This is a genomic window from Novosphingobium lentum NBRC 107847 (assembly GCF_001590965.1).
GTDB lineage: Bacteria > Pseudomonadota > Alphaproteobacteria > Sphingomonadales > Sphingomonadaceae > Novosphingobium > Novosphingobium lentum.
Genome location: NZ_BCTW01000006.1, coordinates 56,552 through 112,524 on the forward strand (window position 1 = coordinate 56,552; position 55,973 = coordinate 112,524).

Annotated in this window: 53 protein-coding genes and 1 pseudogene (2 of these 54 running past the window's edge); 20 read left to right on the forward strand and 34 right to left on the reverse strand. The window is 67.6% G+C overall.

From position 1 onward, the window contains the following. The 5 genes from NL2_RS06640 to NL2_RS06660 form a co-directional block, all read right to left on the reverse strand. On the reverse strand, positions 1-258 hold the beginning of the coding sequence (locus NL2_RS06640) for a class I mannose-6-phosphate isomerase (RefSeq protein ID WP_245647598.1). Its footprint begins 585 nt before the window's first position; 258 of the gene's 843 nt are visible here — the first part of the coding sequence; its start codon is at positions 256-258; its stop codon lies beyond the left edge, outside the window. Beyond that, positions 255-1,295 carry a mannose-1-phosphate guanylyltransferase gene (locus tag NL2_RS06645; protein ID WP_068073221.1) on the reverse strand — a complete coding sequence of 347 codons (1,041 nt, stop codon included), beginning with the start codon at positions 1,293-1,295 and terminating at the stop codon, positions 255-257. The genes NL2_RS06640 and NL2_RS06645 overlap by 4 nt, the downstream gene beginning before the upstream one ends. A 47-nt stretch (positions 1,296-1,342) precedes the next feature. Then, positions 1,343-2,653, reverse strand: coding sequence for a glycoside hydrolase family 130 protein (locus tag NL2_RS06650; RefSeq protein WP_245647599.1), 1,311 nt, complete (start codon positions 2,651-2,653; stop codon positions 1,343-1,345). Beyond that, positions 2,604-4,958, reverse strand: a complete 2,355-nt coding sequence (locus tag NL2_RS06655; RefSeq protein WP_174522595.1) for a glycosyltransferase family 4 protein — start codon at positions 4,956-4,958, stop codon at positions 2,604-2,606. The genes NL2_RS06650 and NL2_RS06655 overlap by 50 nt, the downstream gene beginning before the upstream one ends. 190 nt (positions 4,959-5,148) lie before the next feature. Further along, positions 5,149-5,898 (reverse strand): energy transducer TonB, encoded by a 750-nt coding sequence (locus NL2_RS06660; RefSeq protein WP_245647600.1) that lies wholly within the window; start codon positions 5,896-5,898, stop codon positions 5,149-5,151. A gap of 199 nt (positions 5,899-6,097) precedes the next feature. Between NL2_RS06660 and NL2_RS06665 the strand changes: the two genes are divergently transcribed. After that, a complete protein-coding gene (locus NL2_RS06665) occupies positions 6,098-6,448 on the forward strand; it encodes a response regulator (protein ID WP_068073225.1) in 351 nt (116 codons plus the stop codon). 19 nt (positions 6,449-6,467) lie between these two features. Here NL2_RS06665 and fdhD read toward each other — a convergent pair whose 3' ends face one another. From fdhD to NL2_RS06695, 6 genes are all read right to left on the reverse strand, one after another. Beyond that, entirely contained in the window at positions 6,468-7,259 is a 792-nt protein-coding gene (fdhD, locus tag NL2_RS06670) for a formate dehydrogenase accessory sulfurtransferase FdhD (protein WP_068073227.1), read from the reverse strand. Continuing rightward, on the reverse strand, positions 7,249-7,527 hold the full coding sequence (locus tag NL2_RS06675) for a formate dehydrogenase subunit delta (RefSeq protein WP_245647601.1): 279 nt from the start codon (positions 7,525-7,527) through the stop codon (positions 7,249-7,251). The genes fdhD and NL2_RS06675 overlap by 11 nt, the downstream gene beginning before the upstream one ends. After that, complete coding sequence (gene fdhF / locus NL2_RS06680; RefSeq protein ID WP_068073229.1) at positions 7,524-10,370, reverse strand: formate dehydrogenase subunit alpha; 2,847 nt, start codon at positions 10,368-10,370, stop codon at positions 7,524-7,526. The genes NL2_RS06675 and fdhF overlap by 4 nt, the downstream gene beginning before the upstream one ends. Further along, positions 10,360-10,893, reverse strand: a complete 534-nt coding sequence (mobA, locus tag NL2_RS06685; RefSeq protein ID WP_068073231.1) for a molybdenum cofactor guanylyltransferase — start codon at positions 10,891-10,893, stop codon at positions 10,360-10,362. The genes fdhF and mobA overlap by 11 nt, the downstream gene beginning before the upstream one ends. A 118-nt stretch (positions 10,894-11,011) precedes the next feature. Then, complete coding sequence (locus tag NL2_RS06690) at positions 11,012-12,541, reverse strand: NADH-ubiquinone oxidoreductase-F iron-sulfur binding region domain-containing protein (protein ID WP_439646884.1); 1,530 nt, start codon at positions 12,539-12,541, stop codon at positions 11,012-11,014. Next, positions 12,538-12,975, reverse strand: a complete 438-nt coding sequence (locus tag NL2_RS06695) for an NAD(P)H-dependent oxidoreductase subunit E (protein WP_068073234.1) — start codon at positions 12,973-12,975, stop codon at positions 12,538-12,540. Before NL2_RS06695 ends, NL2_RS06690 begins: the two co-directional genes overlap by 4 nt. A 251-nt stretch (positions 12,976-13,226) precedes the next feature. On the opposite strand from NL2_RS06695, the pseudogene NL2_RS21825 reads away from it, so the two are divergent. Together NL2_RS21825 and NL2_RS06700 are read left to right on the forward strand one after the other, a co-directional pair. Then, positions 13,227-13,385: pseudogene (locus tag NL2_RS21825) on the forward strand (globin-coupled sensor protein); the annotation flags it as partial. A gap of 138 nt (positions 13,386-13,523) precedes the next feature. Then, entirely contained in the window at positions 13,524-14,378 is an 855-nt protein-coding gene (locus NL2_RS06700) for a methyl-accepting chemotaxis protein (protein ID WP_500797113.1), read from the forward strand. 91 nt (positions 14,379-14,469) lie between these two features. Here NL2_RS06700 and NL2_RS06705 read toward each other — a convergent pair whose 3' ends face one another. Together NL2_RS06705 and phhA are read right to left on the reverse strand one after the other, a co-directional pair. Next, positions 14,470-17,346 carry a TonB-dependent receptor domain-containing protein gene (locus tag NL2_RS06705; RefSeq protein WP_068073238.1) on the reverse strand — a complete coding sequence of 959 codons (2,877 nt, stop codon included), beginning with the start codon at positions 17,344-17,346 and terminating at the stop codon, positions 14,470-14,472. A gap of 355 nt (positions 17,347-17,701) precedes the next feature. Further along, the gene (gene phhA / locus NL2_RS06710) at positions 17,702-18,592 is read right to left on the reverse strand and encodes a phenylalanine 4-monooxygenase (RefSeq protein ID WP_068073485.1); all 891 of its coding nucleotides are present in this window, start codon (positions 18,590-18,592) and stop codon (positions 17,702-17,704) included. A 185-nt stretch (positions 18,593-18,777) separates the two neighbouring features. On the opposite strand from phhA, the gene ppk2 reads away from it, so the two are divergent. From ppk2 to ribA, 5 genes are all read left to right on the forward strand, one after another. Next, the gene (gene ppk2 / locus NL2_RS06715; RefSeq protein ID WP_068073239.1) at positions 18,778-19,557 is read left to right on the forward strand and encodes a polyphosphate kinase 2; all 780 of its coding nucleotides are present in this window, start codon (positions 18,778-18,780) and stop codon (positions 19,555-19,557) included. Positions 19,558-19,702: 145 nt separating this feature from the next. Further along, positions 19,703-19,870 carry a 50S ribosomal protein L33 gene (rpmG, locus tag NL2_RS06720; RefSeq protein ID WP_011446825.1) on the forward strand — a complete coding sequence of 56 codons (168 nt, stop codon included), beginning with the start codon at positions 19,703-19,705 and terminating at the stop codon, positions 19,868-19,870. A 124-nt stretch (positions 19,871-19,994) separates the two neighbouring features. Continuing rightward, positions 19,995-20,669: a LolA family protein gene (locus tag NL2_RS06725; protein ID WP_068073241.1), complete on the forward strand. Its 675-nt coding sequence runs from the start codon at positions 19,995-19,997 to the stop codon at positions 20,667-20,669. A gap of 346 nt (positions 20,670-21,015) precedes the next feature. Next, positions 21,016-21,807, forward strand: a complete 792-nt coding sequence (locus NL2_RS06730; RefSeq protein WP_068073243.1) for an exodeoxyribonuclease III — start codon at positions 21,016-21,018, stop codon at positions 21,805-21,807. A gap of 64 nt (positions 21,808-21,871) precedes the next feature. Further along, the gene (gene ribA / locus NL2_RS06735; protein WP_068073245.1) at positions 21,872-22,936 is read left to right on the forward strand and encodes a GTP cyclohydrolase II; all 1,065 of its coding nucleotides are present in this window, start codon (positions 21,872-21,874) and stop codon (positions 22,934-22,936) included. Positions 22,937-22,990: 54 nt separating this feature from the next. Here ribA and NL2_RS06740 read toward each other — a convergent pair whose 3' ends face one another. The 10 genes from NL2_RS06740 to NL2_RS06785 form a co-directional block, all read right to left on the reverse strand. Further along, positions 22,991-23,296: a hypothetical protein gene (locus NL2_RS06740; RefSeq protein WP_068073247.1), complete on the reverse strand. Its 306-nt coding sequence runs from the start codon at positions 23,294-23,296 to the stop codon at positions 22,991-22,993. Positions 23,297-23,357: 61 nt separating this feature from the next. After that, the gene (locus tag NL2_RS06745) at positions 23,358-23,732 is read right to left on the reverse strand and encodes a hypothetical protein (protein ID WP_068073250.1); all 375 of its coding nucleotides are present in this window, start codon (positions 23,730-23,732) and stop codon (positions 23,358-23,360) included. A gap of 59 nt (positions 23,733-23,791) precedes the next feature. Beyond that, the gene (locus NL2_RS06750; protein WP_245647602.1) at positions 23,792-24,805 is read right to left on the reverse strand and encodes a right-handed parallel beta-helix repeat-containing protein; all 1,014 of its coding nucleotides are present in this window, start codon (positions 24,803-24,805) and stop codon (positions 23,792-23,794) included. A gap of 87 nt (positions 24,806-24,892) precedes the next feature. After that, positions 24,893-25,144 carry a hypothetical protein gene (locus NL2_RS06755; protein WP_068073252.1) on the reverse strand — a complete coding sequence of 84 codons (252 nt, stop codon included), beginning with the start codon at positions 25,142-25,144 and terminating at the stop codon, positions 24,893-24,895. Positions 25,145-25,176: 32 nt separating this feature from the next. Next, entirely contained in the window at positions 25,177-26,973 is a 1,797-nt protein-coding gene (recQ, locus tag NL2_RS06760; RefSeq protein ID WP_068073254.1) for a DNA helicase RecQ, read from the reverse strand. 302 nt (positions 26,974-27,275) lie between these two features. Beyond that, positions 27,276-27,743, reverse strand: coding sequence for a GreA/GreB family elongation factor (locus NL2_RS06765; protein ID WP_068073255.1), 468 nt, complete (start codon positions 27,741-27,743; stop codon positions 27,276-27,278). Between the two features lie 22 nt (positions 27,744-27,765). Next, entirely contained in the window at positions 27,766-30,414 is a 2,649-nt protein-coding gene (gene metH, locus NL2_RS06770) for a methionine synthase (RefSeq protein WP_068073257.1), read from the reverse strand. Positions 30,415-30,525: 111 nt separating this feature from the next. Beyond that, positions 30,526-31,572, reverse strand: a complete 1,047-nt coding sequence (locus NL2_RS06775; RefSeq protein ID WP_068073259.1) for a homocysteine S-methyltransferase family protein — start codon at positions 31,570-31,572, stop codon at positions 30,526-30,528. Beyond that, complete coding sequence (metF, locus tag NL2_RS06780) at positions 31,569-32,510, reverse strand: methylenetetrahydrofolate reductase [NAD(P)H] (RefSeq protein ID WP_068073261.1); 942 nt, start codon at positions 32,508-32,510, stop codon at positions 31,569-31,571. The genes NL2_RS06775 and metF overlap by 4 nt, the downstream gene beginning before the upstream one ends. Beyond that, positions 32,507-33,565 carry an ArsR/SmtB family transcription factor gene (locus NL2_RS06785; RefSeq protein ID WP_068073263.1) on the reverse strand — a complete coding sequence of 353 codons (1,059 nt, stop codon included), beginning with the start codon at positions 33,563-33,565 and terminating at the stop codon, positions 32,507-32,509. Before NL2_RS06785 ends, metF begins: the two co-directional genes overlap by 4 nt. Positions 33,566-33,813: 248 nt before the next feature. Here NL2_RS06785 and NL2_RS06790 point away from each other — a divergent pair, with 248 nt between their 5' ends. Next, positions 33,814-34,149: a hypothetical protein gene (locus NL2_RS06790; protein ID WP_068073265.1), complete on the forward strand. Its 336-nt coding sequence runs from the start codon at positions 33,814-33,816 to the stop codon at positions 34,147-34,149. Between the two features lie 182 nt (positions 34,150-34,331). Further along, a complete protein-coding gene (locus tag NL2_RS06795) occupies positions 34,332-34,643 on the forward strand; it encodes a hypothetical protein (RefSeq protein ID WP_068073267.1) in 312 nt (103 codons plus the stop codon). Between the two features lie 39 nt (positions 34,644-34,682). On the opposite strand, the gene NL2_RS06800 is transcribed toward NL2_RS06795, so the two are convergent. Next, positions 34,683-35,357 (reverse strand): c-type cytochrome, encoded by a 675-nt coding sequence (locus NL2_RS06800; RefSeq protein WP_068073269.1) that lies wholly within the window; start codon positions 35,355-35,357, stop codon positions 34,683-34,685. 162 nt (positions 35,358-35,519) lie between these two features. On the opposite strand from NL2_RS06800, the gene NL2_RS06805 reads away from it, so the two are divergent. From NL2_RS06805 to NL2_RS06835, 7 genes are all read left to right on the forward strand, one after another. Beyond that, positions 35,520-36,410, forward strand: a complete 891-nt coding sequence (locus NL2_RS06805) for a prephenate dehydratase (RefSeq protein WP_068073271.1) — start codon at positions 35,520-35,522, stop codon at positions 36,408-36,410. 148 nt (positions 36,411-36,558) lie between these two features. Further along, positions 36,559-37,161 carry a hypothetical protein gene (locus NL2_RS06810; protein WP_245647603.1) on the forward strand — a complete coding sequence of 201 codons (603 nt, stop codon included), beginning with the start codon at positions 36,559-36,561 and terminating at the stop codon, positions 37,159-37,161. Next, a complete protein-coding gene (locus tag NL2_RS06815) occupies positions 37,158-38,477 on the forward strand; it encodes a hypothetical protein (protein WP_068073275.1) in 1,320 nt (439 codons plus the stop codon). Before NL2_RS06810 ends, NL2_RS06815 begins: the two co-directional genes overlap by 4 nt. A gap of 47 nt (positions 38,478-38,524) precedes the next feature. Continuing rightward, positions 38,525-39,481, forward strand: coding sequence for an AAA family ATPase (locus tag NL2_RS06820; RefSeq protein ID WP_068073277.1), 957 nt, complete (start codon positions 38,525-38,527; stop codon positions 39,479-39,481). A gap of 16 nt (positions 39,482-39,497) precedes the next feature. Beyond that, entirely contained in the window at positions 39,498-40,820 is a 1,323-nt protein-coding gene (locus NL2_RS06825; protein ID WP_068073279.1) for a DUF58 domain-containing protein, read from the forward strand. Further along, on the forward strand, positions 40,817-41,914 hold the full coding sequence (locus tag NL2_RS06830; protein ID WP_068073281.1) for a stage II sporulation protein M: 1,098 nt from the start codon (positions 40,817-40,819) through the stop codon (positions 41,912-41,914). The genes NL2_RS06825 and NL2_RS06830 overlap by 4 nt, the downstream gene beginning before the upstream one ends. Beyond that, positions 41,914-42,885 carry an RDD family protein gene (locus NL2_RS06835; protein WP_068073283.1) on the forward strand — a complete coding sequence of 324 codons (972 nt, stop codon included), beginning with the start codon at positions 41,914-41,916 and terminating at the stop codon, positions 42,883-42,885. Before NL2_RS06830 ends, NL2_RS06835 begins: the two co-directional genes overlap by 1 nt. 43 nt (positions 42,886-42,928) lie before the next feature. On the opposite strand, the gene NL2_RS06840 is transcribed toward NL2_RS06835, so the two are convergent. Together NL2_RS06840 and NL2_RS06845 are read right to left on the reverse strand one after the other, a co-directional pair. Beyond that, positions 42,929-43,378, reverse strand: coding sequence for a hypothetical protein (locus tag NL2_RS06840; RefSeq protein WP_068073285.1), 450 nt, complete (start codon positions 43,376-43,378; stop codon positions 42,929-42,931). 126 nt (positions 43,379-43,504) lie between these two features. Next, a complete protein-coding gene (locus NL2_RS06845) occupies positions 43,505-44,434 on the reverse strand; it encodes an isoaspartyl peptidase/L-asparaginase family protein (RefSeq protein WP_068073287.1) in 930 nt (309 codons plus the stop codon). An 89-nt stretch (positions 44,435-44,523) separates the two neighbouring features. On the opposite strand from NL2_RS06845, the gene NL2_RS06850 reads away from it, so the two are divergent. Further along, positions 44,524-44,991 (forward strand): GNAT family N-acetyltransferase, encoded by a 468-nt coding sequence (locus NL2_RS06850; RefSeq protein WP_068073289.1) that lies wholly within the window; start codon positions 44,524-44,526, stop codon positions 44,989-44,991. A gap of 25 nt (positions 44,992-45,016) precedes the next feature. On the opposite strand, the gene NL2_RS06855 is transcribed toward NL2_RS06850, so the two are convergent. The 4 genes from NL2_RS06855 to sucC form a co-directional block, all read right to left on the reverse strand. Continuing rightward, positions 45,017-45,772 (reverse strand): alpha/beta hydrolase, encoded by a 756-nt coding sequence (locus NL2_RS06855; protein WP_245647604.1) that lies wholly within the window; start codon positions 45,770-45,772, stop codon positions 45,017-45,019. Between the two features lie 485 nt (positions 45,773-46,257). Next, a complete protein-coding gene (locus NL2_RS06860; RefSeq protein WP_068073291.1) occupies positions 46,258-47,187 on the reverse strand; it encodes an electron transfer flavoprotein subunit alpha/FixB family protein in 930 nt (309 codons plus the stop codon). Continuing rightward, entirely contained in the window at positions 47,184-47,933 is a 750-nt protein-coding gene (locus NL2_RS06865; RefSeq protein WP_068073293.1) for an electron transfer flavoprotein subunit beta/FixA family protein, read from the reverse strand. The genes NL2_RS06860 and NL2_RS06865 overlap by 4 nt, the downstream gene beginning before the upstream one ends. Before the next feature lie 82 nt (positions 47,934-48,015). Beyond that, complete coding sequence (gene sucC, locus NL2_RS06870) at positions 48,016-49,230, reverse strand: ADP-forming succinate--CoA ligase subunit beta (RefSeq protein ID WP_068073295.1); 1,215 nt, start codon at positions 49,228-49,230, stop codon at positions 48,016-48,018. A 201-nt stretch (positions 49,231-49,431) separates the two neighbouring features. Between sucC and NL2_RS06875 the strand changes: the two genes are divergently transcribed. Beyond that, entirely contained in the window at positions 49,432-50,208 is a 777-nt protein-coding gene (locus NL2_RS06875; RefSeq protein WP_068073490.1) for a 3'(2'),5'-bisphosphate nucleotidase CysQ, read from the forward strand. Positions 50,209-50,344: 136 nt separating this feature from the next. Here the strand turns inward: NL2_RS06875 and NL2_RS06880 are convergent, their stop codons facing one another. Both NL2_RS06880 and NL2_RS06885 read right to left on the reverse strand, forming a co-directional pair. Beyond that, positions 50,345-51,346, reverse strand: coding sequence for an aldo/keto reductase (locus NL2_RS06880; protein WP_068073297.1), 1,002 nt, complete (start codon positions 51,344-51,346; stop codon positions 50,345-50,347). A 121-nt stretch (positions 51,347-51,467) separates the two neighbouring features. Next, on the reverse strand, positions 51,468-52,160 hold the full coding sequence (locus tag NL2_RS06885; protein WP_068073299.1) for a YiaD family glycine zipper/OmpA-like lipoprotein: 693 nt from the start codon (positions 52,158-52,160) through the stop codon (positions 51,468-51,470). A 172-nt stretch (positions 52,161-52,332) separates the two neighbouring features. Here NL2_RS06885 and NL2_RS06890 point away from each other — a divergent pair, with 172 nt between their 5' ends. Beyond that, the gene (locus NL2_RS06890) at positions 52,333-53,661 is read left to right on the forward strand and encodes a hemolysin family protein (RefSeq protein ID WP_068073301.1); all 1,329 of its coding nucleotides are present in this window, start codon (positions 52,333-52,335) and stop codon (positions 53,659-53,661) included. Positions 53,662-53,676: 15 nt separating this feature from the next. Here the strand turns inward: NL2_RS06890 and NL2_RS06895 are convergent, their stop codons facing one another. Together NL2_RS06895 and NL2_RS06900 are read right to left on the reverse strand one after the other, a co-directional pair. Next, positions 53,677-55,098, reverse strand: a complete 1,422-nt coding sequence (locus tag NL2_RS06895) for a UdgX family uracil-DNA binding protein (RefSeq protein WP_068073303.1) — start codon at positions 55,096-55,098, stop codon at positions 53,677-53,679. Then, on the reverse strand, positions 55,095-55,973 hold the 3' portion of the coding sequence (locus NL2_RS06900) for a putative DNA modification/repair radical SAM protein (RefSeq protein ID WP_068073305.1). 363 nt of this gene lie beyond the right edge of the window; only the last 879 of its 1,242 coding nucleotides appear in the window; the start codon falls outside the window, past its right edge; its stop codon occupies positions 55,095-55,097. Before NL2_RS06900 ends, NL2_RS06895 begins: the two co-directional genes overlap by 4 nt.

Here is a 55,973-nt window from a genome sequence, read left to right on the forward strand (position 1 = left end):
CCCCTTGCCCTCGCTATCGGTTTCGCCCGCAGCGGCGGCTTGCGCATCGTCGGGATGCACCTGCACCGACAGCGCCTCGCTGGTGAAGATGTACTTGACCAGCAGGCTGGCCAGCGCCGGCGGCGGCTCGAACCACACTTCGCCGATCCGCTGTCCGGGCGGCGCGCTGAACGGCGCGGGCAGCACGTCCTTGCCCCACGGCTTTTCGACCGATCGCGTCGGCAGGCTGGCGCAAGACGTGTTCACTGGCCCGGTCACTGGTTCGCCGCGCCTGACAGCTTGCCGACCAGCTGCGCGCCTTCGGGCGTGCACACCAGCACTTCGTCGCCATCGACCACTACGATCAGGTTGGACACGCCGATCACCGAAACGCGTGGCCCGTCGCTGTGGACCAGCACGTTGCTGCAATCCTTGAGCTCGACGTTGCCGCGCACGGCGTTGCCGCCATCGTCGCGGTCGAGCGCCTCGTGCAGCGCCTGCCAGTTGCCGATGTCCGACCACGCCATCGCGGCGGGCACCATCGCCGCGCGCGCGGTGTTTTCCATCACCGCGTAATCGACCGATTCGCTGTCGATCGCGGCGAATGCCGCCGGATCGGGATGGAACCGCGTGCCGTCGGCATGGCCCTGCTCCACCGACCGGCGCACAGCGGCGGCCAGCGCCGGGCGGTACGCGGCCAGTTCATCCAGAAACGTGCCCGCGCGGAACGCGAAGATCCCGCCGTTCCAGGAATAGCCGCCGTCGGCCAGGAAGGCCTCCGCAGTCGGGCGATCGGGCTTTTCCACGAACCGCGCGACCTGATAGCCGCCCGCGCCGGCAATCGCCGCGCCCTGCTTGACGTAGCCGAAGCCGGTTTCGGGCGTGGACGCCTCGATTCCGAACGCGACCAGCCAGCCGTCGCGCGCCAGATTGGCGGCGGCAGCGGCGGCGCGCTGGAACGCATCGCAATCACCGATGTGGTGGTCGCTGGGGCAGACCAGCATGACCGCGTCGACGGGCAGGCGCAGCGCGGCGAGCGCGATCGCGGCGGCAGTGTTCTTGGCCTCGGGCTCAACAATCACGTGCGCGCGGCCGGGATGCGGCAGCTGCGCCTCGACGTGGTCGAGATGCGCGGTGCCGGTCACGATCACCGGATCGGCGAACTGCGCCTCGGCGGTGCAGCGCAGCACGGTCGCCTCGAACAGCGTGTCATCGCCCACCAGTGGCAGGAACGGCTTGGGCATGGTCTTGCGCGAGCGCGGCCACAGCCGCGTTCCGCTGCCGCCGCAGAGGATGACCGGGGTAATCTTGTCCATCAGTTGCCTTGCCGTCCTTGAGATACATTCACGACGCGAACGCCCGATCAGTCCATCAGTGCCAGAAGATCGGCCACGCTGGTGGTGGCGAAGCCCACCGCGGAGTCCGAGATCCCGTAGGGGATGAGCAGTTGCTCACCCACCTTGAGCGCGCCGCACGTGTAGACCACGTTGGGCACATAGCCGAACCGGTCGGCGTCCATCGCGGTCAGCACCGGGCGCGACGTGCGGCCGATGATCTTGGACGGATCGTCACGATCGAGCAGCGCGCAGCCCAGCGCGTACTTGCGCATCGCGCCCACCCCGTGGGTGAACAGCAGCCAGCCCGCGTCGGTCAGGATCGGGCTGCCGCAATTGCCGATCTGGATGAACTCCCACGGGAATTTCGGTTCCATCAGCAGCACGCCGTCATCGTCCCAGCAATCGAGCTTGTCCGAGCGGATCAGGAACAGGTTCTTCCCGTCCTGCCGCCCGACCATGCAGTACTGCCCCGCGACCTTTTGCGGGAACAGCGCCATCCCCTTGTTGCGCCCGGCCTTGCCGTCGATCGGTTCGAGTACGAAGCTGCGGAAATCGCGCGTGCGCAGCAATTCGGACCGGATCGAGCTGCCCGAATAGGCGGTATAGGTGCCGATCCATTCGTAATCCTGGTCGCCATGATCGAACCGGACGAGGCGCAAGTCCTCCAGCCCGTTGCGCTGCTGTTCGGTGATCGGGAAGATCACGCTGTTCGACAGGCTGCTTTCGGCGTGGCGGTGGACGGTCACCGCGCTGTCGTCATCCACCAGCGTCGCGTCGTCGATCTGCACGGCGGTCGCGAACGCGCTTTGCGGCCACAACGAGAAGTCGCCCGTGTCCTCGGCAATGCCCTCGCGGAACACGATCGAGCTGATGTGCCCTTCGCCCACCGCGCGCAGGCTCATCACGAACCGGCACGAGCCGTCTTCCATGCCCGACTGATCGGGGTGCGGCACGATGCTGGGGTTCATCAGCGCCGCAGCGGCATACGTATATTCATGGCAGAAGTAGGCGCCGATCAGCCGCTTGCGCGCATCGGACAAGTCGCTGCCGTCGAAGCCCAGCGATTGCTGCACTTCGGCATAGCGTTCATCGAACATCTGTTCGGTCTGCCAGTGCCGCTCCTTGAAATCGTGGAGGACGTGCGCGTACTCCTCGTCGGCCACGTCTTCGCTCAGCGCGATGACATCGGCGACGAGCCGCGAGGCGCGCGATCCCGTCGCGCTGGTCCCCTGCCAGCCCAGATGGAACGGGCGGAGGACTACGCGCGAGGGATCGGCGTGAAGTCGTTCATCCAGAATGCGCAAGCTGGGGTGCGGCGGGTCGCCGGGTTTCTGCAAACTTTTGTCTCACATTCGGGCGGCGACCGTGCTGGGCCAGCGCTTGCATCGCGTAGTGCGAAAGCTGGAATGCCAGAATGGATTCAGCTCCGCAATTCTCGTTCGCGCCGCGCGGCGTAATACCGTCGCGACAGCGACCGCTGGCGATGTCCGCCAGCACGATCCCGCGGTCGTTGGCGCCCAAGAACCAGCGATAGGCGGATTCGGCGCGGCCCAGCCAATCGAGCCCGGCGGTTGCGGCGTAAGCGGCCGCAGCGGCATCGATCGCGGCCCAGGCTTCCAGCGGCTGCTGGTCGAACGGCAGCGAATCAAAATGGCGGAAGAAGCTTTCCGAACCGATCGGGCGAAACAGCCCGTCGGCCGCCGTCTGCTGGTCGGCGATGAAGCGCAGCGATTCCAGCCCAGAATGCAGCCAGTCCTGCCGTCCGGTGATCATCGCCGCCTCGATCAGCGCCTGCGACAGGCGCGGATTGTCATAGCCGAGCACCGTCTCGAACCACGCCCAGTCGGGGCGTCGCGCCGAATCGAGCAGCCGGTGCAACAAGTCTGCGCCGCGTTCGACCAGCGCCATCGCTGCGCCGTGGCCGGGTTCGGCGCGCAGCACCGCGCAGGCGCCGAGCATGGTGAAGGCGACCGCGCGCGGCGAATCCATCTTGCCCAGCGGCTCCACCGCAATGTCGAACCAGCGCCGCGCCCATTCGCGCAACCCCGCGTCGGGCGCGTCCGCCACCGCGTGGCCCAGCGCCCACAATGTGCGTCCGTTGCTGTCATCCGAACCGACGTCCTCGCACCAGGTGCGGTCGAAGTTCATGAAGTTGCGGAAGCGTTGGGCTTCCGGATTCCACGCGTGCTGGATGAACGAGGCATAGACCATCGCCCAGCGCTGGCGCTCGACCCGCGGCACCGCGTCGGCAGCACACGCCAGCATCAGCGCGCGAACATTGTCGTCAAGGCAGTAGCCATGCCGGCGATCGGGCACGATACCGATCGAATGCTGGAACATGCCGGTGGCATCGCACATCGCCGCCACGCCCGAAAAGCCCGGCGCGGCCAGCAGCGGCGCGATGCGCGGCACGGTCTTGACCACGGCTTCGACCAGCCCGGCGCCGGCGGCGGCAAAGCGCGGCCAGATCGTTTCACGACCGCGCGCATAAGCCCGGCGCTGCATCGCATCGAGCGCGTCGCGATCGTCGAGCATACGGTTGACCGCGGCGGCGATCGCCTCGGCCGAGCGCGGTTCGATCAGTTCGCCCACCCCGCCTTCGAGCAGTTCGATCGCGTGGACATAGGGCGTGGACACCACCGCCTTGCCCAGCGCGACCGCATAACTCAGCGTGCCCGACGTCGACTGCTGCAGGTTGGGATACGGCGTGAGGTAGATGTCGCAGGCTTCGAGCTGGTCGAGCAGTTCGCCGACCTCGAGAAAGCGGTTGTCCCATTCGATCGCGTCCGAAACGCCCAGCGCCTCGGCCTGGGCCATGAGGCTTTCGCGATAGGCCTCGCCCTCTTGCGCCACGAGGTTGGGGTGGGTCGCGCCGACGATGCGGTAAAGCGTGCCGGGATGGCGTTCCACGATCGCGGGCAGCGCCTCGATCACGGTTTCCAGGCCCTTGCCGGGGCCGAGCAGCCCGAACGTCATCAGCACGTTGCGATGGGCAAGCCCGGCGGCCTGCTTGAAGGCCGCTGTCCGGCCGAACGGACGATCGGGCGCCCCGTGCGGAATCACCGCCACGCGCGCGGCATCGACCTGGTACTTGGCCGACAGCAGCTCGGCCGAATGGCGCGACATGACCATGATCCGCGACGCGCGCGCCATCAGTCGCTCGAGAATCGAACGCTGGCGCGGCGAGGGATCGCTCAGCACGGTGTGGAGCGTCACGATCAGCGGCGCGGCGATGCGATCGACCAGATCGAGCACCATCTCGCCGCTCTCGCCGCCGAAAATGCCGTATTCGTGCTGGAGCCACACCGCATCGACGCCGTCTTCGTTCATGCGGCGCGCCGCGATGCGGTAGTCTTCAGCGCGGTCGGCGCGGATCGTGCCGCGCGCCATGGGGTAGTCGTGGTTTTCGGTCGGGCTGTCGATCACATGGAGGTCGACATCGATTTCAGGGTGATACTGCGCCAGTTGCTCGTGAATGTCGGTGGTGAACGTGGCGATGCCGCACTTGCGCGGGGCATAGCCGCCGATCAGCGCCACCCGGCGCGGTGCCGCGCCCTTGAGCGGATCGCGCAGAAACATGTCCAGGACTTGCGCCTTGGCGCCGTGATCGATCGTGAACGTTCCGGGTTGTTCCACAGTCATAGATCGAAAGCCCTGATGAGAAATCTGTCCATTCGATGAACCAAACGCGGCGCGGCCGATTCGGTTTCACCGCAGTGCAACATAAATGCCGCAAGCACACAACGACTCATCGCAATTTACCCGACAATTCAGCAATTTGATTTTTCGGATTCTGCTGCGTTCGCTCAATTACATGTGAGCATGTGCAGCATCAGGGCGCAAACCAGCGCTGTTCCCAACCGAACGTCGATTCGATCGGGTTGCCGTTCTGATCAATCGCCGGGCGGAAGCGGAAACGCTCTATCACCAGGCGGCAGGTGATGGCATCGGCGACGGCATCGTTGCTCGCCTTGTGTATCGTGCAACCGTGGACCCGGCCGTCGGTTCCCACCATCAGCGCCACGATCACGCTATGGCCCAGCCGCGCCTCGCGGCCGTCGCGCGGATAGTCGCGGGCAGAGGTGATGTCGCCGGCGGTCTTGACCGCCTTCTGCGCGACATAGGCCCCGCCCGCACCGTTGCCGCTGCCGCCGCTGCCCGTGCCGCTGCCCTGCCCGCCGCCGCCGGTGTCCTGCCCGGCCTTGCTCGCCCCCGAACTCTGGCTCGATCCGGTGGAGGCGACGGGCGGCACGATGATCTTGGCCGGCAGCCGTGCGCGCGGCGCGGACACCTCGCGCGGACGCGCCGTGGGGGCCGCAGCCGCAGCCGCACCCTGCGCCTCGTGCGATGGCGTGGACTTGCTTGGCTCGGGTTCGGGCTTTGGCAGCGCGACGTCATAGGCGGTGGGCGTTATGCCGACGTCGGACAGCACCGCCGAAACGCCGCCCAGCGCATGGACGATCCCCCACGCCAGCAGGACATGGATCACCGCGATGGCCACGATGATCCAGGCCCGCGCGCGCCGGCTGAGCCGGGGCGAGTCGGCATAACGCTCAGGCAGGGCCGAATCGGGCGACGCCATCCGCTTCAACGCCGGCAAAATTCCGGCGTGCGGCGTGAATCCACCGCGCAACCGCGCCGATAGGCTACCAAATGTGCTGCGAATGCGACCAAGTCATTCTTCCTTCCCGTGCGGTTGGTGGTGTATAGTTGCCGACGCGGGAAGTTCAAAAAATGGAACGTCGCGAAGGACGCGCCATCGGCGGCGCGAGGGATCTGCAATGCGTATTCTGGTAGTCGAAGACGAACCGCTGCTGGCGATGTTGCTCGAAGAAAACATCCTCGAACTCGGCCATCAGCCGGTTGCGGTCGCGGCAACGGTGGAACAGGCGCTGGCGGCGCTCGACCGTGACGCGGTCGATTGCGCGCTGCTCGACTTCAGCCTGGGCCACAACGCCACCTCGGTGCCCGTGGCCGAACGGCTGCGGAGCGACGGGACGCCGTTCTGCTATCTGAGCGGCCATTCCTCGCTCGATCCGGACGGCGACATTCCGCCAGCCCCGCTGCTGACCAAGCCGGTGAGCATGGCCACGCTGAAAGATGCGCTGCTGGCGATGGCGGTCGCGGCCTGAGGCCGGTCAGACCGCCGCGTCAGGGGGTGTGGTCGAGATAGCTGTCGGGGCGCACGAGGCTGGCCAGCCGCAAGCCGTGCGCCGCCGCCTGGTCCGCCGCCAGCGTCGATGCCGCCGAAATCGTCGCCAGTAGCGGGCAACCCGCGATGATCGCCTTCTGCACCAGTTCGAAACTGCACCGCGCGGTCAGCAAGACGAAACCGCTTGCCGGATCGATCCCGTCCCGCGCCAGCGCCCCGATCAGCTTGTCGAACGCATTGTGCCGCCCGACATCCTCGCGCACCGTCACGATCTCCCCGTCGGGCCGGCAGAACGCGGCGGCATGGACCGCGCGGGTCCTGCGGCCCAGCGGCTGGCGAGCGGGCAGCGCGGCCGCGGCGGCAAAGATCGCGGCAGGCGCGACAGCGAGCCGTGCGGTCACCGGCGGCAGCGGGCGCAGCACCTGCTCCAGACTTTCGATCCCGCACAATCCGCAGCTGCCTTCGGACAGGCGCACACGCGCGCGTTCGATCAGCGGCGCGGCGCGTTCGGCCGACAGCTGGATGCGCAACATCCAGCCGCCCCCGTCGATTGCGCTGGCCTGCGCGCTGTCGAAATCCGCCGCCCGGTCAATCAGCTGTTCCGACAGGCAGAAGCCCAGCGCGTAGTCTTCCAGATCGGCCGGCGTCGCCATCATCACCGCATAGCCGATGCCGTTGATTTCCACCGCCACCGGCGCCTCGACCGGAATCGCGCGGTCCACCGCCTGCGGAGACCGGCCATCGGCAAAGACTTCGCGCAACCCGGTTAGGCGCGCGCCCTCACCCGGCATCGGTGCCGTGGGCCTGCGGATCGGTCGCGCGGGTCTGCGATGTCGGTTCGTGGCCGCGCGCCAGCACCGCGATGGCATCGCGCGCAATCGGCGACAGCCGCGAACGGTCGTCGGCGAAGATCATCGCCTTCATCCGGGGGTCCCAGAAATGCGCGATGTGGTCGGCGGTCGCGGCCACGGGATTGTCGTCGAGCGCCAGATTCAGGGCGATCTGGTTGGCCATGTAGACCAGCTTGTCGCCAGTGGTCTTTGGCGTATGGCTGCTCATTCCGCAGCCTCTGCCGGGGCGATGCGGCGCGACTGCGTGGCCTGCGCCGCGTAATCCTCCTGCCATTCGCTCGGCCCGTTCGAGGGGGTGATCTGCACCGCCGTGACTTTGTATTCGGGGCAGTTGGTGGCCCAGTCGGAGAAGTCGGTGGTGACGACATTGGCCTGCGTCGCGGGGTGGTGGAACGTGGTGTAGACCACGCCCGGCGCGACGCGGTCGGTGACGGTAGCGCGCAAGGTCGTCTCGCCCGACCGGCTGGCGAGCCGCACCCAGTCGCCCGATTTCAGCCCACGATTCTCGGCGTCGGTGGGGTGGATTTCGAGCAGGTCTTCGGGATGCCACGCGACATTGGCGGTGCGCCGCGTCTGCGCGCCGACGTTGTAGTGCGACAGGATGCGCCCCGTGGTCAGCAGCAGCGGGAACCGGGGCCCGGTGCGTTCGTCGGTCGGGACGTAGTCGGTCACCACGAACTTGCCTTTCCCGCGCACGAACCCGTCGATGTGCATGATCGGGCTGCCATCGGGCGCATCGGCCGTAACCGGCCACTGCAGCGATCCCTCGGCGTCGAGCCGCGCGAAACTGACGCCCGCGAATGTCGGGGTCAGCCGCGCGATCTCGTCCATGATCTCGCTCGGGTGGGTGTAGGTCCACTCCAGCCCCATCGCGCGCGCCAGCTCCTGCGTGACCTGCCAGTCCTCGTAGCCGTTCAAAGGCTCCATCACCTTGCGCACCGGCTGGATGCGGCGTTCGGCGTTCGTGAACGTGCCGTTCTTTTCGAGGAACGTCGAACCCGGCAGGAACACGTGCGCGTAGTTGGCAGTTTCATTGAGGAACAAGTCGTGGACGATCACGCATTCCATCGCCGCAAGCCCGGCGGCGACGTGGTGCGTGTCGGGATCGGACTGGAGAATGTCCTCCCCCTGGATGTAGAGCGCCTTGAACGTGCCATCGGTCGCGGCATCGAGCATGTTGGGGATGCGCAGGCCCGGCTCGGGATCGATCGCCACGCCCCACTCGCCCTCGAACAGCGCGCGCGCGGCGGCATCGGAGACGTGGCGGTAGCCCGACAGTTCGTGCGGGAACGACCCCATGTCGCACGCGCCCTGCACGTTGTTCTGCCCGCGCAACGGGTTCACGCCCACGCCGCGCCGGCCGATGTTGCCGGTCACCATCGAAAGGTTGGCGATGGCCATGACGGTGGACGAGCCCTGGCTGTGCTCGGTTACGCCCAGGCCATAATAAATCGCCCCGTTTCCTCCCGTGGCATAGAGCCGCGCCGCCGCGCGAACGTCCGCCGCAGGAACGCCGGTGACAGGTTCGAGGAATTCGGGGCTGTGGCGCTGGTCGGAGACGAAGTCAGCCCAGTGCGCATATTCGTCCCAGTCGCAGCGTTCGCGGATGAACGCCTCGTCGGCCAGTCTCTCGGTCACGATCACGTGCGCCATCGCGGTCAGCACGGCGACGTTGGTGCCGGGGCGCAAGGGCAGGTGATAGTCCGCCTCGACGTGTGGCGAACGCACCAGGTCGGTGCGGCGCGGGTCGATCACGATCAGCTTCGCGCCCTGCCTGAGCCGCCGCTTCATCCGGCTGGCGAACACCGGGTGCCCGTCGGTCGGGTTGGCGCCGATCACCAGGATCACGTCGCTGTCCTCGACCGAATCGAAGTCCTGCGTCCCCGCGCTCGTGCCGAAGGTGGTCTTCAGGCCATAGCCGGTGGGCGAATGGCACACGCGCGCGCACGTATCGACGTTGTTGTTGCCGAACCCGGCGCGCACCAGCTTCTGGACCAGGAACGTCTCCTCGTTGGTGCAGCGACTGGAGGTGATCCCGCCCAGCGCCAGCCGCCCGTATTGCGCGGCAATCCGCTTCAGTTCCGATGCGGTGTGGGCCAGCGCGACCTCCCAGCTCACTTCCTGCCATGGCTGGTCGATGCTTGTCCGGATCATCGGCGACAGGATGCGGTCCTGGTGCTGCGCGTACCCCCAGGCGAAGCGGCCCTTGACGCAACTGTGCCCGCGATTGGCCTTGCCGTCCTTCCACGGCACCATCCGCACCAGCTGCTCGCCCCGCATCTCGGCGCGGAAGGTGCAGCCGACCCCGCAATAGGCGCATGTCGTCACCACCGCACGCTCGGGCTTGCCGATCTCCTTGACCGCCTTTTCCTGCAGCGTCGCGGTCGGACAGGCCTGCACGCAGGCGCCGCAGCTGACGCATTCGGAACCGAGAAAATTGTCCGAGGCCAGCCCGGCGCTGACTTTGGAGGCAAAGCCGCGCCCGTCGATGGTCAGCGCGAACGTGCCCTGCACTTCATCGCACGCGCGCACGCAGCGCGAACAGGCGATGCACTTGCTGGGGTCGAAATCGAAATAGGGGTTCGAGGTGTCGACCGGCTGGTCGAGGTGGTTCTCGCCCTGATAGCCATAGCGCACGTCGCGCAGGCCCACGGCGGCGGCCTGGTCCTGCAATTCGCAATCGTTGTTGGCGGAACACGTCAGGCAATCGAGCGGGTGATCGGAGATGTACAGTTCCATCACCCCCTTGCGCAGCTTCTGCAACCGCGCGGTCTGGGTATGGACAGCCATCCCTTCCGCCACTGGGGTGGTGCACGACGCTGGCGTGCCGCGCATCCCGTCGATCTCGACCAGGCACAGACGGCACGATCCGAACTGCTGCAGGTTGTCGCTGGCGCACAGCTTGGGGATCGATCCGCCGCTGACCGCCGCCGCGCGCATCACCGTGGTGCCCGCCGGGACCGCCACGGCGCGTCCGTCGATGGTCAACGTCACGGTCTGGTCCGAGACGACTTCCGGCGTGCCGAAATCGGCCTGACGTTCATAGCCCATGGTTGCGCTCCTCGGCGGACTTCAGGTCTGCCGGTGTGTTGATATTAGCAGGTTGTTCCGCAAGGTGCACCGCCCGCGCGCCGATCGCTTCGGCAAAAGCCAGCACCGAATGACGGCCATCGCTTTCGAGCAAGGCGTCGAGCGTGGCTGATGCGGTGGCGGGCCACAGCCCGATCACCGGCTGGCTGGCGACAAAGGCGGGCGCGGGCGACAGATCGTGCAGCAGGCCATCCCCCAGCCCGATCGAATCGACCGCGACGCTCAGCACCGCCGCGTATCCCGCATCGGCGGCGTGGTGCAGCGCGGCGGCGAGCCCGGCGAGCGGCCCCATCCCCGCGCGCGGCCAGTCGGGCAGCGTCGGTGCAGGGGCGGTTTCGCGGCCGATCACCACCACCGCGTCGCACAGCCCCTCCAGCGCCTCGACCGCGCGGGCGATCAGCGTGCGACCGTCAAGCTCGGCCAGCGCCTTGTCGCTGCCGAAGCGCGAGGATTGCCCACCGGCGAGGACCGCGCCGAGGATCATGGCGTGCGGTGCCCAGGGCCGTGAGCATCCTTCGACCGGCTCAGGATGAGCGGAATTTCGGAATTGTACTTTTCCCGCTCATCCTGAGCCTGTCGAAGGATGCTCGCCGCGCCCGTCCTCATCCGCCGAAATCCCCGCCGAAATCCTCTGGCCAATGCTTCAGCGCGCTCAACACCGGATACGGCGTGAACCCGCCCAGCGCACACAGCGAGCCGAACTTCATCGTCTCGCACAAGTCCTCTAGCAGCGCGATCTCGTCGGCTCGGCTGCGCCCGGCGCGCGGAGCGTTGTGCATCTGCGGCAGCGCCTCCACCCCATCGACGGCCCGGCCCGCGCCGCTGCGGATGCGGTCGATCAGTTCGACCCCGCGCGTCGATCCGATCCGGCACGGGGTGCACTTGCCGCAGCTTTCGACCGCACAGAACTGCATCGCGAAGCGCGCCTGCGCGCCCATGTCGACGCCATCGTCGAACACCGTGACCCCGGCATGGCCGATCAGCGCGTCGGCACCGGCAAACGCCTCGTAATCGAACGGCAGGTGGAATTCGGACGGCGGGTGGTAGGCGCCTAACGGTCCGCCGACCTGCACGGCGCGCACCGGGCGACCACTGGCGGTGCCGCCGCCGACATCCTCGACCAGTTCGCCCACGGTGATCCCGAACGCGGTCTCGAACAGGCCGCCGTGCCGGACATTCCCCGCCAGCTGGATCGGCATCGTCCCGCGCGAGCGCCCGTGGCCGATCGCGGCATAGCGGTCCGCGCCGTGGGCCATGATCCACGGCACCGCCGCCAGCGTCAGCACGTTGTTGACCACGGTCGGCCTGCCGAACAGCCCCTCGATCGCGGGCAGCGGCGGCTTGGCGCGCACTTCACCACGCTTGCCCTCAAGGCTGTTGAGCAGCGAGGTTTCCTCGCCGCACACGTAAGCGCCCGCGCCGACGCGGATCTCGATTTCGAACGGGGCGATGCGCGGCGCGGCCAGCTTCACCGCCGCCTGCATCTTGGCGACCGCATGCGGATATTCACTGCGGATGTAGACATAACCCTTGCCCGCCCCGACCGCGAGCGCGGCAATCGCCATGCCTTCGATCAGCAGGAACGGATCGCCTTCCATGACCATGCGATCGGCGAACGTCGCGCTGTCGCCCTCGTCGGCGTTGCAGACAATGTATTTCACCGGGCCGGATGCATTGGCGACCGTCTGCCACTTGATCCCGGCGGGAAACCCCGCGCCACCGCGTCCGCGCAGGCCCGAGGCGGTGACCTGGGCGATTGTTGCCGTCGTACCGATGGTCCGCGCCGTGTCGAGCCCCGCCCAGCCGCCGGTTGCGGCGTAATCGTCAAGGCTCAGCGGCCGCGTCTTGCCCGCGCGCGCAAATGTCAGCCGCTGCTGGCGCGCGATGAACGGGTGGTCCTCGATCGGGCCGATGGCCTTCGCGCTGGTCCCGGCCATGACCGCCGCGACATCGCCCGGTTCGAGCGGGCCGAAGCCCTGACCGTCGATCTCGGCCAGCGGTTCGAGCCAGTGCATCCCCCAGGAGGATACGCGTTCGACCTCGCAACCCGCGGCCGCAAACGCGGCGGCCACGGCATTGGCGCCGCAAGCCAGCGCCAGTGCATCGTCGGACAGGCGCACGGTGATGGTCACGCCAGCGCCTCCACCAGTGCGGCGAGTTTGGGACCATCGAGTCGCGCATGGACCGCATCGCCCACCATCGCATTGGGGCCGACGCTGCACAGCCCCAGGCAGTAGACCGTCTCGATCTTCACACGCCCGCCGTCCTGGGCCTGCTGCGGCAATGCGGCCACCAGCGCCTCGACCCCGCGCGCCTGGCACGCTTCGGCGCGGCACAGCTTGAGCACCGGGCGCGGATCGGGCACCGCGCGAAAATCGTGGTAAAAGCTGACCACGCCGTGCACTTCGGCGCGGCTGAGGTTGAGCCCGTGCGCGATCGCGCGGATCGCATCCTCGCCGACGTGGCCGAACGCGGCCTGCACATCGTGCAGGATCGGCAGCAGCGTGCCGCCCGGCTCGTCGGCGCGGCCCGCGTGCGCGGCGATGATGTCCTCTACCCGTTCCATTGCGACCGAGGTCTACTCCGCACCGTAATTGTACGCAACACGTACGATTGTTGCCATATGGTAGCCGACCCTAATCCCGATCAGCCATCGGTGAAAGCGATGGTGTGCGATCCCGCAGGCGCATGCTGGAAAGCCCCGATCGCAGGACCCCGGCGGTCCCATCAGATAAAGTACCGATGCTCTGCTTGTCTGCCGCTTAGCCAGTTTCGTTCAGATACGATCCGAACTTTGCCACGGAGCAACCGACCTGGTATCTGGGCGGCTATGCCACCATGCTCGAGGAAATCGTGAGCAAGATGATCCGGCGCTCGCCCGGCGGCCTGCTCGACGGCGGACGGACGGCCGATGCGGCGGGCACGCTCATCAAGGTGGCGTTGCTTGACATGGACATCGCCATCTCCGCCTATTTCAAGGCCGAGGAAGCCTCGCGGCTGATCGTGATCGAACGGCTGGGCGAAGCGCTGGCGGCGCTGGCCGAAGGCGATTTCACGCACCGGCTCGACGACATGCCGGAATCGTTCCGGCGGATCGAGCAGGACTTCGACCAGATGCGCCAGAACATCCAGAAGGCGTTCCGGGCGGTGACCGAATCCGCCGGGACCATCAACACCGGAGCCGCCGAAATTCGCCAGGCGACCGACGATTTCTCGCAACGCACCGAACACCAGGCCGCCTCGCTGGAAGAAACCGCCGCCGCGATGGACCAGATCACCGGCGGCGTGAGCGAAGCCGCGCAAGGCGCCACCAGCGTCAATGCGGCGGTCGTCGAAGCCCACCACGGCAGCACGATCGTCAGGGAGGCGGTCGAAGCGATGGACGGCATCCAGAATTCGGCGCACGAAATCGCCAAGATCGTCACGGTGATCGACGGGATCGCGTTCCAGACCAACCTGCTGGCGCTCAATGCCGGGGTCGAGGCCGCCCGCGCGGGCGATTCGGGCAAAGGGTTCGCGGTCGTCGCCAACGAAGTGCGCGCGCTGGCCCAGCGCTCCGCCGAAGCGGCGAACGATATCAAGGCGCTGATCAACCGCAGCGTGGAGCAGGTCAATGGCGGCGTATCGCTGGTTGCGCGGTCGGGCGATGCCTTTGGCCATATCGCCAGCAAGGTGTCGGACATCGCAGCGATGGCGGGCAGCATCGCCGAACAGACGCAGGCGCAGGCACTCAGCCTGCAGCAAGTCAACGGTGCAGTGCGCGAAATGGACAAGATGACGCAGCAGAACGCCGCGATGGCCGAACAGTCCACCGCCGCCGCGCGCAGCCTGTCGGGCGAGGCCGCGCACCTGGTCACGCTGGCCAGCCATTTCCGGGTCGAGGCATCGCAGACCTCGCGCGCCGGTTCGTGGGATGAGGACGAGGCAGGTTACGATGACCTGCGCGGCCCGAGGCTGGCTGTCGGCTGACCGTTACCGATCAAGGCGGCGCCGGATCAAGCCGGCGCTCACCAGAACGTCAGGGCCGGTCCACGCCAATGCGCGGGCCGGCCCTTTTCCGTCACATGCTGTAGGACAACCGGATGTAACCGAACTGGCCGGGCACATCGTAGGTCGTGGGATCGTAGTTGTTCAGGCTGCAGCTGATGCAGGCCGGCGGCTGGACGTTGAAGGCATTGTTCACGCCGATCGTGAACGCCGCGCGACTGTCGAGCCATGACGGCCGCACGGTCAGCTGGAAGTCGCTGTAGAAGCGGCTGGGCAGCTTGTTGCCGTTCTGGATCTCGGTCACGCTGTCGATGTAACGCCCGGTGAAGCTGGCGCTGACCGGACCCAGTGTCCAGTCGATCACCCCGGTGGCCTTGAATTTGGGATAGGCCTGGTCGGGGCTGCCACGCTCGGTTCCGCGATAGCTGGTGACGGTCACGCCGTTGGTGGCCGGCACGCCTTCCTCATACTTGATCAGGTAGTTGGCGTAGATCGACAGGCCGAACGCCCCGGCGCCGGTTGCGCGGGTGCGGGTATTGAACGTCACGTCCAGCCCCTTGGTGCGCACCGTGCCGGTGTTGAGCAGCACGCCGTTGATCGCCGAGATGAACCCGTTCGGCGTGCGCTTGACCGCGCTGCAGCTCAACGGATCGCCGGTCAGCGCGCAGCGGCTGAGCAGCACATCCGCACCGATCGACGCGATCGCGCCTTCCAGCTTGATGTCGTAGTAGTTGACTTCAAGGTTCAGCACGCTGGCAAGGCCGCCGCGCGCCCATTCGGGGCTGTATACGCCGCCGAACAGGATCGTGCGCGCGGTTTCGGGCCGCAGCGCCTTGTTGCCGCCGGTGAGCACCGGAAGCTGCCCGCCCTGCGGTTCGACATAGCTGCCGTTGGCCGGAACGCCGTTGGCCACGCAGTTGGCCCGCACCGTGGCGTTGGACTGGAACAATCCGCCCGCCGCGCTGGTGCACGGATCGGACAGCGGCTGGTCGAAGCGCGAGTTCGCGCCATAGAGCTCGCCGATACTGGGCGCGCGCAGGCTTTCCGAATACGATCCGCGCAGCATCAGGTCCGATACCGGCTTCCAGTTGGCGCCCCCGGTGAACGTCGTGTTCCCGCCGAATGTCGAATAGTGCGAATAGCGCGCCGCGCCGTTCAGCTCCAGCGACTGGATGAACGGCAGATCCTTGAGCAGCGGCAGGCGGATTTCGCCGTAGACTTCGTCGACCTTGAAGCTGCCGCTGGCGGCCTGCGCGGGAATGTCCGCGCCAAGCCCGGCCTGGATGATCGGGTCGGGGGTGAAGCTGCCGAACTGGTAGCGGTGTTCCACACCCAGCGCGATGCCCACCGGGCCGCCCGGCAGGTCGAACAGCTCGCCGCTGAGGTTGGCTTCGTAGTCCTGCAGGCGCTGCGCGCTGCGGGCGTGTTCGTCGAAGCCGACGAACGCCAGCATCGCCGGGGTGACCGAGCCGACCCCGCCGAAGATGTTGAACGGCACGCACGCCCCGGTGCAGGCCGCGAGCGGGCCGAGCGCCTGCGCCAGCTTGGCGGCGTTGACGTTGCCGGTGAACAACTGCTTGGCATCGTTGACGCCATAGACGGCGGTGACGTCCCAGTACCAGGGGCGACCCATCAGATCGAACTTGCCGTTCATGCCTGCGGTCACGCTCAGCGTATCGACGTCCTGCGTGTAGGTCCGCTGCCCGGCCTCGACCAGGCGGCGCGCGATGAAGCCGTAGTTGGCAGGCGGACCGCCCGCGGTGCCGGCCGACAGCGTGCCGAACGGGTTGAAGGGGTTGGTTGCATCGATCGAGATCGTGTCGAGCAAGTTGCCGTTGCCCGCATCGGGTCCGACGAACAGCGGCAGGAACGCGGCCTGGTTCTGCGAATGGCGATGGTTGTAGACCATCTTCATCGTGAAGTTCAGCGCCTCGCTGACTTCGGCCTTGGCATTGATGAAGCCGCCATAACGCTCGCTGGGCGTCTCGAAGTAGTTGAACGGCGCGAAGTTGAACCGGTCGGCCGAGGTGAACTGCTTGAAGTCGCCGCCCACCAGCGTGGGATCGAACACCGGCGTGCGGCCGATGACCGGCGCGCGCAGCGTGATGTTGTTGTCACCGATGATGAACCGGCCGAGCGGCGTGGCGCTGGAACAGCCGCCCACGGGATCGGAACAGCTGGTCTGGCCGGGGTTGGGGAACAGCGAGATCGAACGATCGCTGGCGCGCACCGCCTGCTGCTTCACATAACTGGCGCCGGCGACGACGTGGACCCGGTCGCTGCCCAGGCCGTAGCTGAGGTTGTAGTTCTGCGTCTGGCCGTCACCCTGGCGGAACTGGCCGTACTGCGCCGAGGCGCGCAGGCCCTCCTGCTTGGAGCGGGTGATGATGTTGACCACGCCGGCGATCGCGTCCGAACCGTACAGCGGCGAAGCGCCCGACTGCAGCACTTCGATGCGGTCGATCATGCCTTCGGGAAGCGAGTTGAGATCGACCGAGTTGGGAATGCCGCTGGCCGAAGCGCCGCTGACGTAGCGCATGCCGTCCACCAGCACGAGCGTGCGCTTGGCGCCGAGATAGCGCAAGTCGATCGAGGCCGACCCGGCGCCGACGCCACCGCCGTCCGGCGGGTTGCCGAGGTTGCCGCTGTTGTTGAACTTGGTGTTGAGACCGCCAGCCGAGCTGGGCAGCCGCTGCAGCACATCCGCCACCGAGGACAGGCCGGTCTTGGCGATCGCTTCGCTGTCCAGCGTGGTCACCGGCGAGGCCTGGTTGAGCGGATCCTGGCGGATGCGCGAACCGGTCACGATGATCGGCGTGGAGGATTCCGCGTCGGCCGAGGTGCTGTCGGCAGCCGGGGCGGATTGCGCCATCGCGGGCGCGACGATCGCAGTTTGCGCGAGCACCAGCAAGGCGGCGCTGCCGAGCAGGTCTTTTCCAAGTCGTGTCATGATTCACCCCTGAAGTTCGAGAGCTTTTGTAAAAGCCTCTCCGTTTTTTGGTTTGAACTGTAACCATGACGCAGTGCGGCAATTTGCAACACCCCCGGCGCAAGAGAAATCCGGAGTGTTGCATTGTTGTTACGCGTCGGGGAACCGAGCCGCCATCGCGCAACGGCACCGGAGCATCACGAAGGCCGTCCCGCGTCCGCATTCCGGAACATCATCCGGTCACGACAGTTAGGCTGTCATGGGCACCGGCCAGTACGGCATTGGCTGCTCCCATCCGGCCGCGCGGCGCAAGTCGGCCGAACAGCGTTGCGATGGATGACGGGCGGGCTCGCGCCGGGTTCGAGAGACAGCACGGCTAAACCGGCGTGGCGCCCGATCCGCGACCGCCGCGCAAGTGGTACTCCAGCGTGCCGCGCTGGATCACGTTGTCGACGTCGATCACCGCCGTGTTGGCGTAGGTGAAGCCCGGTCCCAACCCCTGGTACAGCGTGTCGAAATCCCGCTCCACCGTCTGGCGATAGAGATCGGTGAAGCTTTCGATCACGAAGTATGTCGGCTGGAGATCGTCGATCACGTAGTCGGTGCGCACCACCCGGTCGACGTTGAGGTGGATGCGGTTGGGTGAGCGGGCTTCCAGCGCGAAGCGGATCTCGCTCGGGCCCGACAGGATGCCCGCACCATAGGCGCGCAGGCCCTCGCGCTCCATCACCAGCCCGAATTCCACCGTGTACCAGTACAGCGATCCCAGCGCCTTCAGGCGGTTGTGGCGCATCGCCTTCCACCCGGCGCGACCGTATTCCTGCATGTAATCGGCATAGACCGGGTCGGCGAGCATCGGCACGTGGCCGAACACGTCGTGGAACACGTCGGGCTCCTCGATGTAGTCGAACGTCTCGCGCGTGCGGATGAAATTGCCCGCCGGGAACCGCCGGTTGGCCAGGTGCCAGAAGAACACGTGGTCGGGGATCAGCATCGGCACGGGCACCACGCTCCACCCGGTCAGCGCGCCGAGTTCTGCCGAAAGCCGCGCGAATTCGGGCACACCGCCGCGTCCCAGCGCCAGCTTCTGCGTGCCCGCCAGGAAGGCGCTCGCCGCGCGTCCGGGCAACAGGTCCATCTGGCGGGCATAAAGATCGTCCCAGATCGCATGGTCGGCGCGCGAATAGTCGCGCTGCGCCGGTTCGAGCCAGTCGGCCCCGACATGCACCGGGCGCTGCAGCGGCGCGGTGAACACGCCCGCCGGCAGATCCGGCAACTTCGCGAAATCGCCCGGCTCGTCGAGGGTGCGCGGCTCTGCGCCAGGGGGGGCAAGGATCAGGGTCATGGTTTCTGCTGCAACTTGTACCATCGCCGGACGCCATGGGCAAATCCGCCCGATTGCGCCGCTGCGCGGTGTGGCGCACTGTCCCGGCGAATCGGTGGGAGACCAGAGTGTCAAAGCTCAAGCGCGGCAAATACGAAGACCTCCTCGAACCCCTGCAGGAGGAACTCGTGGGGATGGCGCGCTGGGTCGCCGCGTCCGGCCAGCGCATCGTGGTGGTGTTCGAGGGACGCGACACGGCGGGCAAAGGCGGCGCAATCCAGGCCGTTTCGGAAAAGCTGAACCCGCGCCAGTGCCGCACCGTGGCGCTGTCCAGGCCAAGCGAGCGCGAAGCCGGCGAATGGTACTTCCAGCGCTATGTCGAGCATCTGCCCGCAGCGGCCGAGATCGTGCTGTTCGATCGCAGCTGGTACAACCGCGCCGGGGTCGAAAAGGTCATGGGTTACTGCACCCCGGCGCAAGTCGAGGCGTTCCTCGCCCAGGTCGTGGCGTTCGAGAAGATGCTGGTCGATGACGGCGTGATGCTGTTCAAATACTGGCTCGCGTGCGACCAGAAGCAGCAGGAGGAACGCTTTGCCGAACGGCTCGACGATCCGCTGAAGCGCTGGAAGCTGTCGCCGATCGATATCGCGGCGCGCGCCAAATATGCCGACTACACCTCTGCGCGCGAAGCGATGCTGGCCGCGACGCACAACGAGATTGCGCCGTGGACGCTGGTGGATTTCAACGACCAGCGCCGTGGCCGGCTGACGCTGATTCGCGACCTGCTCGACCGGCTGCCCGATACGGCGGTCGATGTCCCGCCGATCGACCTTGCGCCGCTGACCGGACCGCTGCAGAAAGAACACTTCGGCGTAATCCAGCCGATCCCGCCGTTTCCGGTCGATTGACGGCGCGATTGCAGGGGCATCAGGGCGCGGGTGCCGACACGCCCCGCCTTGACTTTGACCCGAGTCTCGCCCAAGGGCCGCGCCTTGCGATGGTGGCGCGCGCCGCCTCGATTGTTTCAAGCGTGCAGCATTTCAGGATTATCTCATGGCCAAGCCAACCACCGTCAAGATCCGCCTGGTCTCGACCGCCGACACCGGTTTCTTCTACGTCACCAAGAAGAATCCCCGCAACACGACCGAGAAGATGACCTTCCGCAAGTACGATCCCGTCGTGCGCAAGCACGTCGAGTTCAAGGAAGCGAAGATCAAGTAATCCGGTCGTCCCGGCCAGCAGGCTGCGCATCGACGTGCGCCAGCCGCGGCCGGACGGACGATGCTTCGACCGGAACCGTCGCGGTTCACGGCTAGTTCAACGCTGATACTGCTAAGGGCCGGCGATGAACACGAACTCCAATACCTATCGAACAGCCCTGCGGGCGCTGCCATGGGCCGCGCTCGCGCTCGGCGTTTGCGGCGTCACGGTGGCGCCTGTCGCGGCAGCAGCGCAAGCAGCGCAGTCCCCGTCTCCCGAAGTCGATCGCGCGATTGCCGCGCTGCGGGCGGTTTCGACCTTGCGCGCGGACTTCATCCAGACCGACCGCAGCGGACAGCGCATCGCGGGCGTGGTCACGCTCAAGCGTCCCGGCCGCATCCGCTTCGAGTACGAGAAGAGCGTGCCGATGCTGATCGTGGCCGACGGCAACGCGCTGACCCTGATCGACTACGAAGTGAAGCAGGTCCAGCGCTGGCCGATCAAGAACAGCCCGCTGGGTGCATTGCTCGATCCCAGCCGCGACGTCGCGCGGTTCGCCCGGCTGGTGCCCACCGGCAACCCCGACGTGCTCAGCGTCGAGGTCAAGGACCCCCGCCATCCCGAATACGGGATGATCACGCTGATCATGGTGCGCAAGGCGGCTGCGCCGGGCGGTTACGAACTCAACAGCTGGGTCGCGCTCGATTCGCAGGCCAAGCGCACCACGATCCGGCTGGCCAACCATCAGTACGGTGTCGCGGTGCCCGACAGCACCTTTTCCTGGCGCGATCCACGACCCCCTGCGTCGGCTCACCGCTGACGAGGCTCGGTTCGACCGGGCACCGTTCGAACCTTGCGACAAACTGCCAAATTGCTGACTTTCCCGTTCATCGCAGGGCAATCGCGGCGGGCCTAAAACTTCAATCGACAAGGCGGTCGAGGCGGGTTTCCCCCCTGTTGCCCGGCCTCACATAAACGCCTTGCCATAGCGTGACGAACGCGAATGGAACCCTCGCCCCAATGCCCCCGGGGCGAGGGTTTTTTATGGGCCGATCGATGGACGGCCGCCGCCCCCGCCGCTGCCCGGTCGCGATCGATCACCGCGCTCCCCTGTCCGCTGAGCCGTGAGGCTGGAATTCGATCCGCAACCTGCCTAAGGCCGGGCCATGGTCTCTATCGCTACATGGAACATCAATTCGGTGCGCCTGCGCATGCCGCTGGTCGAACGCTTTCTGGCCGAGGAAGCGCCCGACGTGCTGTGCCTGCAGGAAATCAAGACGGTTGACGAGACGTTCCCGCATGAGGCGTTCGAGGCGCTGGGCTACACCCACCGCGCCGTCCACGGCCAGAAAGGCTACCACGGCGTCGCCACGGTCAGCCGCGTGCCCTTGCGCGAGTTCAGCCGGCATGACTGGCAGGACAACGGCGAGGCGCGACATGTCGGCATCGAACTGCTCGGCCCCGGCCAAGGGCTAGTGATCGAGAATGTCTACATTCCGGCTGGCGGTGACATCCCCGACCGGACACTGAACGCGAAGTTCGGCCAGAAGCTCGATTTCCTCGAACGGATGACCCGCTGGGCCGATGCCATCGACCGGCCGACGCTGATCGTCGGCGATTTCAACATCGCCCCGCTCGATTGCGACGTCTACGATCACAAGGCGCTGCTCAAGGTGGTCAGCCACACGCCGGTCGAAGTCGAAACGCTGCAGCGGTTCGCCGATGCGCATGGCTGGGCGGATCTGGGCCGCCAGTTCATTCCCGCGCCCGAGCGCAACTACAGCTGGTGGAGCTATCGTGCGTACTGGCGCGGCAAGGACCAGGGCCGGCGGCTCGACCACATGTGGGCCTCGCCCGATCTGGCCAGGCAAGCCACCGCGCATCGCGTGGTCGAGGGGCCGCGCACCTGGGACCAGCCTTCGGACCACGTGCCGCTGGTGACGGAATTTGCGCTGTGAACGCCATGAAGCGATGACAGGGCCCGGGCGATGACAGGTGCCGAGCGATGACAGGGCCAGGGCGGTGACCAATCCGCGCGCCGTCGCCCGCGCGATCGATGCGCTGCGCCATGGCTGGGCGATTCGCGTCGCCGGGGCCAACGGCGTGCTCGACCTTTTGCCTGCCGAGACCGGGTTTGCCGAACCGGGGCTGTCGGCGCCGCTGATGCTGGTGTCGGCAGCGCGCGCGGCCACGCTCAAGCTGGCCAACCAGCGCGATGCCGCCGTGCCCGAAGCGCCCGCGCTGATCCGCGCGGCCGAACCGTTCGACCTGCCGACCGCGCGCGCGCTGGCCGATCCGTCGCTCGATCTGGCCAATCCGTTGCGCGGTCCGTTCCGCGCCGAGCCGATCGCGGTGCCCGATGCCGCGCAAGCCGCGATGGAACTGGCGCGGCTGGCCGGGATCCTGCCCGCGTTCATGGTCCTGGCAGCAGGCGACGCTGCCGGGACGGTGACCCCAGCCGATCTGGCCGCGTTCACCGATGCCCGCCGCATCTCGATCCAGGCCCGCGCGCGCCTGCCGGTCAGCGTGTGTGAGGATGCCGAGATCGTCGCCTTCCGCGCGCGCGACGATTTGCGGGAACACGTCGCGCTCGTGCTCGGGCGGCAGAGCGGCGATCGCCTGCCGCTGGTGCGCCTGCACAGCGAATGCCTGACCGGCGACGTGCTGGGCAGCCTCAAGTGCGACTGCGGGCCACAACTCGATGCCGCGCTGGCGGCGATGGCGGACGAGGCTCGCAACGGCGGCTGGGGCGTGTTGCTGTACTTGCGGCAGGAAGGGCGCGGCATCGGCCTGATCAACAAGCTGCGCGCCTACCAGTTGCAGGATGCCGGCTTCGACACCGTCGACGCCAACGAACGGCTGGGCCTGCCGAGCGAGGCGCGCGATTTTCCCGTCGCGGCGCGAATGCTCGACCTGATGGGCATCGGGGCGATCCGGCTGATGACCAACAACCCCGCCAAAGTCGCCGCGCTGGAAGGCGTGGGCGTAACCGTGGCCGAACGCGTGCCGCACCAGCTCGCCGCCAACCCGCACAATGCGCGCTACCTCGATACCAAGCGCGATCGCAGCGGGCACTTGCTGGCCTGATAACGCGAACGGGACGGACGGCGCAGGTGCGCTCCGCCCGCCCCTCCCCACGGATCAGGCGAACCCGCGCACCATCACCGCGCCGAGGCACGCCAGCACCACGCCCACCGCGACCAGCGCGCGCACGATGTCGCGGCCCGAGATGCGGTCGATATGGTCGGCGCGGAAGCGGCGGTAGGGTTCGGCGATCGCGGCGTTGCAGGCGACGGTCGCCACGTCGAGCGCGCTGGCCTCGCGGCGGAACCAGGCAAGCAGCCCGGCCAGTTCGTTGTCGTCGAGCGCGGGGTAGCGGGCGAGCGTGGCTTCGATGCGCGCGCGCAGTTGGGCGCCATCCGCGCCGTTATCGATGGTCTTGGTCATGTCGTTCAATCCTGACTGATGCTGTGGTCAGGCGCCGCGCAAGATGCGGCGCCACGGCAGGTCAGGCGACGGGAGGAGCCCTCGGGCTGGGGCGTACAGCAAATGCAGACCCGATCGGCGGCGGGCCAGTGGCGGCAGGCCGCAGGTTGCGCAGCGCCAGCGGCGGCGCGGTGTCCACGACGATCAGCGGCGCAGGCGTCGCCAACAGCGCGACCGGCAGCCGCAGCGGCGCGACCACCGCCCGGTCCGCCACCATCCGCCGCGCCGGGGCGATCGCGACGTCGGCGGTGCTGGCGCTGAACGCCGAGCCTTCGCTCACCACCATCGGTCGCTCGATCGGCACGCCGGCGTGGAATGCGATCGTCGCGACCATCAGCACCGCGCAAAGGCGCGCGCGCAGGGTCTTCAGCAGAGCGGAAGGCAGGCGGATCGACATCGTTGCCGACTTAGTGTCGCGCAGCCTGCGCGACAACCCCCGGCCTTGCCACCTTGGGTTCAGCGCTTCTCGAAGCGCGCCAGGCCGCTGCCCAGCGTGTTCGCGCCGATCTGCAAGCCGTCACCCGACCAGTCCGCCACGAACACCGTGCTGCGCGACACGCCCGGCGCCAGCCGCGCGTCGTTGCCCGCAATCACCAGCCCTTCGGCGCTGTGGGCGTGGCCCTCGGCCGCGTTGGTGATGAACGCGCTGTAGTTTTCCTTGTCCTGTCCCTGCACGAACCAGTTGCCGGTGATCGTGCCGGTCGCCCCGCCCGACAGGTCGATCATGTAGTTGGTGGCCCGGCCCGCCGAATCGTCGAAGCTCGACTGGGTGACTTCGATCCGCGCGGCGCGGCTTTTGACGTAGTGCCCGCCACGCCCGGCCTCGAAGCGGCTCTGGCGCACGGTCAGCGCGCCGTAATCGCCGACATAGATCGAATGCGCGCAGCTCAAGCCCCGGTCGCAGCGGCCGAGCCGGGTAAAAGTCGATTTCTCGACGAGGATCGCCGCGCCCGGATCGTCGGCCGTGAGGATGCCTTCCTCGCTGTCGCGGAACCAGCTCTGGCTGACCGACAGGTCGCCATGTTCAAGCCGGATGCCCGCGCCGTTGCCATCGGCCACGCGCATGTTCTGGAACACGATGCCGCTGATCTTGGCCGAGCGCCCGCGCAGCACCAGCGCCGCCTTGCCTTCGCAGATGCCGCCGTCGAACACCGCCTGCCCGGGCACCTGCGCGACAAAGGCGACATCGCCCTGCTGCTGGACCGCGCATTCGCGGTAAGTGCCGGGGCCGATGGCGATCGTCCCCGCGCCGTCGCCGATGGCGTCGATCGCGCGCTGCAATGTGGCAAAGCGCTGCCCGGTTTGCTCCAGCGTGAACCCGCCCACGAACTCGGCATGCGGCGCATCTTGCGCCAGCACCAGACCGGCGGGGATCGCCGCGACGACCACGGCGGCCAGCATCAGCAGGCGCACGCGCAGCAGGCGGTGGCGATCCAGCATCGGCGGCGGCGCATAGGCGGTGCGGGGCATCGACGGAACTCCGGCAAACTCGCAGCCGGTCTAGCGTTTAATGGTTAATGGCGCGTTAGAACCCGGCGTGCCGACGGCATCGCCAGCTCAGTCGTCCTTGCCCCAGCGCCAGCGCCAGCCGCCCAGGGTGCGCGCCTTGTACAGCGGCACCGCGGCCAGCGCGACCGCCCCGGTCGCCAGCGTGCAGGGCAGCGGATAGGCGCGCAAGTTGAGAAACACGAGCAGGATCAGCGCGGTATGCGCGCCCAGCACCGCCCAACCCTGCCACACGATCGGCAAGCCGCTGCCATAGCCGAAGCGCTTCGGCGCGAACCAGGCGGGATCCTCGGGTTCGGTCATGGGCGGGATGATACGCCTCTGGCCAAATCGGTTCAATGCTGGCGCACGACCTGCAGGAAAGCATCGCCATAGGCATCGAGCTTGCGCGTGCCGACCCCGCCGATCGCGCCCAATTCAGCCCGGCTGGAGGGGCGGCCGCTGGCGATGTCACGCAACACCGAATCGTGGAAGATGACGTACGGCGGCACGCCGGCCTGCTGCGCCAGTTCTCGGCGCAAGCTGCGCAGCGCCTCGAACAGCGGATCGCCCATCGGGTTGAGCGCGGCGCCCGACGCAGCCGCGCCCTTGCGCCGCCGCCCGCCGTCCTTCTTGGGCGGCACGATCAGCGCCAGTTCGACCTCGCCCTTGAGGATCGCGCGCGCCTGCGGACCCAGCATCAGCCCGCCGTGTTCGGTGGTGCGCAAGGCATCGCGCACCAGCAGCGCGCGGTTGACGGGTTTCAGCAACGCGGCTTCCTCACCCTCGACGATGCCGAATACCGACAGCGCCTCGTGCCCGGCATTGCGGCTGCGCTCGCTCGAAACCCCCGCCAGCACGCCCTCGACATAGCCCGCGCCGAAGGTCTGCCCGGTGCGGAACACCGCCGACAGGTATTTCTGCGCGACCAGGCTGGCATCGACCGATTTGGGCGGTTCAAGGCAGTTGTCGCAGTTGCCGCAGTTCTCGGGCGGGCTCTCGCCAAAATGGCGCAGCAACACGGCGCGGCGGCATCCGGCGGTCTCGACCAGCGCGCCCAGCGCCGCCAGCCGTGCCCGCTCGCCCGGTAACCGCGCGTCCTCTACTTCCGACAGGCGCTGGCGGGCGCGGGCGAAATCGTCGGCACCCCACAGCTGCAGCGCCTGCGCGGGATCGCCATCGCGCCCGGCGCGCCCGGTTTCCTGGTAATATGCCTCGATCGACTTGGGCAGCCCGGCGTGGGCGACGAAACGCACGTCGGGCTTGTCGATGCCCATGCCGAACGCGACCGTGGCGACCATCACCATGTCTTCCGACGCGACGAACGCCGCCTGGTTGGCGGCGCGCACTTCGGGCGGCAGCCCGGCATGATACGGCAGCACGCGGCGGCCCGGCGTGGCGAGCTGCTGCGCCAGCTTTTCCACTTGCGCGCGGGTCTGCGCATAGACGATGCCGGGGCCGGGCTCGGCCTCCATCAGCGCGGCAATCTGGCGCAGCGCGCCGTCGCGCGGCCTGATGGCATAGCGGATGTTGGGCCGGTCGAACCCGGCAACGATCAGCCCCTCGTCGGGAATGCCGAGCTGGGCGAGGATGTCGGCGCGGGTGTGCTCGTCCGCCGTCGCGGTCAGCGCCAGCCGGGGGACATGCGCAAACGCATCGAGCATCGGGCGCAGCAGGCGGTAGTCGGGGCGGAAATCGTGGCCCCATTCGGATACGCAATGCGCCTCGTCGATGGCGAACAGGCACACCGGCGCTCGCGTCAGCAGATCGCGGAAATGCGGCTGGCTGGCGCGTTCGGGCGCGACGTAGAGCAAGTCGAGCTCGCCGGCGCGGAAGCGCTCGATCGTTTCGTCGCGGTTGGTGTCGGCGCTGGTGAGCGTGGCGGCACGGATGCCGTTGGCGGTGGCCGATCGCAACTGGTCGTGCATCAGCGCGATCAGCGGCGAGACGACCACGCACGTCCCCTCCAGCATCACCGCGGGCAACTGGTAGGTCAACGACTTGCCCGCGCCGGTCGGCATCACCGCCAGCGTCGATTCGCCCGCCAGCACGCGGCGCACGACTTCTTCCTGCCGCCCGCGAAACGCCGCGAACCCGAACGTGCGCGTTAAGCTTTCCAGCGCGAAATCTGTCGAAGTTGACGAAGTTGACACCGGTAGAGCTTCAGTTCGCACCCCGGCCTCCCGTTGCGGCACGCGGCTCGGTCCGGGCGGCGATCGGGTGCGGACGGGCAGCGGCGGGGGGCAGGTTGGCAGGCATCGCCGCCGCTATGGCAGATCGGCGGCGAGTAGGAAAACCTGTTGGCGGGTTTTCCCCGCTGCGGAGTGCGTCGATCGAACGGGTTGTGCAAAACCTGAGATCCCCCGCGAAGGCGGGGGTCTCATGCGGGGGCGGATGATGGGTGCTTCAACGCCTGAGGTCCCCGCCTTCGCGGGGACGCACGCGGATGTCCGTCTTAGCCGGCCACGACCACTATCCCCACCACCTCCAGCGCATCGTCCTTTCCCGCAAACGGCAGGAACTCGCCCGCCTCCGCACCCATCAGTGCGCGCGCCAGCGGGGCGGAGAAGCTGACCAGACCGGCGGCGGGGTCGGCCTCGTCGTCGCCGACGATGGTGAGGGTGCGTGGCTTGCCATTGTGCAGGAACGTGACCGTGGTACCGATCTCGACCGTTGCGCCAGAGGGCACCGGCACGATCTCGGCCGTCACCTGCCGCGTCTGCCAGTAGCGCAAGTCGCGCTTGGCCGCCTTGATCGCGGTTTCGTCGGTCAGCCCCGCCAGTTGCGCCTCGATCTGCACGACACGCGCGTCGATCAGCGCCTTGCCGCGCGGCGTGACAAGGTTGCGGCCGGCCGGGATCGGCAGCTCGAACGTGGGTTCGAGATGCTCCTCGTCGCCTTCGCGGCGGAAAGCGACGCTCATCGGTGGGTCCGCTGCGCCATGGTCAGTCCAGGTTCGGGCGCAGCCAGCGCGTTGCCTCGTCGATCGGCATGTCGCGCCGCGCCGCGTAGTCTTCCAGCTGGTCGCGGCCGATGCGCGCGACGCCGAAGTACTGGCTTTCGGGATGCGCGAAGTAGAACCCCGAAACCGCCGCTGTGGGCAGCATCGCCTGGCTTTCGGTCAGCACGATCCCGGCGTTCTCGCCCGCGTTCAGCAGATCGAACAAAATGGGCTTGAGGCTGTGATCGGGGCACGCGGGATAGCCCGGCGCGGGGCGGATGCCGCGATACTGTTCCTTGATCAGCGCCTCGTTGGTCAGCTGCTCGCCCGGCGCATAGCCCCACAGCGTGGTGCGCACGTGCTGGTGGAGCCGTTCGGCGAACGCCTCGGCAAACCGGTCGGCCAGCGCTTTGAGCAGGATGTCGTTGTAATCGTCGTGCTGCGCCTGGAACGCGGCGAGGTGCGGCTCGATGCCGTGGATCGCCACCGCGAAGCCGCCCAGCCAGTCCCCATCATGGTCGATGAAATCGGCGAGGCAGAAGTTGGCGCGGTCGCGGCTCTTGCGGATCTGCTGGCGCAGGAACGGCAGGCGCACGTTGCGTTCTTCCTCGACGAGGTGGAGGATCACGTCGTCCTCCTCGCGGCGGCACGGCCAGAACCCGGCGACACCGCGCGCGGTCAGCCACTTTTCCGACACGATCTTGTCGAGCATCGCCTGCGCATCGGCGAACAGTCCGCGCGCGCTTTCGCCCACGACCTCATCGTCGAGGATCGCGGGGTAGTTGCCCGCCAGTTCCCACGCCCGGAAGAACGGCGTCCAGTCGATGCCGGCGCGCAATTCGGCCAGATCCCAGTCGTCGAACCGGTGGACGCCGGGCTGTTCGGGCGGCGGTGCCTTTTCGCTCATGTCGGCCTTGAACGCATTGGCGCGCGCGTCGGCCAGGTTGAGCAGGATCGACTGTTCCTTGCCCGCGCGCACATCGCGCACGTGCTGGTAATCGGCGGCGGTGGTGGTGATGAAATCGTCGGCCTGCGTATCGGACAGCAGCTGGCTGGCGACGCCCACCGCGCGCGATGCGTCGAGCACGTGGATCACCGGGCCGTCATACGCCGGATCGATGCGCAGCGCGGTGTGGACCTTGCTGGTGGTCGCGCCGCCGATCAGCAGCGGCAGCTTCATCCCTGCCCGCTTCATTTCCTCGGCCACGGTGACCATCTCGTCGAGGCTGGGAGTGATCAGGCCCGACAGGCCGATGATGTCGACGTCTTCGGTCTTGGCGGTTTCGAGGATCTTCGACCACGGCACCATCACGCCCATGTCGATCACTTCGTAGCCGTTGCACTGCAGCACCACGCCGACGATGTTCTTGCCGATATCGTGGACGTCGCCCTTGACCGTGGCCATGATGATCTTGCCCTTGGCGCGCGCGCCGGGCTGCTTTTCCGCCTCGATAAACGGGATCAGGTGCGCGACCGCCTTTTTCATCACGCGCGCGGACTTGACCACTTGCGGCAGGAACATCTTGCCCGCGCCGAACAGGTCGCCGACGGTGTTCATCCCGGCCATCAGCGGGCCTTCGATCACTTCGATCGGGCGGCCGCCGCGCGCGAAGATTTCGGCGCGCGCTTCTTCGGTATCGGCCACGACATGCGCGTCGATGCCCTTGACCAGCGCATGCTCCAGCCGGCGCACGACCTCCCAACCGCGCCATTCCTCGGCAGCCTTTTCGGCGACGGCGTCCTTGCCCTTGTAACTTTCGGCCAGCTCGATCAGGCGCTCGGTCGCGGTCTGCTCGCCTTCCACGGTGACGCGGCGGTGCAGGATCACATCCTCGCACGCCTCGCGCAGCACCGGGTCGATCTGGTCGTAGATGTCCAATTGCCCGGCGTTGACGATGGCCATGTCCATGCCCGCCGGGATCGCGTGATACAGGAACACCGAATGCATCGCGCGGCGCACGGTCTCGTTGCCGCGAAAGCTGAACGAGAGGTTGGACAGCCCGCCCGAGATGTGGACGTGCGGGCAGTTGGCCTTGATCTCGCGCGTCGCCTCGATGAAATCGAGCGCATAGCGGTCATGGTCCTCGATCCCGGTCGCCACCGCGAACACGTTGGGATCGAAGATGATGTCCTCGGGCGGGAAGCCCATTTCGGTCAGCAGCTTGTAGGCGCGGCTGCAGATCTCGACCTTGCGCTGCTTGGTATCGGCCTGGCCCTGCTCGTCGAACGCCATCACCACCACGGCGGCGCCATAAGCCATGCATTTGCGCGCATGCTCGAGGAACGCGGCCTCGCCTTCCTTCATGCTGATCGAATTGACCACCGGCTTGCCCGACACGCACTTGATGCCCGCCTCGATCACGTCCCATTTCGAGCTGTCGATCATCACCGGCACGCGCGCGATATCGGGTTCCGCCGCGATCAGCTTGAGGAACGTGGTCATGGCAAAGACCGCGTCGAGCAGCCCTTCGTCCATGTTGACGTCGATCACTTGCGCGCCGTTCTCGACCTGCTGGCGCGCGACCTCGACCGCCTTGGTATAGTCGCCCGCCAGGATCAGCTTCTTGAACGCGGCCGAGCCGGTGACGTTGGTGCGTTCGCCGACGTTGACGAACATCGAGCCGGAGCGGGTGGGTGTTGCGGTATCGGTCATGAAGGTTACTCTAACTTTTATAGGCGTCATCCCGGACTTGATCCGGGATCTGTGTCCAACGGACTGGACCTGTCGGCCAGCGGTCCCGGGTCAAGCCCGGGACGACGAAACCTACGCCGCCATGATGAACGGTTCGAGCCCGGCCAGGCAGGTCACCGGGGCAAGCTGCGGAGCCTTGCGCGGGGTGAGCCCCGCAACCGCCTTGGCCATCGCGGCGATGTGCGCGGGCGTCGATCCGCAGCAGCCGCCAAGGATGTTGACCTGACCATGCTCGGCCCATTCGTGAACGAGGCCGGCGGTGGTTTCGGGCATCTCGTCGTACTCGCCCAGTTCGTTGGGCAGGCCGGCGTTGGGATAGACCATGATCAGCGTGTCGGCGATTTCGGACAGCACGCGCACGTGCGGGCGCAGCTGCGATGCGCCGAACGAGCAGTTCAGCCCGATCGTGACCGGCCGCGCGTGGCGCACCGCGTACCAGAACGCCTCGACCGTGTGGCCCGACAGGTTGCGACCCGAAAGGTCGGTCAGCGTCATCGACAGCATGATCGGCACTTCGCGGCCCAGCTCGCGTTCGAGCAGGCGCACCGCCATGATCCCGGCCTTGGCGTTCAGCGTGTCGAACACCGTCTCGATCAGGATGAAGTCGGCCCCGCCCTCGACCAGCGCAGCGGCCTGTTCGCGGTACACTTCGGCGAGATAATCGAAATCGATCTCGCGATAGCCGGGATCGTTGACGTCCGGCGACAGCGACAGCGTCTTGTTGGTCGGCCCGATCGCGCCGGCGACAAAGCGCGGGCGGCCATCTTTCGCGGCGTACTCATCCGCCAGGCGGCGGGCGATGCGGGCGGAAGCGAGGTTGATGTCGACCACCAGATGTTCCGCGCCGTAATCGGCCTGGCTGATGCGGTTGGCCGAGAACGTGTTGGTCGAGACGATGTCCGATCCGGCATCGAGATATTCGCGGGTGATGGTTTCGGGCACTTCGGGCTTGGTCAGCGCGAGGATGTCGTTGTTGCCCTTCTGGTCGTGGGTCAACCCGAGGTCGCCGGCATAGTCGGCCCCCTTGAGCTTCCAGTTCTGGATCTCGGTGCCGAACGCGCCATCGGTGATGAGGATGCGCTGCGCCGCCTGGGCGAGCAGGTTGTCACGGGCACTCATGCGGCTTTCTCCAGGGTCGACTTGTCGGGACGCAGGCCGAGCAGGTGGCTGATCGCATAAGCCAGCTCGGCGCGGTTGAGCGTATAGAAGTGGAAATCGCGCACGCCACCTGCATAAAGTCGGCGGCAGAATTCGGCGGCGACGGTCGCGGCGACCAGCTGGCGCGCGGCGGGGTGCGTGTCGAGCCCTTCGAACAGCCCGTCCATCCACGCCGGGATCTGCGCGCCACACGCCGCGGCGAACTTGCGCGCCTGCGCCACGTTGGACACCGGCAGGATGCCGGGCAGGATCGGCGCGTCGATCCCGGCGGCGGCCAGCTTGTCGCGGAAGCGGAAGAACACTTCGGGCGAGAAGAAGAACTGCGTGATCGCCTGGCTGGCCCCGGCATCGAGCTTGCGCTTGAGGTTGTCGAGGTCCGCCGCTTCACTGGCGCTGTCGGGGTGCATTTCGGGATAAGCGGCGACCGAGATTTCGAACGGGGCGATGGTCTTCAGCCCTGCGACCAGTTCGGCAGCGTTGGCATAGCCTTGCGGGTGCGGCACGAACGGCGCGCCCGGTTCGCCCATATCACCGCGCAGCGCGACGATGTGGCGCACACCTGCGGTCCAGTACTGTTCGGCGACTTCGCGGATCTCGTCCTTGGTCGCATCCACGCAGGTGAGGTGTGCGGCCGCAGGCAGGCGCGCCTCGGCGATGATCCGCGCGACGGTGGCGTGGGTGCGCTCGCGGGTCGAGCCGCCCGCGCCATAGGTCACCGACACGAAGCGCGGGGCCAGCGGGGCCAGCTGCGTCACCGCTTCCCACAGCAGCGCGTCCATCTTCTCGGTCTTGGGCGGGAAGAACTCGAACGACACCGCGATATCGCCGGGCAATCCGCCGAACAGCGGGGTGTCGAGCGCTGTGCGCGCCTCGCGCAACTGGTCATAACTCGCGATCACGGTTGGGCGGCCTTTCTGGTGGACGGCGGCGGAGCGCTGCCGCGCCGGGCATGGAGGGGATCGAGGTGCGCGATGCTGTCATCGCGGCGCAAGCCGGTCCACAGCTTGACGATCAGCTCATGGCCCGCCAGCGCGCGCTCGCCATCGGGCACGAAGCCGGCGTCGCCGAGCATCGCGGCGATCTGGCTGTCGGCGAAACCGAGCCGCGCGTGCGCGTGGTTGTGGCGCAATTCCTCGCGATCATGCGCGGCGAAATCGACGATGGCGATGCGCCCGCCCGGCGCGGTGACGCGCGCGGCTTCGGCCAGCACCAGTTCGGGCGCTTGCGCATAGTGCAGCACCTGGTGGAACAGAACCGTGTCGAAACTACCGTCGGCGAACGGCAGCGCGGTGAAATCGCCCTGCACCAGTTCGACCGATCCGGCGGGCAGATGCTGCAGCCGGGCGCGGGCGATGCGCAGCATTTCGGGGCTTTTGTCCACCGCCGTGGTGCGCTGGGCGCGCGGCGCGAAAATCTGCGCCATGCGTCCGGTGCCGGTACCCACATCGAGCAGGCGACCCAGCGGGCTTTGCCCGAGCAGATCGGCCAGCGCGGTTTCGACCGGGCCATCGGCGATGTGCAGGCTGCGCAGTTCGTCCCACTGTTCGGCATGGCGCGCGAAATAGTCGGCCGCGCTGCCTTCGCGCGCGGACCGGATCGCGTCGAGATGCTCGCGGTCTTCGGCGCAGCGCCGGGCAAACGCCTGGTCCTCGCGCTCTGCCACGGCGAGCATCCGCGCCACCGCGACGCCGAGCGGGGGCGGCACATCTGCCGTAACCGCGCTTTCGCCGACAGCGGCGCGCAGGAACACCCAGCCGCCTTCGCGGCGGCGTTCGGCCAACCCGGCGTCGCACAGGATCTTGACATGGCGCGATACGCGTGGCTGGCTTTGTTCCAGCACTTGCGCCAGTTCGCCCACCGCCAGTTCCATGCTGGCGAGCAGCCGCATGATGCGCAATCGCGTCGGGTCGGCCAAGCCGCGCAGGATATCGAGCGTGAGCATCGGGAACACCATATAAAGATTTCTTTATATAAGGCAATATAAAGAAGTCTTTATATCATCTGGTACGATCGGTGGATCGCGCAACGTGGTCGTCCAGGTGTTCCGCAAGATTACCGAAACATGTCCGGCACGTGAACGTCTGGCCAATTTTGGCGTTTGCTTTCGTCATCCCCTGCCGATAAAACGCGCGCTCCGAACCCGGCACCGATCGGCCAGAACCGATGTGCGGCCGGCTGGTTTTTTTTGAAAGAGGGCCCCCTATGAAGAAGATCGCTTACGTCGCATTCGCGTCCGTCGCTGCGCTGGCGCTGGCCAGCTGTGGCAAGTCCGACGACGCTGCCGAGACTTCGGCTGCCGACAACGTCGAGATGCCGGCTGACGAAATGCCCACGGGCGACGCTTCGATGGCGGCTCCTGCTGCTGCCGACGCCATGGCCGCTCCGGCCGCCGACGCTTCGGGCGCCGCGATGGGTGCCGCCGACGCCGCCAAGTCGGCTGCCGACAGCGCCAAGGGTGCTGCCGACGCTGCCAAGGACGCTGCAGCCAAGGCCACCGACGCCGCTGCCAAGGCGACGGATGCTGCCAAGAAGATGTAATTCGACGCGGTCCGGCCCCGCTCCGCTGGAGCGATCGCGGCTGGCGTCATCGAATTTACGGAATGAGGGCGGGAGCTTTGCGGCTTCCGCCCTTTTTCTTTGCGCTGGCGCCCCGCCTGCCGGGCACTGCCTGCCGCGCGCAGCTTGCACCACAGCGATCCGGCGGTAGAGGTTACCGGGACATGACCATCGCGATCCGCCCTGCCCTGACCCTTGCCGCGCTCATTCTGGCGCTGCCCGGCTGCCAGTCGAAAGACAACGATCCCGGCCCCGGCGGGGTCACCGTGGGCGAGGCGCGCGCGCTCGACGATGCGGCGCAGATGCTCGACGCGCGGCAAATGCCGGTCCAGCCCGATCCGCACCCCGATGCACCGCCCGCGACGCTGGCGGGACACAACGCTCAGCCAAGTCCGACCGCTGGGTCAGGTGCGGCGGCGGGCGCGAAAACCGCAGCCGCGCCATCGGCCACGGCCCGGGCCACCACCCACCCATAGGCGCGGCCGGACCAGGCGCAGCGGCCGCGGGCGGACGGCTTACTTGGCGGCGGGCGCGGCCGCCGGAGTTGCGGCAGCGGGCTTCGCGCCGGCGGCAGGTGCTGCGGCGGCGGCCTTGGGGTCGGCCTTCGCATCGGCCGCAGGGGCCTTGGCATCGGCCGCAGCCGGGGCCGCGTCGGCCTTGGGCAGCGGCAGGTTCGAGCCCTGCTTGTTGAGATAGAGGATCACGTTGGCGCGGTCTTCGGCCTTGGGCAGACCGGCGAACGACATCTTGGTGCCGTCGGCCATCTTCTTGGGGCTGGTCAGCCATTCGTTGAGCGTATCGAAATCCCACTTGCCGGCGTGCTTCTTCAGCGCATCCGAAAACGCGAAGCCGCCACGGCCCGAGGCGACGCCTTCGCCGACCACGCCGTAAAGGTTGGGACCAATGCCGTTGGCGCCGCCCTGATCGATGGTGTGGCACGCCTTGCACTTGGCGAAGATCGCCTCGCCCTTGGCCGGGTCGCCGGCGGCGAGCAGTTGAGGCAGCGGCAGCGCCTTTTCAGCGGCAGCACCGCCGCCCTCGGCCTCGACACCTTCGATGGCATAGCCCATCTTTTCGGGATGGTGCGACTTGTCCGCCTCGTAATAATGGCTGCTGATGCTGGCAAAGCCCAGCGCCACGATTCCGCCGAACAGTGTCCATCCGGCAATGGTGTTGAACCGGTCGTCCATTTGCGAAGCCCCTCGGCGCCCCGCCGGCACCCTGCCGGCCCCCGCGCAATTCGCGCTCGCTCTAGTCAGCACCTGCGCCACGCGCAAGAGCGATTGAGACTTGTATCGAGACAGGCGATTGAGACTTGCCCGGCTGTTGTACGGTGCCTAATCGCCCGGACCATGCAAAGCTACCCCGCCCCCGCGCTCGCCCTGGTCGAAAAAATGGCCGCCGCCGCCGCCGCCGCCCCGCAGCGCGCGGTGGCGTTCCAAGGCGCGCCGGGCGCCAATTCGCACCGCGCGGCGATCGAGGCGATGCCCGACAGCCTGCCGCTGCCGTGCTTTTCGTTCGAGGATGCGCTCGATGCGGTGAAGGACGGGCGCGCGGGCCGCGCGATCATCCCGATCGAAAATTCGCAGCACGGCCGCGTCGCCGACATCCACTTCCTGCTGCCCGAAAGCGACCTGTCGATCGTGGGCGAGCACTTCATGGCGATCCACCATTCGCTGATGGCGACAGGGCCGGGGCCATTCACCGGCGCTTACAGCCATCCGCAGGCGCTGGGCCAGTCGCGCCATTACTTGCGCACGCGCAACATCGTGCCGCTGTCCTATGCCGATACCGCGGGGGCTGCGGCCTATGTCGCCGAGATGGCCGACCCGACCGTCGCCGCGATCGCGCCCCGCATCGCCGCGGATCTTTATGGCCTGCAGGTGATCGAAGACAACGTCGAGGACGCGCACGACAACATGACGCGGTTCGTGATGCTGGCCACCGCCCCGCTGGCGCCCGGCACGCTGAGCGGTCCGGCAATGACCACCTTCGTGTTCGAGGTGCGCAACATCCCCGCCGCGCTGTACAAGGCGCTGGGCGGGTTCGCGACCAACGGCGTCAACATGACCAAGCTGGAAAGCTACCAGCGCGGCGCGAGCTTTGCCGCCACCGAATTCTTCGCCGATATCGTGGGCGCGCCGGGCGATCCGGCGGTCGACCGCGCGCTGGAGGAGCTGGACTATTACGCCAAGCACTTGCGCATCCTGGGAACGTATCCGCAGGAACGCGAGCGGGGGTGATGGCCCGGGTCGGCCCATTGCTGACCGGATCGATCTTGCCTCGCCCGGCAGTGCATGCGACGGTGCGACCGTGACGGCCACATCGGGCGCAATTGCTGGAGCGCAGGGCGCAGCGGCGGGTTCTCCCGCCTGGCGCGAAATGCGCGCAATGGGCGACATCCAGTTCGCGCCGATCGTGCCCAAGCCGGTCGTCCCCCCGCACGTGCCCGAATGGCTGCTGGCCATCGGACGATTCCTGGGTCGCCTGCTCGCACCCGTTGGCCGCGTGTTGCACGACCTGTTCGCGCTGCGGGCGCCGGGGCTGCAGACCGTGCTGATCGCGCTGGCCGTGCTCGGCCTCGCCTGGATCGGGTGGAGCGTGGCGCTACCGCTGTGGCGCAATCGCCGGTCGCGGCCGCGCCTGACCGAACCCGAATGGACCCCCGGCCGCGATACCGCGCTGGCGCTGCTCGAGGATGCCGACCGGCTCGCCGCTGCCGGGCACTTTGCCGAGGCGGCGCACTTGCTGCTCCAGCGCAGCGTCGGCCACATCGCCGCCGCGCGGCCCGAATGGCTCGCCCCGTCGAGCACCGCGCGCGAGATCGGCGCGATCCGCGCGCTGCCGCAACGCGCGCGCCACGCCTTCGCCACGATCGCGCGCGAGGTCGAACGCAGCCGCTTCGCGCAGGCCAGCCTGGCGCAAGCCGACTGGCAGCGCGCGCGGGACGCTTATGCCGATTTCGCGCTGGCGGACTTGCGGGCCGCGTCATGACCGGCGCGGCGCCCGCACCCATCGCCCCAAGCGCAACCGCTGCGGCGGACAACGCCGGGTTTTCGCGCGCGACCGTGCTGGGCCTGCTGCTGGTCGGCGCGGTGGCGTTCATCGCGCTGCTGTGGTTCCTGGGCAACAACAGCGGCGGCAATGCCAACGATGGCGGCGGTCATGTCGGCGGCAAGGGGCTCAACGGGTTTGCCGGAATCGCCGCGCTGCTCGAGGCCGACGGGCTGGAGGTCAACCGCGTGCGCGCCAAGGACCAGCTGGCCAATGTCGGCCTGCTGGTGCTCACCCCGCCGCCCGGCGCCGATGGCAAGGCGATCGACCGCATCGTCAGCCAGCGGCGCTATGCAGGGCCGACGCTGGTGGTGACGCCCAAGTGGATCGCGCTGCCCACGCGCGACGCGGCGGCGAAGAAGGGCTGGGTCCAGCTGGCCGGCGCGGCCGCGCCCGAATGGCCGGGCTTCCATGACGATGTCATGGTCAAACTGGCAGACGGCAATGCGCCCAAAGCAGGCGGGTGGCAGGCGATCGGCCAGCGCGGCCGCCTGCCCGACGAGGGCCGCGTGCTGTCGGGCGAGGGGCGCCACCTCGTCCCGCTGGTGACCGCGGGCGACGGCCGCATTCTGGCCGCCTACGTGGCCGACGCCGGATCATACCCCGATCTCGAACGCTTCGCCGGAGTCTCGGGCAGGATCGGGGGCGACGACACGCGCATCTACCCGGTGGTGTTCGTGTTCGAGCCCGACCTGATCGACAACTGGGGCATGGCCGACGAACACACCGCGCTGATGGCGCGCGAGCTGATGCTGGCGGCGGCGGGCACGCGCAGCCAGCCGGTGTCGTTCGACCTCACGCTGGACGGGTTCGGCGGCAGCCCCAACCTGCTTACGCTGGCGTTCCGCCCGCCGTTCCTGGCCGCGACGATCTGCCTGCTGCTGGCGGGCGTGGCCATCGCGTGGCGCGCGTTCAATCGCTTCGGTCCGCCGCGCGCAGCCACGCGCGCGATCGCCATGGGCAAGACCGCGCTGGTCGCCAACAGCGCCGGGTTCATCCGCCGGACGGGCCGCGTGCATCTCGTCGCCGCGCCCTACGCCGATGCCGCGCGAGACCGCATTGCCGCCGCGCTGGGCCTGCCGCGCGGTGTGTCCGTGGCCGAGACCGAGGCCGCGATCGACAGTGCGCAACAGCGCCGCGCGATTGCCATCGCGCCGTTTTCCCAGGCCGCCGCGCAACTGCGCGCCGCCCACAAACCCCACGATGTCGCGCGACGCGCGGCCGTGGTCCAGTCCATCGAGAGGGCCCTGACGTGAGCGAGACCGAATCGGGAGCCGCGATGGCATCCCCAACACCCGACACCATGACCCTGGCCGACGTCGGCGCGCTGGCCCAAGCGATTCGCGGCGAAGTGGCCAAGGCAGTGGTCGGGCAGGCCGAGACCGTCGATCACTTGCTGATCGCGCTGTTCGCGGGCGGGCATGTGCTGCTCGAAGGGCCGCCGGGCACCGCCAAGACGTTTCTGGCGCAGTGCTTTGCCGCCGCGCTGAACCTCGATTTCGGGCGGATCCAGTTCACCCCCGACCTGATGCCGGGCGACATCCTGGGATCCAACCTGTTCAACTTCCAGACCAGCCAGTTCACGCTGACGCGCGGTCCGATCTTCCGCGAGCTGCTGCTGGCCGACGAGATCAACCGCACCCCGCCCAAGACGCAGGCCGCGCTGCTGGAGGCGATGCAGGAGCGGCGCATCACGCTGGACGGCGCGGTCCACACATTGTCCGACCGGTTCATGGTGGTGGCGACGCAGAACCCGATCGAGAGCCAGGGCGTCTATCCGCTGCCCGAGGCGCAGCTCGACCGGTTCCTGTTCAAGCTGCTGGTGGCCTACCCCAGCCTTGAGGAAGAGGCGCGCATCGTCGCGCGGTTCGGGACGCGCACCGGCGCGCCCAAGCCGCATGAGTTCGGCATCGCGCCGGTGGCCGATGGCGCGCGGATCGGTGCCGCCGCCGCCGCGATCAAGCGCATCACGCTGGCCGATTCGGTGGTCGATTACGTCGTGCGGCTGGTGCGCGCCACACGCGAGACGGTCGACCTTGCGTCGGGCGCCAGCCCGCGCGCCGCCGTGCTGCTGGCCAATGCCGCGCGCGCCCGCGCCGCGCTGGAAGGCCGCGATTACGTGATCCCCGACGATGTGAAGGCGCTCGCGTTTGCGGTGCTGCGCCACCGCCTGCTGCTGAGCCCCGCCGCCGAGATCGAGGGCAAGCAGGCCGAGGCGATCGTCGCCGAGCTGGTGCAGCGCACCGAAGCGCCGCGCTGAGCGCTGCAAACCTGCCATGAACCGCCTGCCCGCCTTCTATCCCACCACCCGCGCCGCGCTGCTGATCGCGTTCGCGGCGCCGGCGGCGCTGGTGCTGGCGGCGGTCGCGCCGGCGGCGTGGATCGCCGCGCCCGCATTGGGCGGCGCGCTGTTGTTGCTGGTGGTGCTCGACGCGGCGTGCGCGGGATCGCTGCACGACCTGCGGGTGGTGGCGCCGCGCGATGCCGAAATCGGCGCGGACGTGCCGTTGACCGTGCTGGCCGACCTTGGCCGGGCGCCGCGTGGGGTGGAAGCCGCGATCGGGCTCGACCCCCGGCTGCACCCCGGCGGGCGGCTGATCGTGCCGCTGGCGCCCGGCGACGGCGCGTTTTCCGGCACTGCCACGGTCACCCCGGTGCGGCGCGGGACCGGCACGATCGACAGCGTGTGGCTGCGCTGGGCCGGTCCGCTCGGGCTGGCATGGCGGCAGGCACGCCGCCCGGTGGAGCAGGCGGTGCGGATATGGCCGAACATCGCCGCCGTGCGCAGCCCGGCGCTGCAGATCTTCCTGCGCGATGCCCAGTTCGGCCTGATCGCCCGGCGCATCCGTGGCGCGGGCGCGGAGTTCGAGGCGCTGGCCGACTACGAACCTGGCATGGACCGCCGCCGGATCGACTGGAAAAGCTCGGCCCGCCATTCCAGGCTTTATGCCAAGGAGTACGAGACCGAGCGCAACAACCAGATCGTGTTCGCGTTCGATTGCGGGCAGGCGATGTGCGAGCCGGTCGATAGCCTGCCGCGCATCGATCGCGCGGTGTCCGCCGCGCTGACCACCGCCTATGTCGCGCTGAAGGCGGGTGACCGCGTGGCGCTGTTCGGGTTTGCCGCGCGGCCCGAACTGGCGACGCCGTTCGTGATGGGCAGCCGCGAGTTCCACCGCCTGCAATCCGCCGCCGCCGGGCTGGACTACAAGGCCGAGGAGCCCAACTTCACGCTGGCGCTGTCCACGCTGGCCACCCGGCTGCAGCGCCGCTCGCTGGTGGTGCTGTTTTCCGATCTCACCGATCCGACCAGCGCCGAACTGATGATCGAGAACCTCGGCCGGCTGGTCGAACGCCATCTCGTGCTGTTCGTGGTGATGGCCGATGCCGAGCTGGCAGGGCTCGTGAACCAGCCGGCCGGCACGCTGCAGGCCGTGGCCGAGGCGGTGACCGCCAACACGCTGCTGCACCAGCGCGCGCTTGTGCTCACGCGGCTGCGGCGGCTGGGCGTGCGCATCGTCGAGGCCCCGCACGAGGCGATCGGCAACCGGCTGCTCGATGCTTATCTGGCAGTCAAACGCGAGGGCCGGATCGGATGACAGATGCATCGCCCTCGTTCTCGCAGCGCGTGTCATCGCGCGTCGGCGGCTGGTTCACCGGGGCGCCCGAACAGGCGGTCGCCGCCGAAGCCGCCGCGCTGCGCTCCGACCGCTTCCGGCTGGAGCGCGAGGGCGAGTGGAAGCGGCTCGACCGGATCGTCACCGCGATCGAGCGGGGCCGTCTGCGCCGCATCACCGACGACGATGTGCTGGCGCTGCCCGCGCTGTACCGCACCGCCGCGTCGAGCCTGGCGATCGCGCGCGACAACTCGCTCGACCGGGCAACGCTCGCCTATCTCGAATCGCTGACTCAGCGCGCGTGGTTCCAGGTTTATGGCCCGCGCGCTTCGTTGTGGAGCTGGCTGCGCGGCTTTCTGGGCGGTGGCTGGGGTGCGGCGGTGCGCGGGATCTGGCCCGACATCCTGATCGCGCTGGCGACGATGGTGGCGGGCACCGTGGTCGGCTGGGTGCTCGTGTCCTCGGACCCCAACTGGTACTATTCGCTCGTCCCCGGCGGGCTGGCCGATGAACGCGTGCCCGGCGCGACCCGCGCGGTGCTGCAAAAGACGCTGTTCGGCAACCAGGACGAGGACGGGCTGAGCGTGTTCGCCGCGTTCCTGTTCAGCAACAACGCGCAAGTCTCGATCATGGCGTTCGCGCTGGGGTTCGCGTTCGGGCTGCCCTCGCTGATGCTGCTGGTGCAGAACACCGCGACGCTGGGTGCGCTGCTGTGGCTGTACAACGGGCAGGGCCTGCTGCCCGACCTGATCGGCTGGCTGGCGGTGCACGGCACGACCGAGCTGTTCGCGATCCTGCTGGCGGGCGCGGCGGGCATCCATATCGGGCGGTCGATGGCGTTCCCCGGCGAGGCCTCGCTGCTCCAGTCCGCTGCCGCCGCCGGACGCCGCGCGGCGGTGGTGATGACCGGCGTGGTGCTGATGCTGGTGGTGGCCGCGCTGCTCGAATCGTTCGCGCGCCAGCTGATAAACAACACCGGCGGGCGGCTGGCGGTGGGCGGCTTCATGCTGGTGTTCTGGATCGCCTACCTGTTCACCTGGCGGCGTGGCCGCTCCAGCGCCACGGGCAGCGGCTGATGGCCACCCGCCCGCTCCGCCGCGGTCCCGCCACCGACGATCGCCGCCGCCTGCTGGTGACGCCCGAGGGCATCACGCTGGCGCTGACGCTGGCCACGCGCGGCAGCCGGGCGGGCGCGCTGCTGCTCGATCTGGTGATCATCGTCGCCTCGATGATCGCGACCACGCTGGCGCTGCTGTGGATCGCGGGCGGCGTCGGCGTCTCGCTCGACAAGGCCGCCGCCAACAGCGCCACCGGCCATGCCCTGCAGTTTCTGGCGATCTGCTGGATCATCGCGCTGTTCCTCTATCGCAATGCCTATTTCCTGTTCTTCGAGCTGGGCCCGCGCGGCGCCACCCCGGGCAAGCGCGCGGCGGGCATCCGCGTGGCCGCGCGCGACGGCGGACGGCTGACCACCGAGGCGGTGATCGCGCGCAACATCATCCGCGACATCGAGCTGTTCATGCCGGTGCTGTTCCTGTCGTCCGCCTCGCAAGGTGGCGACATGGCGCTGGCCGGTTGGGCCGGGTTGGCATGGGTCGCAGTCTTCGTGCTGTTTCCGTGCTTCAACCGCGACCGGTTGCGCTGCGGCGACATCATCGCCGGCACGTGGGTGGTCGAGGCGCCCCGGCGCAAGCTGGAACAGGCGATGTCGGTTGCGCCGGCCTCAGCCGGGGCCAGCGTGCAGACCGGCACCACCTATCGCTTCGGCGAGCCGGAACTGGCGGCCTACGGCGAATACGAACTGCAGGTGCTGGAACAGGTGCTGCGCGAAAACCGGCCCGAGGCGATGCGCGAGGTGGCGGCGACGATCTGCCGCAAGATCGGCTGGGACGTTGGCCAGGGCGACGAGCGCGCGTTTCTCGATGCCTATTACACCCAGCTGCGCGCCCGGCTGGAACGCGGCATGCGCTTCGGGCAGCGCAAGGCGGACAAATATGCCGGTTCGGGCAAGCACACGGGTTCGGGCAAGAACGCGGGAGAAGGCTGAACGCCCCTCCCGCGTCGCATGCGGTGTCTTATTTGCGCCCCGATTACTTGCGCAGCGTCATCACCTGCAGCAGCATCGAACTTTCGATGTGGCGGAACTTGGCCCGGTCGCCCGAGGCCGCCTGCATCTGCGCATCGGTCATCTTGACGTGATCGCTCATCATCTTCGCGCGACGATCGCCTTCCACGCCGTCGACCATGTTCTTGTAGCGGCGGATCAGGTAGAGGTCGGGCTCACCCTTGCGCGGGTGAACATTGGACAGCACTTCCCACGATGTTTCCCAGCCCTGGCTCACCGCGTATTCTTCCTGCGCTTTGTAGAAGCCCGACAGGAACGTAGCGTAATCCAGGTAATGCCCGTCATCGAGCTTGACCCCGGTCACTTCGACATATTCGCCGCCGATGAACGGATCGGCTTGCGCATGGGCGGCCATCGGCATTGAGAACGACAGCGCGGCAGCGGCGGCAAAAGCCGCGAGACGAATGGATTTCATGAACAGACTCCCCTGACCGGGGCGAACACCATCGCCGCCCACAGTACGCTCGGGAGTCGGCCGACCCGTTGAACTCGGCACCCGCGCCGTGCGGTGCTGCGCTTCCGCCGAAACGGAGTCAATAACTCAACTGACAGAGGTGTAAATTCCGATCTCGCGCAAGCCCATGTTGTCCGCGCGGCCGCGATAAAGTCCTGACGTATTGAACGAAAACGCTGTGGTGCCATCCGCGCCGACCACGATCACCCCGCCATCGCCACCCAGCGCACCGACGTCGCCGATCACGGTGTCGGCGGCCTGCTGCACCCCCTCGCCCGCCAGCCGCATCCGCGCGCAGATTTCATGCGCCACGCCTTCGCGGATGAAGAATTCGCCCGCACCGGTGGCCGAAACCGCGCCGCTGCGATCATCGGCATACGTGCCCGCGCCGATCACCGGCGAATCGCCGATCCGGCCCCAGCGCTTGCCGGTGAGCCCGCCGGTGGAGGTTGCGGCGGCAACATGCCCCGCCGCATCGCGCGCCACCGCGCCCACCGTGCCGTATTTCAGATCGACATCGAACCAGCCGAGCTTCTTCGCCTTCAGCTCCTGCAACTGGCGCCAGCGTTCGGGCGTGGCGAACCAGTCGGGATCGACCTGCTCGATCTGCTGCTCGCGCGCGAACTCCTCGGCCCCGGCGCCGCTGAGGAACACATGCGGGCTGTGCTCCATCACCGCGCGCGCCAGCTCGACCGGGCTGCGCGTGTGCGTCACCCCCGCGACCGCGCCCGCCGCGCGGGTGGCCCCGTCCATGATCGCCGCATCGAGCTCGTTGGTGCCGTGATACGTGAACACCGCGCCGCGCCCGGCGTTGAAGTGGGGATCATCCTCCAGCACGCGCACCGCCGCCTCGACCGCATCCAGCGCCGCGCCATCGGCGCCGAGCACCGCGATCCCGGCGTCGAGCGCGCGGCCCAGCGCGGCCAGCGTCTGCGCTTCCTGTTCGGGGCTGAGCGAGCCGGGCACCATCGATCCGGCGCCGCCGTGGATGGCCAGGCTCCAGCGGGGTTCGGTCATTTTCATCGCTCCTGTTGGCGTGCTAGGTTGGGACGGCTGATAGCAGATGAAACCATTTTCACCACACTGACGGACACTGCGGGGACAGAATGAGCGACGGATTGCGGATCGTGGAAGACGATGCCTCGGGCAAGGCGATCACCGCGCTGATCGCGTTCCACTTGGCCGAAATGCACCGCTATTCGCCCGCGTGCTCGGTCCACGCCCTCCCCGCCGAAAAGCTGCGCGAGCCGGGAGTGACGTTCTATGCCGCATGGATGGGCGCAGACCTCGCCGGATGCGGCGCGATCAAGCAGCTAGACGCAACCCACGGCGAACTCAAATCGATGCGCGCCGCCCCGGCCTTTCGCGGCAAGGGCGTAGGCGAGGCGGTGTTGCTCCACCTGATCGCCGAGGCAAGGCTGCGCGGTTACACCCGGCTGAGTCTTGAAACCGGACGCGGCGAGGCGTTCGAACCCGCGCTCGGCCTCTACCGCAAACACGGCTTCACCGACTGCGGCCCGTTCGCGGACTATGTGCCGGACGATTTCAGCGTGTATCTGACGCTGAGGCTGTAGCCTCGCCCGCCCAAATTGGACGCCGTCAGCGGGTTTGCGGAGAGCGAAGCATCCCGATGCTCTTCAGCCACTGCTCGGCCAGCCCGGGCCATTGGCCAATGGGCAATCGCGTCGGCCGGACGCCGAAGGCATGCCCTCCTTGTGAATAGATGTGCAATTCTGCGCCAACCCCCGCTTGCTTAAGAGCCAAATAGTAAGTGAGCGATTGCTGGACGCTGTCCACTTTGTCATCTTCGGCATGGAGCAGAAAGGTCGGTGGCGTTTCGGGCCCGACGTGGATGTCAGGACGCAGTTTCAGGTCCGACGCATCGCGGAGGCCCTCGTCCTCATCCTCGTGCACCCACAAGTGGCCGGGATAGACAATGATGGCAAAGTCCGGCCGACAGCTCACCGCGTCGGCTGCATCGATGGCGCCATAAGCCCGCTTGGCGAAGCTGGTGCTGAGCGCTGCGGCAAGATGCCCACCGGCCGAAAATCCGACCACGCCGATTTTGTCGGTATCAATATGATATTCCGCAGCTCGCGCGCGGATCAGGCCGAGCGTGCGTTGCGCGTCCTGCAAGGCGGTCGGAACTTGGGGGTAATAGCGATACCCGTCCTTCCAGGTCGGACCCGAATCGGGCACCCGATATTTGAGCAGGATACAGGTGATCCCTCGCGAGGTCAGCCAGTCGCAAACTTCGGTTCCTTCCAGATCCATCGCCAGGAACTGGTAGCCTCCGCCGGGAAATACCACCGCAGCTGCGCCGGTATTTTGGCCAGATGGTGCGTAGATCGTCATGGTCGGACGGCTGACGTTGTTGGCCCTTGGCCACCAGTCCCGCCTCAGTGGCGGTCCCACGGTCTCCGGCGCGACAGCCCGAAGCGCATCGGGTGCGGCGCCGGGCCAGATCGGCACCTGACTGTGCCCGGCCGATGGCTCCCAGATGGCGGATCTGCCCGGTTCGTGCGCACTCAGGGAACCCGGCTGATGGTTCGTGGAAGCCGCCGCGCTGGTTGCAACCAGCAAGCCGACGGCACAGGCCAAACCAAGGCTATCCCGGACCGTCATCGTTGCCTCGCCACCTCCCCGCCGATCGCTCAAGCGCCGACCGCAGGGCGAAGATGGAGGCTTTGCCGTAGAGAGGCAAGTCGCCTCCCCAACCGAACAGCGCAGCCCTTGCAAACCGTCCTGCCATCCTTGTCCGACATTTCGGACCAATAGGTGCGCCCACAAAAAAGCCCCGCCGAAGCGGGGCTTTTCGAAGCGGCGTGAACCGGTAGCCGTTACAGCTTGCCGGTCAGTTCCGGGACCAGCGTGAACAGGTCGCCGACGAGGCCGATGTCCGCGACCTGGAAGATCGGGGCGTCCTCGTCCTTGTTGATCGCGATGATCGTCTTGGAGTCCTTCATGCCGGCAAGGTGCTGGATTGCGCCCGAGATGCCGATGGCGATGTAGACTTCCGGAGCGACGATCTTGCCGGTCTGGCCGACCTGATAGTCGTTGGGCACATAGCCCGCATCGACCGCCGCGCGGCTGGCGCCGACGCCTGCGCCGAGCTTGTCGGCCAGCGGGATGATGACCTGCTGGAACGTGTCTGCATCCTTGAGCGCGCGACCGCCCGAGACGATGATCTTGGCGCTGGTCAGTTCGGGGCGTTCCGACTTGGCGATTTCCGAGCCGACGAAGCTCGACGTGCCCGAATCGCCCGCGCCCGCAACCGCTTCGACCGGAGCCGAGCCACCGGTGGCATTGGCCTTGGCGAACGCGGTGCCGCGCACGGTGATGACCAGCTTGGCGTCGCTCGATTCGACCGTGGCGATGGCGTTGCCGGCGTAGATCGGGCGGGTGAAGGTCTTGGGGCCTTCAACCGAGAGGATGTCCGACACCTGCATCACATCGAGCAGCGCGGCAACGCGCGGCGCGATGTTCTTGCCGGTGGTGGTCGACGGCGTCAGGAACGCATCGTAATTGGCCATCAGCCCGGCGACGAGCGGCGCGACGTTTTCGGCCAGCGCGTTGGCGTAGGCGGCGTCATCGGCTTTCAGCACCTTGGACACGCCTTCGATCTGCGCGGCGGCGGTGGCGGCCCCGTCACAACCCGATCCGGCGACCAGCGCGGTGACGCTGCCCAGCTTGGCGGCAGCGGTGACCACGGCCAGCGTGGCGTCCTTGACCGAAGCGTTGTCGTGTTCGACCCAGATCAGCGTGTTCACGAGACGACTCCCATTTCCTTGAGCTTGGCGACCAGCGCATCGACATCGGCGACCTTGATCCCGGCAACGCGCACCGGCGGTTCGCCGACTTTCAGCGTCTTCAGCCGCGGCGTGGTGTCCACCCCGTAATCGGCCGGGGTTTTCTGCGCCATCGGCTTGTTCTTGGCCTTCATGATGTTGGGCAGCGAGGCGTAGCGCGGCTCGTTCAGGCGAAGATCGGTGGTCACGATCGCGGGCAGCGCCAGCTTCACCGTTTCCAGGCCGCCATCGATTTCACGCTTCACCACGACCGAATCGCCTTCGACGGTGATCTCGTTGGCGAACGTGCCCTGCGGACGGCCGAGCAGCGCGGCGACCATCTGGCCGACCTGGTTGCTGTCATCGTCGATCGCCTGCTTGCCGGTGATGATCAGCCCGGGCTGTTCCTCATCCGCGATGGCCTTGATGATCTTGGCGACCGCGAGCGGCTCCACGTCATCGTCGTTGAGCACCAGGATCGCGCGATCGGCGCCCATCGCCAGCGCGGTGCGCAGCGTTTCCTGCGCCTTTTGCGGGCCGACCGACACCGCGATGATCTCGGTCACCACGCCTTTTTCCTTCAGGCGGATGGCTTCCTCGACCGCGATCTCGTCGAACGGGTTCATGCTCATCTTGACGTTGGCGAGATCGACGCCCGTGCCGTCCGCCTTGACGCGCGGCTTCACGTTATAGTCGATCACGCGCTTGACGCAGACCAGGGCCTTCATTGCGCTCTCCTAATTCGTAAACTTGTTGATAGTCCGCTACCTCATAATGGCGCGCCAAGGCAAGCCCCGGCGCGCCCTCAGGTCAGGCAGCCTTCTTCACTTCGGCAACGATCTTGCGGGCGGCATCGCCCAGGTCATTGGCGGCGACGATCGGCAGGCCCGAGTTGGCGAGGATGTCCTTGCCCTTCTCGACGTTGGTGCCTTCCAGACGAACCACCAGCGGCACCGAAAGGTTCACTTCCTTGGCCGCCGCGACGATGCCGTCGGCGATGATGTCGCACTTCATGATGCCGCCGAAGATGTTGACCAGGATGCCCTTCACCGCCGGATCGGACAGGATGATCTTGAACGCCTCGGTGACCTTTTCCTTGGTCGCGCCGCCGCCCACGTCGAGGAAGTTGGCGGGGAACGCGCCGTTCAGCTTGATGATGTCCATCGTCGCCATGGCGAGCCCGGCGCCGTTGACCATGCAGCCAATGTTGCCGTCGAGCTTGATGTAGGCGAGGTCGTACTTGGAAGCTTCGACTTCGGCAGGATCTTCCTCGGTCTCGTCACGCAGCGCGAGCACATCGGGGTGGCGGTACAGCGCGTTCGAATCGAAGCTCATCTTGGCGTCGAGCACGAGCAGCTGGGCGGCCCCAGAAGAATCGGCCTTGCTTTCGACCAGCGGGTTGATTTCGAGCATCGCGCAGTCGAGCGCCATGAACGCGTCGTACAACTGCTTCGACACTTTCTGCGCCTGCTTGTTGAGGTCGCCCTCAAGCTTCAGCGCATAGGCCACCGCGCGGCCGTGGTGCGGCATGAAGCCCTGCGCCGGGTCGATGGTGATGGTGGTGATCTTTTCGGGCGTCGAATGCGCGACGTCCTCGATGTCCATGCCGCCTTCGGTCGAGACGACCATCGCGACGCGGCCCGATGCGCGATCGACCAGCAGCGCCAGGTAGTATTCCTTGGCGATATCAACGCCATCGGTGATGTACAGGCGATTGACCTGCTTGCCCGCGTCGCCGGTCTGGATCGTCACCAGGGTGTTGCCCAGCATGTCCTTGGCGTTGGCCGCGACCTCGTCGATCGACTTGGCCAGCCGCACGCCGCCCTTGGCATCGGCGCCCAGTTCCTTGAACTTGCCCTTGCCGCGACCGCCCGCATGGATCTGCGCCTTGACCACGTACAGCGGCCCGGGGAGCTTCTTCGCGCCCTCGACGGCTTCCTCGACGGTCAGCGCGGCGTAGCCTGCCGGAATGCCGATGCCGAACTTCGCCAGCAGTTCCTTGGCCTGATATTCATGCACGTTCATGGAAAATCCCCGCAGTGGCACGAGGCGTCCGCGCCTCTGGAGTGGGCCGCCTAAAGCACAGCGACCGGTGCTTGAAAAGGGGCTTAATCGCTTGCTTAAGTCATAGGTCGCCGGGGCGATGCGGCAGCACGCGGGCCCGAGCCGCCCGGCGACGACGCACTTGCGCCGGACCGGCAACTGCGACAGGGCTTGGTGCACGCCATGATCGACCATCCGCGCCTTGAACAGATCGTCCGCGAAGCAGGCCGCATCGCGATGTCGCGCTGGCCCGGCCACGGCCACGCGCTGAAGGTGTGGGAAAAGGAACCCGACAGCCCGGTGTGCGAGGCCGATCTGGCGGTCGATGCGTTCCTCAAGCGCGAACTCAACGCGCTGTTGCCCTCAGCGGGTTGGCTGTCGGAAGAAACCGCCGACGATGCCCGGCGGCTGGACGGCGAACTGTGCTGGCTGGTCGATCCGATCGACGGCACGCGCGACTACATTCGCGGCCGCCCCGGATTTTGCGTGTCGGTGGCGCTGGTCAGCGCGGGGCGCCCGCTGATCGGCGTGCTCGATGCGCCCGCGCGCGGCGAATACTGGATGGCGATCGCGGGCCAAGGCGCATCGCGCAACGGCCAGCCGGTGACGTCCAGCCAGCGCACCCAACTGGCCGGCGCACGCGTGCCGGCCGACATGCTGGCCAAAGTCGATGCCGACCTGATCACCGTCGACAAGCCCAATTCGATCGCGCTGCGCATCGCGATGGTCGGCGCGGACGAGGCCGACCTGCTGGCGACGCTGCGCTGGGGCTTCGAATGGGATGTCGCCGCCGCCACGCTGATCGCGCGCGAGGCCGGCGCGACCGTCAGCGACGCGTTCGGCCAGCCGCTCGCCTTCAACAAACGCGACCCGCGCGCGTTCGGCGTGCTGGTCACCGCGCCCGCGATCCACGAGGCGGCGATCGCCCGGCTGGCCGAACGGGCGGCGCGGCTGTCGTGATTCGTTTGCCCAGCCTGACGGCTGGTTGCGGAAACGGCCTGCTCCCGTTTTTGTGCGTTGATCGGGGCCAGCAAGCTGTCCCCTCGCACGGCACCGGCCGGTGCCGCCTACGTTTCAGCCGCGCTGAAACGGCACATCAAGCATCCTCGAATTGCTCCGTATCAATCGTGCGCTGCATCGCTTCGGCATAGCGCCCACCTGCGACGGTCTGCTCGTTGATCAGCCCATCGACCGCAGCCGAGACATCGGCGGGAATCACCCACTCCCACCGCGCGAAGTTTTCCTCCAGGTGATCGATCCGGCTGGTTCCGGGGATCGTCACCACATGCGGCGCCCGAGCGAGCACCCACGCCAGCGCCAGTTGCGCGGGGGTCACGCCCGCCTGCTTGGCGATGCCGGCAAACGCGGCGACCAGCGCCTGGTTGGCGGCGAGGTTGTCGCCCACGAAGCGCGGCATGCCGTGCCGCAAATCGCCGGCGGGCAACGCCGCCATGTCGAGCGCCGGGTCGGCCAGCAGCCCGCGCCCGACCGGCGAGAACGACACGAACGTGGTGCCCACGTCGCGGCAGGCATCGAGCACCGCGATTTCGGGATTGCGCGTCATCGGCGAATATTCGGTCTGCATCGCGGCGATCGGATGGACCGCAGCGGCCTTGCGCAGCGTGTCCGCCGACATCTCCGACAGCCCGATCGCGCCGATCTTGCCCTCCCTAACCAGATCGCCAAGCGCCCCGACCGAGTCCTCGATCGGCACGGTGAAGTCGCGGCGGTGAAGGTAATAGAGGTCGATGTGGTCGGTCTGCAGCAGCTGCAGCGAGGTTTCGAGCGCGGTCCGGATCGTTTCGGGACGGCAATCGATCCGGCGCTTGTCACCATCGACGATGATGCCGGTCTTGGATGCCAGCAGGAACTTGTCGCGATGGCGCTTCAGCGTGTTGCCGATCAGCGTTTCGTTGTGGCCCAGCCCATAGATCCGCGCGGTGTCGAGATGGTCGTAGCCCAGCTCCACCGCGCGTTCGAGCACGCGCGCGCTCTCGGCGTCGGACGGGCGGGTGCCGTAGCCCCAGCTCAACGACATGCAGCCAAAGCCGATCGGCTTGACCTGGCGCCCGGCGAGCGTGCGGGTGGTGTTGGGCATCGGCGATAGCTCCTTTGGCAACGCGCGATGCCAGCCGGGCCGACTTATCGTCAACCCGGCTGGCAGCATTTTCAGAGAATTGGAGGGCCGGGTGGAATACTTCCGGCCCCCACAGCCGCGATCAGCCTCCGTTGCGCGCCCGGGCCACATCGTCCTGCGTCACCGGCACGATCTTGATCTCGACCCGGCGATTGCGCGAGCGACCTTCTTCGGTGGCGTTGGACGCGACCGGTTGCGTTTCGCCGAAGCCTTGGCTGCGGATGCGCGCCGGGTTGACCCCGTGCGAGGTCAGGTAATTGGCCACGGCCTGAGCGCGCCGTTCCGACAGCGCCTGGTTGTAAGTGTCCGAACCGGTCGAATCGGTGTGTCCGTACACGTCGATCAGGCTGTCGGGGTACTGGTTCATCGAGGCGACCAGCTTGTCCAGCGTAGCGCGGAAGGTGGGGTTGATCTCGCTGCTGTCGGTGGAGAAGGTCACGCCGTCGGGCAGGTTGACCAGGATCGCCGCGCCGTTGTCGGTGGTCGAGACATCGACCCCGCTGCCGGCAGTGCTCTCGCGCAGTTCCTTGATCTGCTTGTCCTTCTGGTAGCCCACGGCAGCGCCCGCGACGCCGCCGATGCCGGCGCCGATGATACGGCCGGTGCCACCGCCGATCAGTCCGCCCAGCAATCCGCCGGCGATCACGCCGCCGACGCCGCCGATGGCGGTGCGCGACACCTTGCGCTCTCCGGTGTTGGGATCGGTGACGCAGGCCGACAGGCTGATCAGCGAGACGGCCGCCAGACTGGCGGTGAGGATGCGGCGAATTTTCATGGGACGTCCTTTCGGTTTTTGTTGTGCGACCAGCCCTGCGACCAACAGGCTACCGTGGTGTTTCAGAACGCGATGCAAACGTCCAGTCTTGAGGTTCAGTTCCCACCCGACGCTCCGTAACGCCACGTTCAGGGACTTCGCTCGCCCGCGTTTTTCTGCTAGCGGATCGCGCGTGTCCCCCTTTCCCTGGCCAGACGTCTTCATCATCGCAGGTCTCATCCTGCTCAACGGTCTTTTCGCCATGTCCGAACTGGCGATCGTTTCGGCGCGCCCGGCGCGGCTGCGGGTGGCGGCCGAAGGCGGCAGCGGCGCGGCGACCACCGCGCTGAAACTGGCGGCCAACCCGGGCAAGTTCCTGTCCACCGTGCAAAGCGGGATCACCCTGGTCGGCATCATCGCCGGCGCGTTTTCGGGGTCGAGTCTGGGCGGGCCGATGGGCGAGCGGCTGGCCGCGATGGGTGTTCCGGCGCGCTGGGCACCCGAGGCCGGGTTCGTGCTGGTGATCGCGGTGACCACCTATTTCAGCCTTGTCGTGGGCGAACTGGTGCCCAAGCAGCTGGCGCTGCGCGCGGCGGAACCGATCGCATTGATCGCGGCGCGGCCGATGGCGCTGCTGGCGCGGATGACCGCGCCGCTGGTGTGGCTGCTCGACCGGTCGTCCAACGTGCTGCTGCGCCTGCTGCGCATTTCGCACCCGGGCGAGCATCAGGTGACCGCTGAGGAACTGCAGATGATCTTCGCCGACGCCACGCGATCGGGCGTGATCGAGGAAGACGAACGCGCGATCATGACCGGGATCATGCGACTGGCCGAACGCCCGGTGCGCGAGGTCATCACCCCGCGCACCGAACTGCACTGGATCGATCGCGGCGCCAGCGAGGACGACTTGCGCACCGCGATCGCCGACAGCCCGCACAGCCTGCTGCTGGTCGCGGACGGGTCGGTCGACAACATCGTCGGCGTGGTCAAGGTGCGCGACGTGCTCGACGTGCTGCTGCGCGGGCAGCGCGTGCAACTGGCGCGCCTGATGAAAAAGCCGGCGATCGTGCCCGATCAGCTCGATGCGATGGATGCGCTGCGCGTGTTGCAGCAGGCCGACATCGCGATGGCGCTGGTCCACGACGAATACGGCCACCTTGAAGGGCTGGTGACGCCCGCCGACCTGCTGTCCGCGATCGTCGGCAATTTCGTGTCGCACCAGGACGACGGCGACCAGCCGATGGTGGTGGAGCGCGAGGATGGCTCGCTGCTGATCGCGGGCGCGCTGCCCGCCGATGCGCTAGCCGATCGCCTGGTGATCGATCTGCCCGACGACCGCGATTTCGCCACCGCAGCGGGCTTCGCGCTGTCGGTGCTCAAGCGGCTGCCGCACGAGGGCGAACACTTCACCGATCAGGGCTGGCGGTTCGAGATCGTCGACATGGACGGGCGCAAGATCGACAAGCTGCTGGTGGGGCGCACCGCCAAAAGGCTGCCCGACGCGGTGGAAGCCGACGGGTAGAAGCGCGACCCGGTTTCACATTACGCCGCTACGTCCAGACACCGCCACGTCCAGCAACGCCGCCAGCCCCGCCAGATCCTCCGCAAAACGGCGTTCCTCGCGGGCTTGCGCGTCACCGTCCAGCCGCAGCAGATAGCTGGGATGGACCGTGATCCACAGCTGCGTGCCATCGGGCTGCGGGATCGCCCGCCCGCGCTCGCGCCCGATCGCAGGCGTTCGCCCGAGCAGCCCGCGCGCCGCGCTGGCCCCGAGTGCCAGGATCACCCGGGGCGCGACGATCGCGCGCTCGCCGTCGAGCCACCAGCGGCAGATGTCGATTTCGCCCGCGGTCGGCGTCTGGTGCAGCCGCCGCTTGCCGCGCGGTTCGTATTTGAAATGCTTGACCGCGTTGGTGACGTAGGCGGCGTCGCGGTCGATCCCCGCCTCGCGCAGATGCCGATCGAGCAACTGGCCCGCCGGACCGACGAACGGACGCCCTGCGATTTCCTCGGAATCGCCCGGCTGTTCGCCCACGATCATCAGCCGCGCCTGGGGAGGTCCCTCGCCCATCACCGCGCGGGTGCCGTTGCAGCCGATCGCGCAGCGGGTGCAGCCGCTGACGGCCTTGCCGATCTCGGCCAGCGACCCCGGAACGGGCTCGTCGAACAAGGTCTTGCCGGTATCGATCATGGCCGCCTCGCGCTGCTGCGCCCCGGCGACCAGTTGGGCGATCATGCTCGCCTCGGGCAGGTTCTTCCAGTACTTGCGCGGCATTTCCTTGAGCATCGCCCCTACCTTCAGCCGCGCCGGGTTGAAGATCGAACGATAGTAGGCGAGCCACAGTTCCTCGGTCAGATCGTCGCTCGGCAGGTCGGAACGATTGGCGGGAGGACTTTCGAACAGCCCCGCCCCATCCCAGTGCAGCGACAGCCGGGGGGTCAGGATCGACCAGCGCTCATTGGCGAAACGGCGCACGAAGAAATCGGCGTTGGCGCGCTCGATCCGGTGATCGGGCTCGAACCAGGCGATCATCCGCTCGCTGCCATCGCAATCCTGCGCCGAGCGAAACCGCACGAACGCGCGCATCTTGTGAATGTCGCGCCGCACCTGCCGCGCCAGCCCGTGCAGCGCCAGCACATCGCGATCAGCGGCATCGTCAAGCAAATGCGGTTGGCGCTGCAGCCGCCACAGCACGCGATACAGCAGGGCCAGCCGTTGCGGATCGCGGTGCAGAATCACGCTGCGCGCAAGATCGAGGAAACCGCGCGAGGCCCGCACCGGGCGCATGGACACCACCGGTCGACCTTCAGTATCCGCCACCCCGAACAGATCGCCGGTGCCCTCTCCGGCATCCGACCACGCCACGTCGTCCGGCGCACACCCGCGCCCGACAAGACCGCGCGCCAGTTCGCGCCAGCCCTCGAAATCATCGGGTTCGGCCAGCGTCGCGGCGATCACCCGAACAGCTCCAGCTGCCGGGGTGGCGCCGCCAGCCCCGCGCGCAAGTCGCTGCGATCGGTCAACAGGGTCGGGCGCCAATCGACGGTGACGATGAACGGGCGCAGCTTCTTGAGCGAAACCGTGACGCGCGCCACGTCTTCCAGCCGCAGCGTGCGATGGCGCCGCGCCGCCAGCAGCGCCTTGACCGCCTTGGTCCCCAGCCCCGGCACACGCAGCAGCGCCTCGCGCGGGGCGCGGTTGAGATCGACCGGGAAATTCTCGCGAAACTTCAGCGCCCAGGCCAGCTTGGGATCGATATCGAGCGGCAGCATCCCGTCCGCGCTGGTCGCCTGCTGCACCTCCAGCGGGGCGAAGCCATAGAACCGGATCAGCCAGTCCGACTGGTACAGGCGGTGTTCGCGCAGCAGCGGCGGGCGCTTCAGCGGCAGCACCGCGCTGGCATCGGGGATCGGGCTGAACGCGGAATAATAGACGCGGCGCAGGCCGAACCGGTCGTACAGCGTGCTCGCCTTGCCCACGATCTGCGCGTCGCTGGCGCCATCGGCCCCGACGATCATCTGGGTGGACTGGCCGGCGGGCGCGAATCGCGGCGCCTTGCGGTAATGCTTGCGCGCATCCTTGGCATCGACGATCGCGGCGGACAGGTTGCCCATCGTGCCCTCGATCCGGCCCGCGTCCTTGTCCGGCGCCAGCCGCAGCAGCCCCGCCTCGGTTGGCAGTTCGACGTTGATCGACACGCGATCGGCCCACAGCCCGGCTTGCGCGACGAGGTCCGGATCGGCCTCGGGAATGGTCTTGAGGTGGATGTAGCCGCGAAAATCGTGCGTCTCGCGCAACGTGCGCGCAACCTCGATCAGCTGCTCCATCGTGTG

What these genes read in the sequence shown, in the direction of transcription:
- NL2_RS06645 (WP_068073221.1), bottom strand. Translation starts at nt 1,295, where the DNA reads ATGGACAAGATTACCCCGGTCATCCTCTGCGGCGGCAGCGGAACGCGG.
- NL2_RS06655 (WP_174522595.1), bottom strand. Translation starts at nt 4,958, where the DNA reads ATGACTGTGGAACAACCCGGAACGTTCACGATCGATCACGGCGCCAAG.
- NL2_RS06660 (WP_245647600.1), bottom strand. Translation starts at nt 5,898, where the DNA reads ATGGCGTCGCCCGATTCGGCCCTGCCTGAGCGTTATGCCGACTCGCCC.
- NL2_RS06665 (WP_068073225.1), top strand. Translation starts at nt 6,098, where the DNA reads ATGCGTATTCTGGTAGTCGAAGACGAACCGCTGCTGGCGATGTTGCTC.
- fdhD (WP_068073227.1), bottom strand. Translation starts at nt 7,259, where the DNA reads ATGCCGGGTGAGGGCGCGCGCCTAACCGGGTTGCGCGAAGTCTTTGCC.
- NL2_RS06675 (WP_245647601.1), bottom strand. Translation starts at nt 7,527, where the DNA reads ATGAGCAGCCATACGCCAAAGACCACTGGCGACAAGCTGGTCTACATG.
- fdhF (WP_068073229.1), bottom strand. Translation starts at nt 10,370, where the DNA reads ATGGGCTATGAACGTCAGGCCGATTTCGGCACGCCGGAAGTCGTCTCG.
- mobA (WP_068073231.1), bottom strand. Translation starts at nt 10,893, where the DNA reads ATGATCCTCGGCGCGGTCCTCGCCGGTGGGCAATCCTCGCGCTTCGGC.
- NL2_RS06695 (WP_068073234.1), bottom strand. Translation starts at nt 12,975, where the DNA reads ATGGAACGGGTAGAGGACATCATCGCCGCGCACGCGGGCCGCGCCGAC.
- NL2_RS06700 (WP_500797113.1), top strand. Translation starts at nt 13,524, where the DNA reads ATGCGCCAGAACATCCAGAAGGCGTTCCGGGCGGTGACCGAATCCGCC.
- NL2_RS06705 (WP_068073238.1), bottom strand. Translation starts at nt 17,346, where the DNA reads ATGACACGACTTGGAAAAGACCTGCTCGGCAGCGCCGCCTTGCTGGTG.
- rpmG (WP_011446825.1), top strand. Translation starts at nt 19,703, where the DNA reads ATGGCCAAGCCAACCACCGTCAAGATCCGCCTGGTCTCGACCGCCGAC.
- NL2_RS06725 (WP_068073241.1), top strand. Translation starts at nt 19,995, where the DNA reads ATGAACACGAACTCCAATACCTATCGAACAGCCCTGCGGGCGCTGCCA.
- NL2_RS06730 (WP_068073243.1), top strand. Translation starts at nt 21,016, where the DNA reads ATGGTCTCTATCGCTACATGGAACATCAATTCGGTGCGCCTGCGCATG.
- NL2_RS06740 (WP_068073247.1), bottom strand. Translation starts at nt 23,296, where the DNA reads ATGACCAAGACCATCGATAACGGCGCGGATGGCGCCCAACTGCGCGCG.
- NL2_RS06745 (WP_068073250.1), bottom strand. Translation starts at nt 23,732, where the DNA reads ATGTCGATCCGCCTGCCTTCCGCTCTGCTGAAGACCCTGCGCGCGCGC.
- NL2_RS06750 (WP_245647602.1), bottom strand. Translation starts at nt 24,805, where the DNA reads ATGCCCCGCACCGCCTATGCGCCGCCGCCGATGCTGGATCGCCACCGC.
- NL2_RS06755 (WP_068073252.1), bottom strand. Translation starts at nt 25,144, where the DNA reads ATGACCGAACCCGAGGATCCCGCCTGGTTCGCGCCGAAGCGCTTCGGC.
- NL2_RS06765 (WP_068073255.1), bottom strand. Translation starts at nt 27,743, where the DNA reads ATGAGCGTCGCTTTCCGCCGCGAAGGCGACGAGGAGCATCTCGAACCC.
- metH (WP_068073257.1), bottom strand. Translation starts at nt 30,414, where the DNA reads ATGACCGATACCGCAACACCCACCCGCTCCGGCTCGATGTTCGTCAAC.
- NL2_RS06775 (WP_068073259.1), bottom strand. Translation starts at nt 31,572, where the DNA reads ATGAGTGCCCGTGACAACCTGCTCGCCCAGGCGGCGCAGCGCATCCTC.
- NL2_RS06785 (WP_068073263.1), bottom strand. Translation starts at nt 33,565, where the DNA reads ATGGTGTTCCCGATGCTCACGCTCGATATCCTGCGCGGCTTGGCCGAC.
- NL2_RS06790 (WP_068073265.1), top strand. Translation starts at nt 33,814, where the DNA reads ATGAAGAAGATCGCTTACGTCGCATTCGCGTCCGTCGCTGCGCTGGCG.
- NL2_RS06795 (WP_068073267.1), top strand. Translation starts at nt 34,332, where the DNA reads ATGACCATCGCGATCCGCCCTGCCCTGACCCTTGCCGCGCTCATTCTG.
- NL2_RS06800 (WP_068073269.1), bottom strand. Translation starts at nt 35,357, where the DNA reads ATGGACGACCGGTTCAACACCATTGCCGGATGGACACTGTTCGGCGGA.
- NL2_RS06805 (WP_068073271.1), top strand. Translation starts at nt 35,520, where the DNA reads ATGCAAAGCTACCCCGCCCCCGCGCTCGCCCTGGTCGAAAAAATGGCC.
- NL2_RS06810 (WP_245647603.1), top strand. Translation starts at nt 36,559, where the DNA reads ATGGGCGACATCCAGTTCGCGCCGATCGTGCCCAAGCCGGTCGTCCCC.
- NL2_RS06815 (WP_068073275.1), top strand. Translation starts at nt 37,158, where the DNA reads ATGACCGGCGCGGCGCCCGCACCCATCGCCCCAAGCGCAACCGCTGCG.
- NL2_RS06820 (WP_068073277.1), top strand. Translation starts at nt 38,525, where the DNA reads ATGACCCTGGCCGACGTCGGCGCGCTGGCCCAAGCGATTCGCGGCGAA.
- NL2_RS06825 (WP_068073279.1), top strand. Translation starts at nt 39,498, where the DNA reads ATGAACCGCCTGCCCGCCTTCTATCCCACCACCCGCGCCGCGCTGCTG.
- NL2_RS06830 (WP_068073281.1), top strand. Translation starts at nt 40,817, where the DNA reads ATGACAGATGCATCGCCCTCGTTCTCGCAGCGCGTGTCATCGCGCGTC.
- NL2_RS06835 (WP_068073283.1), top strand. Translation starts at nt 41,914, where the DNA reads ATGGCCACCCGCCCGCTCCGCCGCGGTCCCGCCACCGACGATCGCCGC.
- NL2_RS06840 (WP_068073285.1), bottom strand. Translation starts at nt 43,378, where the DNA reads ATGAAATCCATTCGTCTCGCGGCTTTTGCCGCCGCTGCCGCGCTGTCG.
- NL2_RS06845 (WP_068073287.1), bottom strand. Translation starts at nt 44,434, where the DNA reads ATGACCGAACCCCGCTGGAGCCTGGCCATCCACGGCGGCGCCGGATCG.
- NL2_RS06850 (WP_068073289.1), top strand. Translation starts at nt 44,524, where the DNA reads ATGAGCGACGGATTGCGGATCGTGGAAGACGATGCCTCGGGCAAGGCG.
- NL2_RS06855 (WP_245647604.1), bottom strand. Translation starts at nt 45,772, where the DNA reads ATGACGATCTACGCACCATCTGGCCAAAATACCGGCGCAGCTGCGGTG.
- NL2_RS06865 (WP_068073293.1), bottom strand. Translation starts at nt 47,933, where the DNA reads ATGAAGGCCCTGGTCTGCGTCAAGCGCGTGATCGACTATAACGTGAAG.
- sucC (WP_068073295.1), bottom strand. Translation starts at nt 49,230, where the DNA reads ATGAACGTGCATGAATATCAGGCCAAGGAACTGCTGGCGAAGTTCGGC.
- NL2_RS06875 (WP_068073490.1), top strand. Translation starts at nt 49,432, where the DNA reads ATGATCGACCATCCGCGCCTTGAACAGATCGTCCGCGAAGCAGGCCGC.
- NL2_RS06880 (WP_068073297.1), bottom strand. Translation starts at nt 51,346, where the DNA reads ATGCCCAACACCACCCGCACGCTCGCCGGGCGCCAGGTCAAGCCGATC.
- NL2_RS06885 (WP_068073299.1), bottom strand. Translation starts at nt 52,160, where the DNA reads ATGAAAATTCGCCGCATCCTCACCGCCAGTCTGGCGGCCGTCTCGCTG.